At 73.2% G+C, this 56,592-nt stretch carries 48 protein-coding genes, 2 tRNA genes, 1 rRNA gene, 1 other RNA gene and 1 pseudogene (1 of these 53 only partly in view); 21 read left to right on the top strand and 32 right to left on the bottom strand.

Annotated features, from left to right (window positions below; all coding sequences use genetic code 11):
• Positions 1–818, top strand: partial view of a diguanylate cyclase domain-containing protein gene (locus tag SLP03_RS11095; protein WP_413644499.1) — the 3' portion only. Its footprint begins 559 nt before the window's first position; only the last 818 of its 1,377 coding nucleotides appear in the window; its start codon lies beyond the left edge, outside the window; the stop codon is at positions 816–818.
• A gap of 46 nt (positions 819–864) precedes the next feature.
• Here SLP03_RS11095 and SLP03_RS11090 read toward each other — a convergent pair whose 3' ends face one another.
• Positions 865–1,926: an aspartate-semialdehyde dehydrogenase gene (locus SLP03_RS11090; protein WP_319460465.1), complete on the bottom strand. Its 1,062-nt coding sequence runs from the start codon at positions 1,924–1,926 to the stop codon at positions 865–867.
• 4 nt (positions 1,927–1,930) lie between these two features.
• A complete protein-coding gene (locus SLP03_RS11085; protein WP_319460464.1) occupies positions 1,931–3,196 on the bottom strand; it encodes an aspartate kinase in 1,266 nt (421 codons plus the stop codon).
• Between the two features lie 245 nt (positions 3,197–3,441).
• Here SLP03_RS11085 and SLP03_RS11080 point away from each other — a divergent pair, with 245 nt between their 5' ends.
• Positions 3,442–4,224 carry a hypothetical protein gene (locus SLP03_RS11080; protein WP_319460463.1) on the top strand — a complete coding sequence of 261 codons (783 nt, stop codon included), beginning with the start codon at positions 3,442–3,444 and terminating at the stop codon, positions 4,222–4,224.
• Positions 4,225–4,308: 84 nt separating this feature from the next.
• Positions 4,309–4,839, top strand: coding sequence for a nitroreductase family protein (locus tag SLP03_RS11075; protein ID WP_319460462.1), 531 nt, complete (start codon positions 4,309–4,311; stop codon positions 4,837–4,839).
• A 112-nt stretch (positions 4,840–4,951) separates the two neighbouring features.
• On the opposite strand, the gene SLP03_RS11070 is transcribed toward SLP03_RS11075, so the two are convergent.
• Positions 4,952–5,866, bottom strand: a complete 915-nt coding sequence (locus SLP03_RS11070) for a helix-turn-helix domain-containing protein (RefSeq protein WP_319460461.1) — start codon at positions 5,864–5,866, stop codon at positions 4,952–4,954.
• A 78-nt stretch (positions 5,867–5,944) separates the two neighbouring features.
• On the opposite strand from SLP03_RS11070, the gene SLP03_RS11065 reads away from it, so the two are divergent.
• Positions 5,945–7,273, top strand: coding sequence for an MFS transporter (locus SLP03_RS11065; protein WP_319460460.1), 1,329 nt, complete (start codon positions 5,945–5,947; stop codon positions 7,271–7,273).
• Here SLP03_RS11065 and SLP03_RS11060 read toward each other — a convergent pair.
• Positions 7,210–7,374 carry a hypothetical protein gene (locus SLP03_RS11060; protein WP_319460459.1) on the bottom strand — a complete coding sequence of 55 codons (165 nt, stop codon included), beginning with the start codon at positions 7,372–7,374 and terminating at the stop codon, positions 7,210–7,212. The two genes, SLP03_RS11065 and SLP03_RS11060, sit on opposite strands and share 64 nt — an antisense overlap.
• Before the next feature lie 265 nt (positions 7,375–7,639).
• Between SLP03_RS11060 and leuA the strand changes: the two genes are divergently transcribed.
• Complete coding sequence (leuA, locus tag SLP03_RS11055) at positions 7,640–9,391, top strand: 2-isopropylmalate synthase (protein WP_319460458.1); 1,752 nt, start codon at positions 7,640–7,642, stop codon at positions 9,389–9,391.
• 143 nt (positions 9,392–9,534) lie between these two features.
• Here the strand turns inward: leuA and SLP03_RS11050 are convergent, their stop codons facing one another.
• Positions 9,535–11,034 carry an MFS transporter gene (locus SLP03_RS11050; RefSeq protein WP_319460457.1) on the bottom strand — a complete coding sequence of 500 codons (1,500 nt, stop codon included), beginning with the start codon at positions 11,032–11,034 and terminating at the stop codon, positions 9,535–9,537.
• 108 nt (positions 11,035–11,142) lie between these two features.
• On the opposite strand from SLP03_RS11050, the gene SLP03_RS11045 reads away from it, so the two are divergent.
• The gene (locus tag SLP03_RS11045) at positions 11,143–11,799 is read left to right on the top strand and encodes an HNH endonuclease family protein (RefSeq protein WP_319460456.1); all 657 of its coding nucleotides are present in this window, start codon (positions 11,143–11,145) and stop codon (positions 11,797–11,799) included.
• The gene (locus SLP03_RS11040) at positions 11,781–12,266 is read left to right on the top strand and encodes a hypothetical protein (protein WP_319460455.1); all 486 of its coding nucleotides are present in this window, start codon (positions 11,781–11,783) and stop codon (positions 12,264–12,266) included. The genes SLP03_RS11045 and SLP03_RS11040 overlap by 19 nt, the downstream gene beginning before the upstream one ends.
• A gap of 55 nt (positions 12,267–12,321) precedes the next feature.
• Here the strand turns inward: SLP03_RS11040 and SLP03_RS11035 are convergent, their stop codons facing one another.
• The 7 genes from SLP03_RS11035 to SLP03_RS11005 all read right to left on the bottom strand — a co-directional run bounded on the left by SLP03_RS11035 (position 12,322) and on the right by SLP03_RS11005 (position 19,572).
• A complete protein-coding gene (locus SLP03_RS11035) occupies positions 12,322–13,419 on the bottom strand; it encodes an oligopeptide/dipeptide ABC transporter ATP-binding protein (protein WP_319460454.1) in 1,098 nt (365 codons plus the stop codon).
• The gene (locus SLP03_RS11030) at positions 13,416–14,402 is read right to left on the bottom strand and encodes an ABC transporter ATP-binding protein (RefSeq protein ID WP_319460453.1); all 987 of its coding nucleotides are present in this window, start codon (positions 14,400–14,402) and stop codon (positions 13,416–13,418) included. Before SLP03_RS11030 ends, SLP03_RS11035 begins: the two co-directional genes overlap by 4 nt.
• A 112-nt stretch (positions 14,403–14,514) precedes the next feature.
• Entirely contained in the window at positions 14,515–15,471 is a 957-nt protein-coding gene (locus tag SLP03_RS11025; RefSeq protein WP_319460500.1) for an ABC transporter permease, read from the bottom strand.
• A gap of 95 nt (positions 15,472–15,566) precedes the next feature.
• Positions 15,567–16,574 (bottom strand): ABC transporter permease, encoded by a 1,008-nt coding sequence (locus tag SLP03_RS11020; protein WP_319460452.1) that lies wholly within the window; start codon positions 16,572–16,574, stop codon positions 15,567–15,569.
• Positions 16,575–16,677: 103 nt separating this feature from the next.
• The gene (locus tag SLP03_RS11015) at positions 16,678–18,348 is read right to left on the bottom strand and encodes an ABC transporter substrate-binding protein (RefSeq protein WP_319460451.1); all 1,671 of its coding nucleotides are present in this window, start codon (positions 18,346–18,348) and stop codon (positions 16,678–16,680) included.
• 313 nt (positions 18,349–18,661) lie between these two features.
• Positions 18,662–19,255 carry a recombination mediator RecR gene (recR, locus tag SLP03_RS11010; protein ID WP_319460450.1) on the bottom strand — a complete coding sequence of 198 codons (594 nt, stop codon included), beginning with the start codon at positions 19,253–19,255 and terminating at the stop codon, positions 18,662–18,664.
• A gap of 8 nt (positions 19,256–19,263) precedes the next feature.
• Entirely contained in the window at positions 19,264–19,572 is a 309-nt protein-coding gene (locus SLP03_RS11005) for a YbaB/EbfC family nucleoid-associated protein (RefSeq protein WP_319460449.1), read from the bottom strand.
• Between the two features lie 157 nt (positions 19,573–19,729).
• Here SLP03_RS11005 and SLP03_RS11000 point away from each other — a divergent pair, with 157 nt between their 5' ends.
• A complete protein-coding gene (locus tag SLP03_RS11000) occupies positions 19,730–20,794 on the top strand; it encodes a DUF2332 domain-containing protein (protein WP_319460448.1) in 1,065 nt (354 codons plus the stop codon).
• Positions 20,795–20,822: 28 nt separating this feature from the next.
• On the opposite strand, the gene SLP03_RS10995 is transcribed toward SLP03_RS11000, so the two are convergent.
• Complete coding sequence (locus tag SLP03_RS10995; RefSeq protein ID WP_319460447.1) at positions 20,823–23,408, bottom strand: DNA polymerase III subunit gamma and tau; 2,586 nt, start codon at positions 23,406–23,408, stop codon at positions 20,823–20,825.
• Between the two features lie 107 nt (positions 23,409–23,515).
• Positions 23,516–23,605: signal recognition particle sRNA small type (gene ffs / locus SLP03_RS10990), an RNA gene on the bottom strand.
• Positions 23,606–23,687: 82 nt separating this feature from the next.
• Between ffs and SLP03_RS10985 the strand changes: the two genes are divergently transcribed.
• Positions 23,688–23,775, top strand: a tRNA-Ser gene (locus tag SLP03_RS10985).
• Positions 23,776–23,885: 110 nt separating this feature from the next.
• On the opposite strand, the gene SLP03_RS10980 is transcribed toward SLP03_RS10985, so the two are convergent.
• Positions 23,886–24,581, bottom strand: coding sequence for an MOSC domain-containing protein (locus tag SLP03_RS10980; protein WP_319460446.1), 696 nt, complete (start codon positions 24,579–24,581; stop codon positions 23,886–23,888).
• A 200-nt stretch (positions 24,582–24,781) separates the two neighbouring features.
• Between SLP03_RS10980 and SLP03_RS10975 the strand changes: the two genes are divergently transcribed.
• Both SLP03_RS10975 and SLP03_RS10970 read left to right on the top strand, forming a co-directional pair.
• Positions 24,782–25,396: a hypothetical protein gene (locus SLP03_RS10975; protein WP_319460445.1), complete on the top strand. Its 615-nt coding sequence runs from the start codon at positions 24,782–24,784 to the stop codon at positions 25,394–25,396.
• A 32-nt stretch (positions 25,397–25,428) separates the two neighbouring features.
• Positions 25,429–25,923, top strand: coding sequence for a hypothetical protein (locus SLP03_RS10970; protein WP_413644500.1), 495 nt, complete (start codon positions 25,429–25,431; stop codon positions 25,921–25,923).
• 70 nt (positions 25,924–25,993) lie between these two features.
• On the opposite strand, the gene SLP03_RS10965 is transcribed toward SLP03_RS10970, so the two are convergent.
• Positions 25,994–26,083, bottom strand: a tRNA-Ser gene (locus SLP03_RS10965).
• Positions 26,084–26,158: 75 nt separating this feature from the next.
• On the opposite strand from SLP03_RS10965, the gene deoD reads away from it, so the two are divergent.
• The 3 genes from deoD to SLP03_RS10950 all read left to right on the top strand — a co-directional run bounded on the left by deoD (position 26,159) and on the right by SLP03_RS10950 (position 28,076).
• Positions 26,159–26,866 carry a purine-nucleoside phosphorylase gene (gene deoD, locus SLP03_RS10960; protein ID WP_319460443.1) on the top strand — a complete coding sequence of 236 codons (708 nt, stop codon included), beginning with the start codon at positions 26,159–26,161 and terminating at the stop codon, positions 26,864–26,866.
• 110 nt (positions 26,867–26,976) lie between these two features.
• Entirely contained in the window at positions 26,977–27,612 is a 636-nt protein-coding gene (locus tag SLP03_RS10955; protein ID WP_319460442.1) for a TetR/AcrR family transcriptional regulator, read from the top strand.
• Complete coding sequence (locus SLP03_RS10950) at positions 27,612–28,076, top strand: acyl-CoA thioesterase (RefSeq protein WP_319460441.1); 465 nt, start codon at positions 27,612–27,614, stop codon at positions 28,074–28,076. Before SLP03_RS10955 ends, SLP03_RS10950 begins: the two co-directional genes overlap by 1 nt.
• 8 nt (positions 28,077–28,084) lie before the next feature.
• On the opposite strand, the gene SLP03_RS10945 is transcribed toward SLP03_RS10950, so the two are convergent.
• From SLP03_RS10945 to SLP03_RS10930, 4 genes are all read right to left on the bottom strand, one after another.
• A complete protein-coding gene (locus tag SLP03_RS10945; RefSeq protein WP_319460499.1) occupies positions 28,085–28,570 on the bottom strand; it encodes a nucleoside deaminase in 486 nt (161 codons plus the stop codon).
• A gap of 178 nt (positions 28,571–28,748) precedes the next feature.
• Positions 28,749–29,279 carry a tRNA adenosine deaminase-associated protein gene (locus SLP03_RS10940; RefSeq protein ID WP_319460440.1) on the bottom strand — a complete coding sequence of 177 codons (531 nt, stop codon included), beginning with the start codon at positions 29,277–29,279 and terminating at the stop codon, positions 28,749–28,751.
• A 119-nt stretch (positions 29,280–29,398) separates the two neighbouring features.
• Entirely contained in the window at positions 29,399–29,566 is a 168-nt protein-coding gene (locus SLP03_RS10935) for a hypothetical protein (RefSeq protein ID WP_319460439.1), read from the bottom strand.
• A 73-nt stretch (positions 29,567–29,639) separates the two neighbouring features.
• Positions 29,640–30,032 (bottom strand): hypothetical protein, encoded by a 393-nt coding sequence (locus SLP03_RS10930; RefSeq protein WP_319460438.1) that lies wholly within the window; start codon positions 30,030–30,032, stop codon positions 29,640–29,642.
• 138 nt (positions 30,033–30,170) lie between these two features.
• Between SLP03_RS10930 and SLP03_RS10925 the strand changes: the two genes are divergently transcribed.
• Both SLP03_RS10925 and SLP03_RS10920 read left to right on the top strand, forming a co-directional pair.
• The gene (locus SLP03_RS10925; RefSeq protein WP_319460437.1) at positions 30,171–30,905 is read left to right on the top strand and encodes a M23 family metallopeptidase; all 735 of its coding nucleotides are present in this window, start codon (positions 30,171–30,173) and stop codon (positions 30,903–30,905) included.
• Between the two features lie 70 nt (positions 30,906–30,975).
• The gene (locus SLP03_RS10920) at positions 30,976–32,046 is read left to right on the top strand and encodes a PHP domain-containing protein (RefSeq protein WP_319460436.1); all 1,071 of its coding nucleotides are present in this window, start codon (positions 30,976–30,978) and stop codon (positions 32,044–32,046) included.
• Between the two features lie 29 nt (positions 32,047–32,075).
• Here the strand turns inward: SLP03_RS10920 and SLP03_RS10915 are convergent, their stop codons facing one another.
• Positions 32,076–33,059, bottom strand: a complete 984-nt coding sequence (locus SLP03_RS10915) for a DMT family transporter (protein ID WP_319460435.1) — start codon at positions 33,057–33,059, stop codon at positions 32,076–32,078.
• Between the two features lie 146 nt (positions 33,060–33,205).
• On the opposite strand from SLP03_RS10915, the gene SLP03_RS10910 reads away from it, so the two are divergent.
• Entirely contained in the window at positions 33,206–34,876 is a 1,671-nt protein-coding gene (locus tag SLP03_RS10910) for a DUF885 domain-containing protein (RefSeq protein ID WP_319460434.1), read from the top strand.
• A gap of 75 nt (positions 34,877–34,951) precedes the next feature.
• On the opposite strand, the gene SLP03_RS10905 is transcribed toward SLP03_RS10910, so the two are convergent.
• From SLP03_RS10905 to SLP03_RS10880, 6 genes are all read right to left on the bottom strand, one after another.
• Positions 34,952–36,319 (bottom strand): DUF6114 domain-containing protein, encoded by a 1,368-nt coding sequence (locus tag SLP03_RS10905; protein ID WP_319460433.1) that lies wholly within the window; start codon positions 36,317–36,319, stop codon positions 34,952–34,954.
• A gap of 80 nt (positions 36,320–36,399) precedes the next feature.
• On the bottom strand, positions 36,400–37,008 hold the full coding sequence (locus SLP03_RS10900) for a DUF6230 family protein (protein ID WP_319460432.1): 609 nt from the start codon (positions 37,006–37,008) through the stop codon (positions 36,400–36,402).
• Positions 37,009–37,389: 381 nt separating this feature from the next.
• Positions 37,390–38,553, bottom strand: a complete 1,164-nt coding sequence (locus SLP03_RS10895) for a DUF3068 domain-containing protein (RefSeq protein ID WP_319460431.1) — start codon at positions 38,551–38,553, stop codon at positions 37,390–37,392.
• A gap of 69 nt (positions 38,554–38,622) precedes the next feature.
• On the bottom strand, positions 38,623–39,519 hold the full coding sequence (locus tag SLP03_RS10890; RefSeq protein WP_319460430.1) for a class I SAM-dependent methyltransferase: 897 nt from the start codon (positions 39,517–39,519) through the stop codon (positions 38,623–38,625).
• Entirely contained in the window at positions 39,516–43,790 is a 4,275-nt protein-coding gene (locus tag SLP03_RS10885; RefSeq protein ID WP_319460429.1) for an alpha-(1->3)-arabinofuranosyltransferase, read from the bottom strand. The genes SLP03_RS10890 and SLP03_RS10885 overlap by 4 nt, the downstream gene beginning before the upstream one ends.
• Complete coding sequence (locus SLP03_RS10880; protein ID WP_319460428.1) at positions 43,778–45,445, bottom strand: substrate-binding and VWA domain-containing protein; 1,668 nt, start codon at positions 45,443–45,445, stop codon at positions 43,778–43,780. Before SLP03_RS10880 ends, SLP03_RS10885 begins: the two co-directional genes overlap by 13 nt.
• Positions 45,446–45,699: 254 nt before the next feature.
• Between SLP03_RS10880 and SLP03_RS10875 the strand changes: the two genes are divergently transcribed.
• Positions 45,700–46,869 (top strand): glycosyltransferase family 4 protein, encoded by a 1,170-nt coding sequence (locus SLP03_RS10875; protein ID WP_319460427.1) that lies wholly within the window; start codon positions 45,700–45,702, stop codon positions 46,867–46,869.
• 70 nt (positions 46,870–46,939) lie between these two features.
• Here the strand turns inward: SLP03_RS10875 and SLP03_RS10870 are convergent, their stop codons facing one another.
• Together SLP03_RS10870 and SLP03_RS10865 are read right to left on the bottom strand one after the other, a co-directional pair.
• Complete coding sequence (locus SLP03_RS10870; protein ID WP_319460426.1) at positions 46,940–47,101, bottom strand: hypothetical protein; 162 nt, start codon at positions 47,099–47,101, stop codon at positions 46,940–46,942.
• Complete coding sequence (locus tag SLP03_RS10865; protein ID WP_319460498.1) at positions 47,098–48,816, bottom strand: hypothetical protein; 1,719 nt, start codon at positions 48,814–48,816, stop codon at positions 47,098–47,100. The genes SLP03_RS10870 and SLP03_RS10865 overlap by 4 nt, the downstream gene beginning before the upstream one ends.
• A gap of 147 nt (positions 48,817–48,963) precedes the next feature.
• Between SLP03_RS10865 and SLP03_RS10860 the strand changes: the two genes are divergently transcribed.
• Positions 48,964–51,153: a hypothetical protein gene (locus SLP03_RS10860; protein WP_319460425.1), complete on the top strand. Its 2,190-nt coding sequence runs from the start codon at positions 48,964–48,966 to the stop codon at positions 51,151–51,153.
• An 89-nt stretch (positions 51,154–51,242) separates the two neighbouring features.
• A pseudogene (locus SLP03_RS10855) lies at positions 51,243–52,503 on the top strand (polysaccharide biosynthesis protein); the annotation flags it as partial.
• Positions 52,504–52,549: 46 nt separating this feature from the next.
• On the opposite strand, the gene nudC reads toward SLP03_RS10855, so the two are convergent.
• Positions 52,550–53,473: an NAD(+) diphosphatase gene (nudC, locus tag SLP03_RS10850; RefSeq protein ID WP_319460424.1), complete on the bottom strand. Its 924-nt coding sequence runs from the start codon at positions 53,471–53,473 to the stop codon at positions 52,550–52,552.
• 197 nt (positions 53,474–53,670) lie between these two features.
• Here nudC and SLP03_RS10845 point away from each other — a divergent pair, with 197 nt between their 5' ends.
• Positions 53,671–55,482 (top strand): VanW family protein, encoded by a 1,812-nt coding sequence (locus SLP03_RS10845; RefSeq protein ID WP_319460423.1) that lies wholly within the window; start codon positions 53,671–53,673, stop codon positions 55,480–55,482.
• A gap of 63 nt (positions 55,483–55,545) precedes the next feature.
• Here the strand turns inward: SLP03_RS10845 and SLP03_RS10840 are convergent, their stop codons facing one another.
• Together SLP03_RS10840 and rrf are read right to left on the bottom strand one after the other, a co-directional pair.
• Positions 55,546–56,172 carry an NADPH-dependent F420 reductase gene (locus SLP03_RS10840; RefSeq protein ID WP_319460422.1) on the bottom strand — a complete coding sequence of 209 codons (627 nt, stop codon included), beginning with the start codon at positions 56,170–56,172 and terminating at the stop codon, positions 55,546–55,548.
• Positions 56,173–56,455: 283 nt separating this feature from the next.
• Positions 56,456–56,572, bottom strand: a 5S ribosomal RNA gene (gene rrf, locus SLP03_RS10835).
• Positions 56,573–56,592: the final 20 nt, after the last annotated feature.

The following is a 56,592-nucleotide window of genomic DNA, read 5'->3' as shown; positions in this document are numbered from 1 at the left end:
GCGGGGCCCGGCTCGGCGCGCCGACCAGCGCCCCCGGAGAGCTGGAGGCGCGGATCCGCGCCGAACTGACCGAGGCCGGTGGCGACCCGCTCGGCCGGCTGATCGCCCGGGCCCACCGGCACGGCGCGGCGTACACCCTGGGCGAGGCCGGACACCCGCCGACCGACGACTACCTGCCGTTGGCCCGCGCCGGGGCGCGCACCCTGGTGGCGGTGCCGGTCGGGCCGCCGGAGGCCGGCGGGGTGCTGCTGGTCGCGGACGAACGACTGCTCCGGCCCGATCCCACCACGGTCAACCTGATGGAGTTGCTGGCCGGGCAGGCGTGGACCTGCCTGGACCGGCTGCGCACCCTGGCCCGGCTACGCGAGCAGGCCAGCTTGGACCCGCTCACCGGGTTGCGGCACACCGGGCCGTTCGGGCAGCGGATCGCCACCGCCACGCCGGGGCGTACCGCCCTGCTGGCGATCGACGTGGACGGCTTCAAGGACGTCAACGACACGTACGGCCACCAGGCCGGCGACCGGCTGCTGGTCGGGCTGGCGCGGGCGCTGGAGCAGGCGCTGCGGCAGGGCGACGAGCTGTACCGGATCGGCGGCGACGAGTTCGTCGCGGTGATCGAGGTGAACCGTCCCGAGGAGGCGCTCCGGATCGCCGAGCGCCTCACCGAGGCGGCCCGCCGTACCGGCCGCACCATCAGCGTCGGCGTCGCCCTGCCCCAACCCGGCGAGGCCCCGGAGTTGACCCTCCGCCGCGCCGACCAGGCCCTCTACGCGGTCAAGCGCCACGGCCGCGACGGCGTCCGCCTCGCCGCCGCCTGACCCCCACCCGCGTTCTCGCCCCACTTCCCCGCGATCTTGGCGGGGGTTAGGGGTGGGTTAGGTCTTTGGCCAGGAGTTCGGCGACCTGGGCGGTGTTGAGGGCGGCGCCCTTGCGGAGGTTGTCGCCGGTGACGAAGAGGTCGAGGGCTCTCGGGTCGTCGACGGCGCGGCGGATGCGGCCGACCCAGGACGGGTCGGTGCCCACCGCGTCGATCGGCATCGGGAACTCGCCCGCGGCGGGGTCGTCGACCAGGATCACGCCGGGCGCGTTGCGTAGCGCCTCGCGGGCGCCCTCGGCGTGCACCTCGGTGGCGAAGACCGCGTGCACGGCGACCGAGTGGCCGGTCACCACCGGCACCCGGACGCAGGTGGCCGAGACCTTGAGGTCGGGCAACCCGAGGATCTTGCGCGACTCGTTGCGCATCTTCAGCTCCTCGGACGACCAGCCGCCGTCGGCCAGCGAGCCGGCCCAGGGCACCACGTTGAGCGCCAGCGGGGCCGGGAACGGCCCCAGTTCGTCGCCGACCGCCTGCCGCACGTCGCCCGGGCGGGACCCCAGCACCCGGTCCCCGGCGATCTTGCTGAGCTGGGCGTGCAGCGTGTCCACGCCGGTCTGACCCGCCCCGGAGACCGCCTGGTACGAGGCGAGCACCAGCTCGCGCAGGCCGTACTCGCGGTGCAGCGGCGCGATCGCCACGATCATCGTCAGGGTGGTGCAGTTGGCGTTGGCGATGATCCCCTTGGGCCGGTTGCGCACCTGCTCGGGGTTGATCTCCGGGACCACCAGCGGGACGTCCCGGTCCATCCGGAAGGCACCCGAGTTGTCCACCGCGACCGCACCACGGCTGACCGCGATCGGCGCCCACTCGGCGGAGACCTCGTCGGGCACGTCGAACATGGCCACGTCGACCCCGTCGAACGCCTCCGGCGTGAGGGCCCGGACGGTCAGCTGCTCGCCGCGGCACTGCACCTGCCGCCCCACCGAACGCTCCGAGGCGAGCAACCGGATCTCACCCCAGACGTTGCGCCGGGAGGAGAGCAGCTGGCACATCACCGTGCCGACGGCACCGGTCGCCCCAACCACGGCGAGGGTGGGCAGCGACGACATCCGGTTACCGCCCGGTCCCCGCGTAGACCACGGCTTCGGATTCGCCGCCCAGCTCGAAGGCGTCGTGGATGGCCCGGACCGCCTTGTCGAGGTCGGTGTCCCGGCAGACCACCGAGACCCGGATCTCGGACGTGGAGATCATCTCGATGTTGACCCCGGCCGCACCCAGCGCGGCGAAGAAGCCGGCCGCGACGCCGGGGTGGGACCGCATGCCGGCGCCGATCAGGGAGACCTTGCCGACGTGGTCGTCGTAGAGGAGGCCCTTGAACTTGACCACCTCCTGGATCTTGCTGAGCGCCGCCATCGCCGTCGGACCGTCCGTCTTGGGCAGCGTGAACGAGATGTCCGTCCGGCCGGTGCCCTCGGTGGAGACGTTCTGCACGATCATGTCGATGTTGATCTCGGCGCCGGCCACGGTGTCGAAGATCCGCGCGGCGGCGCCCGGCTCGTCGGGCACGCCGACGATGGTGATCTTCGCCTCGCTGCGGTCGTGAGCGACCCCGGTGATCAGTGCCTGCTCCACAGGAAGGTCCTCCATGAATCCGGTGACCATGGTGCCGGTGTTGGTCGAGTATGACGAACGGACGTGGATCGGCAACCCCGCCCGCCGGGCGTACTCCACGCTACGCAGGTGCAGCACCTTCGCGCCGCAGGCGGCCAGCTCCAGCATCTCCTCGTAGGTGATCTGCTTGATGTGCCGGGCGTCGGGCACGATCCGCGGGTCGGCGCTGAAGATGCCGTCCACGTCGGTGTAGATCTCGCAGACGTCGGCGTCCAGCGCGGCGGCCAGCGCCACGGCCGTGGTGTCCGAGCCGCCCCGGCCCAGCGTGGTGACGTCCTTGGTGTCCTGCGAGACGCCCTGGAAGCCGGCCACGATGACCACCGCGCCCTCGTCCAGCGCGCCCTTGAGCCGGCCCGGCGTGACGTCGATGATCCGCGCCTTGCCGTGCACCGAGGTGGTGATCACGCCGGCCTGCGAGCCGGTGAACGAGCGGGCCTCGTACCCCAGGTTGTGGATCGCCATGGCGAGCAGCGCCATGGAGATCCGCTCCCCGGCGGTGAGCAGCATGTCCAGCTCGCGGCCGGGCGGCAGCGGGCTGACCTGGTTGGCCAGGTCGAGCAGCTCATCGGTGGTGTCGCCCATCGCGGAAACCACCACCACCACGTCGTCGCCGGCCTTGCGGGCGGCCACGATGCGCTCGGCCACCCGCTTGATCCGCTCGGCATTGGCGACGGAGGACCCGCCGTACTTCTGCACCACGAGTGCCACGACGGTGCACTCCCTCCCAGCGACCCTGAGCGTGCCGACGCCGCCGGGATTCGGTCCGGCGGCGCGTGTCAGACCTCATCAGGGTATCGGGCGGCGCGCGGCGCCGGGACGGGTGATCCCACCATCCGGCCCGGCGCCGGCCGGCCCGCCAGGCCGGACCCAGTGGCGGAGGGCCGCGCGACACGCCGGTACGCGAGCCGTCCGGCGGACTCCCGGGACCCGTCCCCGCACCGCAGAATGTCCCGGTGCACGCTCACCTCCGCGCGGCCCGGCGACTGACCGGCGCCCTGGCGATCACCCTGCCGGCGCTCCTCGCCGCCTGCACCGCCGACCAGCCGACGCCGGCCCCGCTCGCCACCGCCGACCCGGTGCCGGCCGGGGTGGACGCGGCGCGCGACGAACTGGCCGGGCTGGCGGCCGCCGCGCAGGACCGCCACCTCACCGCGCGGTACGCGTTCGGCACGGCCGACACACCGGACCGGACGGTCGTGGTGACCAGCGCGAACGACGGCACCTGGCGGGTCGACGTGCCGGCGTGGGGACTGGGCGGCACGGTGGACGTCTCGCTGGCCACCACCGCGGACGGGCTCTTCCAGTGCGCGCTGCCGTCGGCGGGCCGGCCCGAGCCGGCCACCTGCGTCCGCCTCGGCGACCCCGACGACGCCGTGCCCCGGCGGCTCGATCCCCGGGTGCAGCACCCGTTCACCGACTGGCTGGAGGTGCTCACCGACCGGCGGGCCCCACTGGCGGTCTCCCCCGCCACGCCGCCGACCGGCGCCACCGGCCAGTGCTACTCGGTCGAGTCGACCTCCGCCTCGCTGAACGCCCCGCTGGACGTGGGCATCTACTGCTACCGGCCGGACGGGACCCCGACCGCGGTCCGCGCCGACTTCGGCACCGTCCGGCTGGCCGGCGAGCCCGGCCCGGCGCCGGCCACCGTGCAACTCGCCGGGCCGGTGGTGGACGACGACCCGGTCGGTCACGCGGCGCCGTCCCCGTCCGACAGCCCGAGCGCGGGAACGCCCTGACCCTGCGTCACGTTACGGGTGCTCTTCGCCACATCCGGCCGCCCCGCACCGAGGGGCGAATCGCCCATAGGGGAACCTATCCCCATGGCCGACCTCACCCCGTTGCTCGCCTTCCGCTGGAGCCCACGGTCCTTCGACCCGAACGCCGAGCTGGCCGGCGACGAGGCGTCCTCGCTGCTCGAAGCCGCCCGCTGGGCCCCATCGGCGGGAAACGCCCAGCCGTGGCGGTTCGCCCTCGGGCGCCGGCAGGACGAGACCTGGAAGCGGATCCTGGTCAGCCTGACCGCCGCCGACCAACGCTGGGCCCGGCACGCCGCCGCCCTGGTGGTCGGCGCGCACACCGGCGGCGACGCCGAACGGGCCGCGTACGACCTGGGCCAGGCGATCGCCCACCTGACCGTGCAGGCCACCGCGCTCGGCCTGCACGTGCACCAGCTCACCCGCTTCGACCGGGCCGGACTCGCCGCCGAGTTGGACCTGCCACCGGACGTCCGGCCGCTGGTGGTGGCCGCCGTCGGGCGACTCGGCGACCCGCTCGCCCTGCCCGAGGAACTGCGCCACCGGGAGACCGGACTGCGCCACCGCCACCCGGTCGCCGCGCTGCTGCTCCACTGACCCGGGCCCCGCTCCCCGCGCCCAAGATCCGCGCAACGTCACGGAACGAGTGGCCTCGGCGCGCCGGGAGGCAGCACTTTCCCGGAAAGCGCGCGGACCCGGCTGCGGCCGCTCACTCCCCCCGGCTGGCCCGGAGCAGGACCGCGGCGGCCTCGGTGCCCCGGTAGAGGACGTGCCGGCCCTGCCGGGACCGGGAGACCAGGCCGGCGGCGTGCAGGGCGGACAGGTGCTGGGAGACGTTCCCGCCGGACATTCCCGTCCGCCGGGCGAGGTCGGTGGTGGTGGCCGCCGGGTCGAGCAGGTTGAGCAACGCCGCCCGCGCCGACCCGATCACCCGGGCCAGGGGGTCGCCGGCCGCCACCGGGGGCGTCTCCCAGAGGGTGGCCACCGCGCGCACGGGGTACGTGCCGCCAGGCAGCGAGTCCTCCAGCAGGTTCCACAGCACCCGCCGGTCGGTGAAGATGCCCGGGTTGAGCGCCAGCCCCCGGCCACCCAGGTCGAAGTCGAGCTGCCAGGGGTCGTCGCTCACCACCCGGTCACCGGTCCAGCGCAGGCTGGCGTGCAGCTGGCCGAAGAGCTGCCCGGCGCCACCCTCGGCCAGCAGAGCGGCCCGGTGGGCGATGTCCGCCTCCAGCAGCGCCCGGATCCGGGGCCAGGCCGGGGCGATCGCCTCGTCGTACCAGACGCGCAGGGCGGTGACCAGCTCCGGCAGCCGGCCACCGGGGTCGTCGCACAGGGCTCGCCCGAACGGGCTCAGCGGACGGTTCGGGGTGGTGGCGAGCAGGTCCCGGACCACCACGTCGGGCGGGGTGGCGGCGATCTGGCCGAGCAGCTCGACCAGCGGCCGGACCCGGACGGCCACGTCGGGGCGGCGGAGGGTCACCCGGGCCTGGTCGATCCAGGGCAGGTGCACGGCGTGCCGGACCGGGTCGTCCAGCGCCCACATGCTGGAGACCGTCTCCCAGACCGGAGAGACGGCGAACCGCACCCCCGCGACATCGGACGCGCCGAACCGCAGCTGCGACATCCTCCACCCCCCGTCGAGAATTCGGCTCAGCCTAAAAGGCTCGACCGGACCGTGGGGGGCACGGTTGGCTCATGTTCCATGGGGACCAGGGACGCCATCCGCACCGCCGTCCGGCACGTCGTACCGCCGGCCGGGCTGACCCGCGCCCTGGCCGTGCAGGCCATGGTGTACGCGGTCGGCCACGGCCTCTTCATGGCCGGCAGCGTGGTCTTCTTCACCCGGGCGCTCGGCCTCAGCCCCACCCAGGTCGGGCTCGGGCTGTCGATCGCCGCCGGGGTGTCCCTGCTCGGGACGGTCCCGCTCGGCGCGGTGACCGATCGGTACGGCGCGCAGCGGGTATGGCTGGTCGGCATCTTCGCCGAGGCGGTGCTCTTCGGGGCGTACCCCTTCGTGGGTGGCTTCGCCGGCTTCCTGGCCGTGGTGGTGGCGCTTGCCGTGGTGGACGCGACCACGGGGGTGGCCCGGCAGGTCTACTCGATCAACGTGCTCCGCCCGGAGGAGCGGGTGACCGCACTGGCGTACCAGCGCTCGGCGTTGAACGTCGGATTCGGGCTGGGCGCGGTGATCAGCGGCGTGGTGCTGGCCGTCGACACGATGGCCGCGTACCGGGGAATGGTCTGGTTCAACGCCGTCATGCTGCTGGTCACCGCGGTCTTCGTGTACCGGCTGCCCCGGGTCCCGGTGACCGCGGCGCCCGCCCAGCGGACCAGCCGGCTCGCGGTGTTCCGCGACCGGCCGTTCCTGGCGGTGTCGCTGCTGGCCGGGCTGCTCAGCTCGCACGGCACGCTCTACCTGGTGGTGCTGCCGCTCTGGGTGCTCAGCCACACCGACGCCCCGCGCACCCTGATCGCCGCGCTGGTGCTGCTCAACACGATCCTCGCGGTGCTGCTCCAGGTACGGGCCAGCCGGGGTGCCGAAACGGTGGCCGGCGCCGGCCGGGCGCTGCGCACCGGGGGCCTGCTGATCGCGCTGTTCTGCCTGATCCTGCCGGTGTCGGCGCTTACCGGCGGGGTGACGACCATCGTGGTGCTGGTCGGCGCGGCGGCGGTGCTCACCCTCGCCGAGTTGGTCCAGTCGGCCGGTGCCTGGGGGATCACCAGCACGCTGCCGCCGGCCGCGCACCGGGGCGCGTACGTCGGCGCGTTCCGGCTCGGCGGGCAGTTCGAGAACCTGGCCGCGCCGGCCGGGCTCACCGCGCTGGGGGTGAGCACCGGCGGCTGGGGGTGGCTGCCGATGGCCGCGCTCTTCGCCGCCGCCGCCCTGGCGGCCGTGCCGATGGTCGCCTGGGCCGACCGTCGCCCGCGCCTCGGCGAGAGCGTCCCGCCGGGCGAGCCGGGCGAGGTTCAGCGGCCGCGTGCCGCCCGGGCCATGTCCAGCGCGACGGGCAGCGGCACGCTGGAGAGGTAGAACGCCTCGCCGGTGGCCTGGGCGACGGCGACCGGGCCGATCCCGGGCGGCGGCGCGTCGTCCGGGGAGCCGGAGGCCAACGCCCGCTGGGTGGTCCACACGATGTGACTGGAATCCGCGTCTCACATGCCGGACCGAGCTACCAAGGGTCGCCGTGATCACGTAGGGTCACCCTGTCATGTGGCGCGCGTACCTTCTTCTTGGCTGCCGCGACGAGGCCTGACGGCCGGCACCTCGTCGCGGAGTTGAACCGCGCCGTCCAGCACATCCGAACTTCACCTCGGCACCGCCCGGGCACCGTGGCCCGGCAGCACCGCCGACACCTTCCGATTGCTGACGCCACATGTTCCCAGGGAGCACTCCGCCATGGCTCAACCCGCCACTGACGTCGAGACCGATCCGATCGCCCGGCAGCGCCCCAGCCGGATGCCGTTCCAGCGCTACCTCCCCTACCACCAGCAGTTCCGGCTCGACCTGCCGGACCGGACCTGGCCGACCCGCCGGGTCGGGGCCGCACCGCGCTGGTGCGCGGTCGATCTCCGCGACGGCAACCAGGCGCTGATCGACCCGATGTCGCCGGAGCGCAAGCGCCGGATGTTCCAGCTGCTGGTGCAGATGGGCTACAAGGAGATCGAGGTTGGCTTCCCGTCGGCCAGCCAGACGGACTTCGACTTCGTCCGGCAGCTGATCGAGCAGGACCTGATCCCGGAGGACGTCACCATCCAGGTGCTCACCCAGTGCCGGGAGCACCTGATCGAGCGGACCTTCGAGTCGCTGCGCGGCGCCCGGCGGGCCATCGTGCACTTCTACAACTCCACCTCGACGCTCCAGCGCCGGGTGGTCTTCGGCCTGGACCGGGACGGCATCACCGACATCGCCACCCAGGGCGCCCGGCTCTGCCGCAAGTACGCCGAGATCCACACACCGGACACCGACATCCACTACGAGTACTCCCCCGAGTCGTACACCGGCACCGAGCTGGAGTACGCGCTGGAGGTCTGCGCCAAGGTCATCGAGGTGGTCGACCCGACCCCGGACCGGAAGCTGATCATCAACCTGCCGGCCACCGTCGAGATGGCCCTGCCCAACGTGTACGCCGATTCGATCGAGTGGATGCACCGGCACCTGCCCCGGCGGGACAGCCTGGTGCTGAGCCTGCACCCGCACAACGACCGGGGCACCGCGGTGGCCGCCGCCGAGCTGGGCCTGCTGGCCGGCGCGGACCGGATCGAGGGCTGCCTCTTCGGTAACGGCGAGCGGACCGGCAACGTCGACCTGGTGACCCTGGGGCTCAACCTGTTCTCCCAGGGGATCGACCCAATGATCGACTTCTCGAACATCGACGAGGTCAAGCGGGCGGTCGAGTACTGCAACCAGCTTCCGGTGCACGAGCGCCACCCGTACGCGGGCGACCTGGTCTACACCGCCTTCTCCGGCTCCCACCAGGACGCGATCAAGAAGGGCCTCGAAGCCCTGGCCAAGGACGCGGAGAGCGCCGGGGTACCGGTCGACGAGTTCACCTGGGCGGTGCCGTACCTGCCGATCGACCCGAAGGACCTGGGCCGCACGTACGAGGCGGTCATCCGGGTCAACTCGCAGTCCGGCAAGGGCGGCGTCGCGTACATCATGAAGACCGAGCACCAGCTCGACCTGCCGCGCCGCCTCCAGATCGAGTTCTCCGGCGTGGTGCAGCAGCTCACCGACCACGACGGCGGCGAGGTCGACCCGGGCACCATGTGGGAGATCTTCGCCCGCAACTACCTCCTCGACCACCAGGTCGACCCGGTGGTCAGCCTGGCCGGCTACGCCATCGGCACCGCAGACGGCAAGGTCGAGATCGAGGCCGAGGTCGGCTTCGGCGGCGGTCGCCGCTCGCTCGCCGCAGTCGGCAACGGTCCGATCGACGCGTACGTCAACGCGCTGCAGTCCCTCGGCGTGGCGGTACGGGTGCTCGACTACCACGAGCACGCCCTCGCCTCCGGCGGGGACGCCCAGGCCGCCGCGTACGTGGAGTGCGAGGTGGACGGCCGGACCGTCTGGGGTGTCGGGACGGACGCCAACATCGTGACCGCCTCGGTGAAGGCGGTCACCAGCGCGGTCAACCGCGCCCGGAGCTGAGCCGGGGGCGGCGTCCGGCACACCGCCCGACGCCGCCCGCCCGGTGCTCGTCCGGAACGGCGGTCGGTCAGGCGTCGGTGCGGGGCGCAGCGCCACCGCCGCCGGGTCGGCCACCTCGACCACGATGACCGACTGGCCGAACGTCAGGCCCCGCGACGGCGGCGGTCGTCCGGTGGGGTCGAGGCGGGCAGCGACGGGCACGGCTGGGAGCCGGGCGCCTCCCGGGGCGGCCGGTGGATCAGGAACGCGGCCATCGCCGCGCCGGCCAGCAGCAGCCCGGCGCACCAGAGCAGCGCGCCGCGGAAGGCGCCGGTCAGCGCGGCCTTCTGCTCGTAGCCGGTGCCGGAGAGGCCGACCAGCAGCGGCAGCGCGGCCACCGCGAGCAGGCCGCCGGCTCGGGATGCCGCGTTGTTGAAGCCGCTCGCCACCCCGGCGAACCGGTCCGCCACGGCGGCCAACACCGAGGCGGTCAGCGGCGCCACGACCAGGGTCAGGCCCGCCCCGAACAGGACCACCCCGGGCAGCACGTCCGTCCAGTACGACGCGCCCGGGCCGACCCGGCGCAGCAGCAGCAGGCCGACGGCGGCGACCACCGGACCGACGGTCAGCGGCAGCCGGGGACCGATCCGGGCGGAGAGCGCGCCCGCCCGAGACGAGCCGAGCGCCAGCAGCAGCGTCATCGGCACGGTGGCCAGGCCGGTGAGCAGCGCCGACCAGCCGACCACGTTCTGCAGGTAGACGGCGAGGAAGAAGAGGAAGCCGCCGAGGGCCGCGTACACCACCACGGTGAACACGTTGAGCACCGAGAAGAGCCGGCTGGAGAAGAGGCCGGTGGGGAGCATCGCGGCGTCCCCGCGCCGCCGCTCCACCACCACGAAGACGACCGCGGCGACCACCCCGACCAGCACCGAGACCAGCACCGGCAGGGAGGCGACGCCGCGGGCCGGGGCGTCGATCAGGGCGTACGTGATGCCGGCGAGACCGAGCGCGCCGAGCAGCGCGCCCGCCACGTCGAACCGGCGAAGGCCCGCGCCGGTACGCGAGACGTTCTCGTCCCGGCTCTCCGGCACCCAGCGCAGCGCGGCGAGCACCACCGCCACCGCCAGCGGCAGGTTGATGAAGAAGATCCACCGCCAGGAGAGCGCGTCGATCAGCCAGCCGCCGAGGAGCGGGCCGAGGGCGGTGGAGACGCCGGAGAGCCCGGCCCAGGTGCCGATCGCCTTGCCCCGGTCGTCCGGGTGGAAGCTGGCCTGGAGCACGGAGAGCGACCCCGGGGTGAGCAGGGCCCCGCCGGCGCCCTGGAGGAACCGGGCGGCGATCAGCCAGCCGGTGCCCTGGGACAGTCCGCAGAGCACGGAGGCGCCGGCGAACCACACCACCCCGAGCAGGAAGACGCGGCGGCGGCCGAACCGGTCGCCGAGCGCCCCGCCGAGCAGCACGAACGCGGCCAGCATCAGCAGGTATCCGTTCACCGTCCACTGCAGACCGGCGACGGTGGCGTGCAGCTCGGCCCCGAGGCGGGGCAACGCCACGTTGACCACCGTGCTGTCCAGGAACACCATGCCGGAGGCGAGGACGGCGGCGAGCAACGTACCCCGCCCGGCGGCGGTGCCGGTCCGGAGGGCGGGTGTGGGTGCGGTCATGGCTACCAATCTGCCCCGCGATCCGATCCGGACGCCACGAATCGCGGAAACCGGCCCGGGGTACTGTGCGGGATCGCGGGGAGCCCGCAAGCTGGAGAGGTGTCGTCTGTGCGTACCAGATCAGGAGCTCGCGCCGTGGTGGCGGCCGCGCTCGCCGCGGCGATCGCCCTCGGCACGTCCGGCTGCCAGCCGGCCGGCGAGCCAAAGACCCCGCCGAGCAGCGCCGGCAACGTCAGCCAGCAGCTCGGTGAGTTGACCGTCGCGAGTGCCGGGTCGATGAAGGGCTACAGCCGCACCCACTTCCCGCACTGGCGGGACACCGGGAAGAACTGCGACGTCCGGGACACCGTCCTCCAGCGCGACGGGGAGAGCATCAAGCTCTCCGGCTGCAACGTGGTGGGCGGGCGCTGGGAGAGCGCCTACGACAGTCGGGTCTTCACCGACCCGGCGGACGTGGACATCGACCACGTGGTGCCGTTGGCCAACGCGTGGCGCTCGGGCGCCGACGAGTGGGACGACTCGAAGCGCGGCGACTTCGCCAACGACCTGACCCGGCCGCAGCTCATCGCGGTTTCCCTGACCTCCAACCGGGCAAAGGGTGACCAGGACCCGTCCCAGTGGAAGCCGGCGAACCGGTCGTACTGGTGCCAGTACGCCGCGGACTGGGTAACGGTCAAGCATTACTGGCGGCTGACGGTGACCAGTGCCGAGAAGGCCGCCCTCACCGACATGTTGGAGGGCTGCACATGGGCGAGCAAGCCGTGACCGGGCCTGGGGCGACACCCGCCGCGGAGCGGATGCCGGACGCCGGTGGCGAGGACGCCGCGGCGGCCACCGGCAGTGGAACCGGACCGACCACCGGACCGACCACGGCCGGGATGACCGTGGACGGCGCCCCGGCGGCGCCCGCCGACGTGTCCGGGGCCGGCATGTCCGCCGACGCCATCCCGGCGGCTCCCGTCGGGGGTGCCCCGGACGTCGGGCCGCAGCAGCGGACCGCCGACATCACCGCCGGTCCGGGCGGGGTGATGACCGACGAGGTCGGCGTGGTGACCGGGGAGCTGACCCTGCGCACCGAGTACGCCGACGGACAGGTGACCCTGCGGGTGCAGTACAAGGACGCCGACGAGTGGTACGCGGTCACCGGCGGCAGGGTCGCGCTGGCCGACCCGGCCGGCCTGGACGCGGTGCACGCCATCGCCGTCGCCCTGCTCCACCGCCCCGAGGGCTGATCCGGGACCGACGAGGCCCCTCCCCCCACTGTGGGGGAAGGGGCCTCGTGCGTCGTCACAGAGTCGGGATCAGCTCACCGGTCTCGCCCGGCGCTGCCCCGTCGTCCGGCCGGACCAGTTCCGGCTCCACCTCGTGCGGGCGGATCCGCCCGGCCGCGATCTCCTCGGCGTAGTGGCAGGCCACCCGGTGGCCGTCGAGCACCTCACGCAGCGCCGGCCGCTCGTCGGCGCAGCGGGTCGGCTGGGCCCACGGGCAGCGGGTGTGGAAGCGGCAGGCGGCCGGCGGGTTCGTCGGTGAGGGCAAGTCGCCGGCGAGCAGGATCCGCTCGCGGCGGTCCTCGACCAGCGGGTCCGGCACCGGTACCGCCGACATCAGCGCCTTGGTGTAGGGGTGCATCGGCTCCCGGTAGAGGTCGTCGCTGGACGCCTCCTCCACCAGGCCGCCGAGGTACATGACCCCCACCGTGTCGGCGATGTGTCGGACCACCGCCAGGTCGTGCGCGATGATCAGGTACGTCAGGCCCCGCTCGTTCTGCAGGTCCTCCAGCAGGTTGAGCACCTGCGCCTGGATCGACACGTCCAGCGCGGAGACCGGCTCGTCGGCGACGATGAGGTCCGGGTTGAGGACCAGCGCCCGGGCGATGCCGATCCGCTGACGCTGGCCGCCGGAGAACTCGTGCGGGTACTTGCGCAGCGCCGAGGCGGGCAGGCCGACCGCCTCCAGGGTCTCCCGGAGCCGCTTGCCGGCGGCCGCCTTGTCGCCGGCCAGGCCGTGCGCCTTGAGCCCTTCCACCAGCAGCGACTCCACCGACTGCCGGGGGTCGAGACTGGACAGCGGATCCTGGAAGATCATCTGCATCCGGCGGCGGGCCCGACGCAGCGACTCGCCCTTGAGGGATCGGATGTCGGTGCCGTCGAAGACGATTTCGCCCTCGGTCGGCTCGACCAGGCGCAGCAGACCGCGCCCCAGGGTGGACTTGCCGCAGCCCGACTCGCCCACCAGCCCGTACGTCTCACCCGCGTTGATCGACAGGGAGACGCCGTCGACCGCGTAGACGTAGCCGACGGTGCGGTCGAAGAGCACGCCGCTCTTGATCGGGAAGTGGACCTTGATGTCGCGCAGTTCGACCAGTGGTCCGGTCCGCTCGGTCACGCTACCGTCACCTCCTCCGAAACGGGGTTGTTGCAGCGCAGGTCGCCGCCGGTCGCGGTGGGTTCGAGCGGGGGCGGCCCCTCCAGGCAGGCGTCCACCACGTTGTCGCAGCGGGGCGCGAAGGCGCACCCCTCCGACCACGGGATGTTGTCCGACACCGAGCCCCGGATCGCGTGCAGCCGCTCGCCGCGCGGCGAGTCGAGCCGCGGCACGGAGCTGAGCAGCCCGTGCGTGTACGGGTGCCGCGACCGGGCGAACAGCTCGTGCCGGGCGGCCCGCTCCACCACCTTGCCGCCGTAGAGCACGTTGACCGTGTCGCAGAGCCCGGCCACCACGCCCAGGTCATGCGTGATCATGATCAGCGCGGTGCCGGTCTCGTCGACGAGCTGCTTGAGCAGGGTGAGGATCTGCGCCTGGATGGTCACGTCCAGCGCGGTGGTCGGCTCGTCGGCGATCAGCAGCCGCGGCTTGCAGGCCAGCGCGATGGCGATCAGCGCGCGCTGCCGCATGCCACCGGAGATCTGGTGCGGGTACTCCTTCAGCCGCCGGTCCGGGTCGGGAATGCCGACCGCGTCGAGCAGCTGCCGGGCCTCCTTCAGCGCCGCCTTCCGGTCCATGCCCCGGTGCCGCTCCAGCACCTCGGCCACCTGGACACCGATCGGCACGACCGGGTTCAACGAGGAGAGCGGGTCCTGGAAGATCATGCCGATGTCCCGGCCGCGCCGGTCCCGCATGTCGTCGGGGCGCAGCTTGAGCAGGTCGGCGCCCTCGAAGAGCACCTCGCCGCTGACCTTGTTGCCCCGCTTGGGCAGCAGGCCCATGATCGCCAGGCTGGTCACGCTCTTGCCGCAGCCGGACTCGCCGACCAGGCCTACGGTCTGCCCCGGCTCCACCGTGAAACTCACCTTGTCGACCGCGGTGAACGGCCGCTCACCGCGGCGCTGGAACACCACGCTCAGGTCACGTACGTCGAGCAGGCTCATCGGGTCACGTCCTCACTGCACTGGTCCTTCGCTGGCGACTGCGGGGCTCGCAAGCTCACTCCTCGCGCGCGCCGCCGGCATCCGCCGGCCGTGCTGGTCCGCCGCATCACCGTCACCGCCGGTTCTTCGGGTCGATCGCCTCGCGCATCGCCTCACCCAGCAGGGTGAAGCCGAGCGCGACCACGATGATCGCGAGCGCCGGGAAGTAGGCCAGTTCGGGGCGGACCTCGAAGTAGCGCTGACCGTCCACACCGAGCATCAGACCCCACTCGGCGCGGTTGATGTCCGGGTCGCCGAGCCCGAGGAAGGAGAGCGAGGCGGCCTCCAGGATCGCGGTGGAGAGGGTCAGCGTGGCCTGCACGATCACCGCGGTCATCGCGTTCGGCAGCATGTGCCGGAGCACGATGTTGCGTTGCTTCACGCCCAGCGCCCGGGCGGCCAGCACGTGGTCGCTCTCCCGCTGGGCCAGCATCGAGCCGCGCAGCAGCCGGGCGAAGATCGGCACGTTGACGACGGCCACCGCGAAGATGACCGTCCACTGGCTGGACCGGCTGGCCATCGCCACCAGGCTGATCGCCAGCAGCAGGGCGGGCAGGGCCAGCATCACGTCGGTGAAGCGCATCAGGATGTTGTCGACCCAGCCGCCGAAGGCGCCGGAGAGCGCGCCGATCAGCACACCCAGGGTCAGCCCGATCAGCGTGGCCAGCACGCCGACGAAGAGGGTCTGCCGGCTGCCGTAGATCAGGCGGGAGAGGAAGTCCCGGCCGAGCGGGTCCGACCCGAGGGGGAACTCACTGCTGGCACCGGGGATGTTGTCGACGGTGAGAGTCTTCGTCAGCTCGTCGAAGCGCTGTGCCGGGTCGTGCGGCGCGAGCAGCGGCGCCAAGATCGCGACCAGGATGAACAGACCGACGATGGACGCACCGACGATGGCGACCGGATTGCGCCGCAGCCGGCGGAACGCGTCCCGGACGAGGCTCACGCCGCCCTTCTCGGCGCCGGCCCGGGCCAACTCGTCCAGGCGGGCCTTCTTCCGGTCGCCGAGCAGGCCGATGCTGCGCTCGCTCATGCCCTCCCGCCGCTCGCCGGCGGCGGGCTTGTCGGTGTCGGGCGTGTCCGCGCCGTCGCGGGGGGCGGCCACGCCGGGCCGGGTGGTCGGGTCACTCATCGCACACGCACCCTCGGGTCGATGAAGGCGTAGGAGAGGTCGACCAGGAGGTTGACCACCACGAAGACCAGCGCGGCCAGCAGGATCAGCGCCTGGAGCACCGGATAGTCGCGACCGCCGCTGATCGAGTCGGTGATCAGCGTGCCCAGACCGCCCCAGTTGTAGACCTTCTCGGTGAGCACCGCGCCGGAGAGCAGCGCGCCGCTCTGCAGGCCGATGATGGTGACCACCGGCAGCAGGGCGTTGCGCAGGATGTGCCGCCCCCGGATGACGCGGTGCCGCAGGCCCTTGGCCTCGGCAGTCCGCACGTAGTCCTCGTTGAGCACGTCCAGCACGCTGGCCCGGGTGATCCGGACGATCACCGCCAGCGGGATGGTGGCCAGGGTGAACGCCGGCAGGATGAGATGCCACAGCGCGTCGGCGGTGGCGTCGAACTCCCGGGTGAGCAGGCCGTCGAGGACGAAGAAGCCGGTCACCTCGGTGTTGTCCAGGCCGGTGCTGAGCCGCCCGGAGGGCGGGAACCAGTGGATGTTCTGGGTGAAGACGTCCTTGAGCAGGTAGCCCAGGAAGAAGATGGGGATCGAGATGCCGAGCAGGGTGCCGGCAATGCTCAGGTTGTCCAGCAGCCGGCCGTGGTGCCGGGCGGCGAGGTAGCCGAGCGGCACGCCGAGCCCGATCGCGATGATCATGGCGACCAGGGCCAGCTCGATGGTGGCCGGGAAGGCGCGACCGATCACCTCGGCGACCGGGTCGCCGGTCCGGATCGAATTGCCGAAGTCGCCGGTCAGGACCCGCTGCATGAACTTGGCATACTGCACCAGAATCGGCTGGTCGTAGCCGAGCGCCTTGACCAGCAGGGCACGGCGCTCAGGGGTGGCGCGCTCGCCGAGCAGCGCCTCGATCGGACCGCCGGGCAGGTTCCGCAACCAAATGAAGATGAGCGCCGACAGCGCTATCAGGGTCACCACCAGCTGCAGCAGCCGGCGGACTATGACTCGCAACATCTCTCACACACCAGATTCTCGATAACAGCGGTTCGGCCCGGGCCGGGGCGTGTGCCCGGCCCGGGCCGATTCCGCGTACGGCGTCAGCGGATCAGTGTCGTGTTCAGCCGACGCTGACCGTGTTGAACCGCTCGTCGGTCAGCGGGCTGGCGACCAGACCCTTGACGTCCTTCGTCACCACGATGGCCGGCGGGGCGTGCCAGATCGGCACGGCCGGCAGCCACTTGGCGGCGATGTCGCGGTTGACCTGCTCCCAGGCGGCCTTCTTGCCGGCATCGTCGACGGTGCCGTCGGCCTTGGTGATGGCGTCGAACATCTCGGTCATCGCCTGGTCGCCGAACTCGACCTTGCCGCGACCGAAGAAGGTGCCGACGAAGTTACCCGGGTCGTTGTAGTCACCGGTCCAGCCGAGGATGTGCAGGTCCTGCTTGCCGAACTGCTGCACGTCGTCCTTGTAGCCACCGTTCCACGGGCGGGCCACACCGTTGACCTTGATGCCCACGGCCTGCAGGTCGTTGGCGAGGACGGTGAAGATCTCCTGCGGGTTCGGCATGTACGGCCGGGAGACGTCGGTCGGGTAGTAGAAGTTGAGGGTCAGCCCCTCGGCCCCGGCCTCCTTGAGCAGCTGCTTGGCCTTGTCCACGTTGTAGTCATACTTCTGCACGTCCGAGGCGTAGCCGAGCACGGTGTCCGGCATGAACTCGTCGGCGACCTTGGTGCCACCCGGGCCCTTGGTCTGGACGAGCTGCTGACGGTTGAGGGCGTAGGCGATCGCCTGCCGCACCCGCAGGTCCTTCAGCTTCGGGTTCTTCTGGTTGAAGCCCAGGTAGAGGATGTTGAACGCCGGGCGGTCGAGGACCTGGAAGCCCTCACCGGAGAGCGCCTTGCGGTCGGCCGGGGCCGGGAAGTCGATGCCCTGGACCGTGCCGGCGCGCAGCTCCTGCTTGCGGGTGTTCTCATCCTTGATGACCTTGATGACGAGCTTGTCGACCTTGGCCTTGTCGCCCCAGTAGTCGGGGTTCCGGTTCAGGGTGATCTCACCCTTGGCCTTGTCCCACCCGCCGTAGGAGAACGGGCCGGTGCCGACCGGGTGCTCGTTGGCGAACGCGCTGTACTCGAAGGAGTCGCCGTTCTGCTTCACCGCGTCGGCGTCGTACTTCTTCAGCGCGTCGGGGCTGGCGATCGACAGCGCGGTCAGCGCGAAGGCGCCGGGGAAGGCACCCTTGTACTGGTTCATCGTGACGACGGCGGTGCCGTCGTCCTTGGCCTCGCACTTGTTGTAGACCGGCTTGCCGACGCCCTCGGCCTCGTTCTTGGCGAAGCCGCCGAAGACGTCCGAGTAATAGATCATCTGGGACTGGGCGGCCGCGCCCTTCATGTTGTACCAGCGGTCGAAGTTGAAGCAGACCGCGGCGGCGTTGAAGGCGGCGCCGTCGTGGAACTTCACGCCCTTGCGGAGCTTGAAGGTCCAGACCTTGCCCTCGGCGTCGTGCTCCCAGCTCTCCGCCAGGCCGCCCTCGAGATCGGCCGTGCCCGGCTTGTTCATGATCAGGGTGTCGTACATCTGCCGGATCGGCCGGAAGGATTCACCATCGTCGTTGAAGATCGGGTCGAAGTTCTTCGGGTCACCGGCCCCCGCGAAGACGAAGGTGCCACCCGTCTTGGCGCCACCGCTGCCATCGTCGCGCGCGCTCTTGGCGCAGCCGGACACCCCGACCGCCAGAGCGGCAGCGGCCGCGAGGGCCACGGCCGCTTTAAGCCTGCCTGCCTGCATCTCTCACCTCTGTCATGCGTGACCACGCCGAGTTGTGGCTCAGTCCGTGAGCCGGAGGCTATGACACGACACACAGAAGCGGAACGGCCGTTAGGCAATCGCTATCAAGCCGACACCAAGCCGACGGGTCTGACAGGCCGTCAGCAAGAGACCAACGTGAGTGTCACAGCCCGGCGGGCTCACCGCCTGGTACCGCAGGGCGGGAGTCGCTAGTGCACAAACCATGACAACTCGGCCGAGATGACCGGACGGACCGCGGACGAGCTGCCGGGGAACGACGTCACAGCGCGGACTCTCGACCTCGCCGCTGGGCTCAGACCGCGCGACGGCCCTCGAACGCCCGACCGAGGGTGATCTCGTCGGCGTACTCCAGGTCGCCACCGACCGGCAGCCCGCTGGCCAGCCGGGTCACCGAGATCCCCATCGGCTTGACCAACAGGGCCAGGTACGTCGCGGTCGCCTCACCCTCGGTGTTCGGATCGGTGGCGAGGATCAGCTCGCGGACCGTCCCGGCGCTCAGCCGGGTCATCAGTTCACGGATCCGCAGGTTGTCCGGGCCGATCCCCTCCAGCGGATTGATCGCCCCGCCGAGCACGTGGTACCGGCCGCGGAACTCACCGGTCCGCTCGACCGCCACCACGTCCTTCGGCTCCTCGACCACGCAGAGCACCTCGTCGGTGCGGCGCGCGTCGCGGCAGATCCGGCACTGCTCCGACTCGGCCACGTTGAAGCAGGTCGTGCAGAACCGCACCAGCTCCTTGACCTTGCGCAGCGCGCCGGCCAGCCGGTTCACGTCGGCCGGATCCGCGGACAGGACGTGGAAGGCGATCCGCTGGGCACTCTTCGGGCCCACGCCCGGCAGCCGCCCCAGCTCGTCGATCAGGTCCTGGATGGCGCCCTCGTACATCTGCCGGCTCAGAAACCGGGCAGGCCGAGGCCGCCCATGCCGCCCGAGACCGGGCCCATCTTCTGCTCGGTCAGCTCCCGGGCCGCCTCGGCGGCGTTGTGCACGGCCGCGACGACCAGGTCCTCCAGCGTCTCCACGTCCTCCGGGTCGACCGCCTTCGGGTCGATCTTGATGGACTTCAGCTCGCCGGTGCCGGCGACGGTCGCGGTGACCAGGCCGCCGCCCGCGGTGCCGGTCAGCTCCGCGTCCGCCAGCTCGGCCTGAGCCTTGGCGATCTGCTGCTGCATCTTCTGCGCCTGCTTCAGCATCTGCTGCATGTTCGGCTGTCCACCTGGGCGCACGGATGGCTCCTTCTCGCACTCGTCTACTCGGCCGCGCCCAGCCTAACCGCTGCGAGCAGCCTCGCCCCGCCCGGCACTTCCCCGGCCCCGGGCCCGGGCGGACGATCTGGGGACCGACACGAGGGAGGGCCGGATGTCCCGGGAACAGGCCGCCGCAATCATGGAACGGCAGGCGCAGGCGTGCGCGAACATGGACGCCAGCCTCTACGCCGACCTGCTCGTGCGCGCCGCCGCCGACGTCCGCGCCGGCGGGCCGTGCGCCGAGATCATCACCGGGTACGCGGACGCCCCGGCGTCGGCCGCCGTACCGCTGCGGCTGCTCGGCGGCGTGCACGCGCTGGTGCTCACCCGACGGGCCCCGGAGCTGGCCCGGTTCTACCCCAGCGCCGGCGGGACGTACCGGCCGGACAACGCGGACGACTGCTGGGCCGCGTTCCGCGCGGTCGTCGCCGCCGAGCACGACGCGCTGCGGAACTGGCTGCGCCGCCCGCCACAGACCAACGAGGTCGGCCGGGCCAACCTGCTGCTCGCCGGCCTGCTGTACGCGGTCGGCGAGCTGGGCGCGCTGCCCGTACGCCTGATCGAACTCGGCGCGAGCGCCGGGTTGAACCTGCGTGCCGAGCGGTTCCGGGTCGAGGCGGCGGACTTCGCCTGGGGACCGGCCGACTCCCCGGTGCTGCTGCCCGACGCGTGGCGGGACGGCGTGCCGGGCTGGCTGCGGGACGCGGCAAAGACGCACCCCGAACTGGCCGTCGAGGAGCGGCTCGGCTGCGACGTCACCCCGCTCGTCCCGGGCGACGCCGAGGGCAGGCTCGCGCTCCGGGCGTACGTCTGGCCCGAGCACACCGCCCGGGCCGCCCGGCTGGCCGGCGCCCTCGATCTGGCCGGGCGCCTGCCCGCGCGGGTCGAGACGGTGGGCGCCGCGGACTTCCTGGCCGGGCTCGAGCCGGACCCCGGCAGGCTCACCGTGGTGTGGCACTCGGTGATGCGGCAGTACGTACCGGCCGACGAGTGGGCCCGGGCCACCGCCGAGATCGACCGGCTGGCCGCCGCCAGCGCACCCTTCGCGCACCTGCTGTTCGAACCCTACCCGGTCGACGGCCAGCACCGCTTCCAGCTCCGCGCCCGGATCGGCGCCGCGCCGCAACGACTGCTCGCCGAGGCGCATCCGCACGGCCTGCCCGCCTGGGCCGCCTGAGCGGGCTGGCGGGTCTGGCTAGGCCGGGCTATCGGGCGTCGACCTCGTCGATCTTCTCGGCGCCAAGTGCCTCCCGGAGCAGCTGCACCGCCTGCTCCTCGCTGGACTGCCGGGCGGTCCGCTCGTCGATGACCTCGTCGAGCGGCTCGTCCCCCGGGTCGAACCCCTCGAAGTTCGGTGCCGCCGGCTGACCGCCGCCGGGCCGTCCACCGCCGCCGCGCACCGGCCCGTCGAAGTCCGGGTCGTAAGGCGGCTCGCCCGCCCAGTCGGCGTCCGCGGTCTTTCGCTCCGCCGCCTGGCCACGGCCGGCTCCCGCCGCGGCCGCCCGGGCCGCCGCGATCGCGCTGCTGACCGGGGCGCTCCCGTTGCCGGCCGGGCCGGTCGCCTGCCTCGGCGCGGCCGACGGCACCGCGTTCGGCCCACCCGAGGCTGCCGCGACCGGGCCGGACGGCGCGGGACTCGGCACGGATGCGTCGGCCGCCGGTGCGATTCCGCCGGGACGGGCCGGCTCAGGCCAGTCGCCCTCGCCCACCCCGTCGCTGGCGGCGGGGGTCGGCGCGGCGCCGCCGAGGCGGGCCGGCTCCGGCCAGTCCTCCTCGTCGTCCTGGGCGGTCGGGGCGGCACCCGGGCCACCGGACCCGGCCGGGCCAACACCACCGGTCGGGGCGGCCTGCGGGCCCGCGGACCCGACCGGGCCGGCAGCACCGGTCGGGGCGGTGCCGGTTGACGGTCGGCTCGGCGCGGCGGCCGGTCCCGGTCCGGGCGGAGCCGACACGGGCGCCGTACCGGCCGATCCGGGTGCCGTGCTGGCCGGAGCGGAAGCCGGGCGGGCCGGAGCGGCGGCGGGAGCAGGGCGGCCGGGAGTCGGAGCGGGAGGAGTCGCGCGCGGATTGCCCGGCGAGACGCCATTCCGCTCGCCGGCGACGTCACAGCGGATCTGCCAGCGCCCACCCAGCTCCTCGTAGAGCGCGTCGGTGAGCACCTGGGCGTGGTCGGCCACCATCTTGGCCAGGACCGAGGACTTCACGGTCAGGACCAGCATGTCGCCGTCCAGGTCGCGGACGACCGCGTCGCGCATCAGCGCCGCGATCCGCTTGTTGGTCCGGTTGACCTTGCCGACCACGTCGGGCCAGACCCGGCGTACCGCGACGGCGTCCAGCGCGCCGGGCGCCTCCGCGCCCGGACGGGGCGGGGCCGGGGTAGCCGGGTCGGGCATCACCGCCGCGGGCGGGACCGCCCGTCGGGGCGGCGCGGAGATGGGGGCCGTCGGGGCGGCGTCCGCCGGGGCCGAGGTCGGCGCGGCGGAGACGGGAGCGGCCGACGTCGGCGCGGCCGCCGGGGCCGGTGCGGCGGTGGCCGGCTCGGGGCGTACCGGAGCAGGGGCGGCGGCCGGCGCGGAGCCGGCGGCGGCCGACAGGCTGACGGCGGCGGACGCCGGGACGTCGGCGCCGGCGAGGGTGAGCCGGCGTTCCATCCGTTCCAGGCGCTGGAGCAGCCCACCGGTCGAGTCGTCGGCGCCGGGCAGCAGCATCCGGGCGCAGATCAGCTCCAGCAGCAGCCGGGGCGCGGTGGTGCCGCGCATGTCCACCAGGCCGTTGTGCACGATGTCCGCGCAGCGGGACAGGGTGCCCGGGCCGAGCCGCTGGGCCTGGGCGGTCATCCGCTCGATCTGGTCCGATGGGCCGTCGATCAGGCCCTTGCCGGCCGCGTCCGGCACCTGCTGGAGCACGATCAGGTCGCGCAGCCGTTCGAGGAGGTCGGCGGCGAACCGGCGCGGGTCGTGCCCGGCCTCGGCCACCCGGTCGACGGTGGCGTACGCAGCCGCGCCGTCCCCGGCGGCGAGCGCGTCGCACATCTCGTCGATCAGCGCCGAGTCGGTGACCCCGAGCAGCGCGGCGGCCTGGGCGTAGCTGACCCCCTCCGGGCCGGCGCCGGCGATGAGCTGGTCGAGGACGGAGAGGCTGTCCCGGGCGCTGCCGCCGCCGGCGCGCACCACCAGCGGGAAGACCGCCGGCTCCACCGTGACGCCCTCGGCCTCGCAGAGCTGCTCCAGGTACGGGCGGAGCACCTTCGGCGGGAACAGCCGGAACGGGTAGTGGTGGGTCCGCGACTTGATCGTGCCGAGGACCTTCTCCGGCTCGGTGGTGGCGAAGATGAACTTGACGTACTCCGGGGGCTCCTCGACCAGCTTGAGCAGGGCGTTGAAGCCCTGGGTCGAGACCATGTGCGCCTCGTCGATGATATAGATCTTGAAGCGGCTGCTGGCCGGCGCGAAGAAGGCCTTCTCGCGCAGCTCGCGGGCGTCGTCGACGCCTCCGTGGCTGGCCGCGTCGATCTCGATGACGTCGATCGACCCGCCGCCGTCGGGGGCCAGCGAGCGGCACGACTCACACTGCCCGCACGGCTCGGGGGTGGGGCCCTGCTCACAGTTGAGCGAGCGGGCCAGGATCCGGGCGCTGGAGGTCTTGCCGCAGCCGCGCGGGCCGGAGAAGAGGTAGGCGTGGTTGAGTCGGCCACTGCGCAGCGCCTGGGACAGCGGCTCGGTGACGTGCTCCTGACCGATGACCTCGGCGAAGGTGCGCGGCCGGTACTTGCGGTAGAGCGCCAGTGCCACTCGTCCCGCCTCCTCTCGACCGAGCCATTCTGCGCCGGTCGGGCGCGGGTGACCACCCACCACCCCGTGACCTGACCCGCAGGTACGGTACCGGCGCCCGGAGACAAAAAGGCCTCCCGTGCACCCGGCAGAGCTCGCTTATCCTTGCTGCCTTCCGGCCCTGGGGAGGTTCACGAGATACCGCCGCACGGGAGGTACCACCCAGCCTACCCGACCCGGCGTGGATCTTCAGGGGGTGGTGGGGTGGTCGGCTCGTCAGGGACCTGTAAGCTGTCCGACGGAGGATTCGCCTAGAGGCCTAGGGCGCACGCTTGGAAAGCGTGTTGGGTTTACACCCTCACGAGTTCGAATCTCGTATCCTCCGCCAGCCTGACCAGGCACAACGCAGGGCCGGCCCCATCCGGGGACCGGCCCTGAGTCGTCTCAGGCCCCAACGACTGTCCGGTTTCAGGACCTGCGTGACACTCCGCCCGGTCCTCAGGCCGGCATGAGCTCGACGGCGTCATGCAGCCCGATACGACCAGGGCGTTCGACTGTTGCCCACACGCCGAACGTCATGTCGTGGTGCTCGGCAACCGTCCTCAAGAGGTGGCCATGCTCCGGGGCGTCCTCCTGCGCGAGGTCGATCATGACGCATCGGGTAAGCCGGCGGCGTGGTCGCAACACCAGGTCGGAACCGATACGGACGGCTCGCCCGATCCAGCCATCCTCCGGGAAGTCGCTGCCCGGCACGTCGACGAGCAGATTCGCCCGGAACCGCACGGGGTCGACCGGCTCCCCCACCAGGTCATGGAGTCGCTGTAGGGCGGCGGTGCTGATGAGGCTTACCGGGCCCTCGTCATGGTGCACGACCTCCGCTTCGCGCTCGATCGTCACGCGACGGGCCAGTACCTCGCTCACAGCCTCATGCCCCGCGGGCTCATCCGCAGCGAAGCGACGTCCATCGGGCAACTCCACGACCGGCACTGAATTACCAGAATGTCCGCGCAGCGTGAACAGGCCAGGCATCCGACGGAAGCGACGCGTGCTCTTCCCGCTGCCCAACTTCCCGTCGGCGTCACGCACGGCCCACAAGCGGTCACCAACCAGTCCGCGCCCGTCGACCTCGACTGTTGCGAGCTGCTCGCCAAGCAGTGACTTGATCGGATACCGGCGGATCTCGGCTAGGTTCATCGACCTCACCTTAGATCGCCGAACCGAGGCAAGATCGTCTAGCCGGATGCCGAGCGCGCCTGACGACCGCGGCACACGCGAGAGCGGCCACCTCTGCCTGAGGCGGGCGCTCCGCGTCCGGCGGCGGGGCCAGCCGGTCGGGGCTGCGGAACGGTCGTACACATGTTCCATCCACAGCCTGTGGATGCCGGAGGGATCCGATGAGTTACCAGCTCAGCGCGGTCGTCGCGGACGCCGACCTGCTCCGCGAGCAGACCGATGGCCTGGACCACGCGGTCCTCGCCGCGCTGCGTCAGGAATTCGCGCTGCTCCCGGTGACCCCGCAACTGGTGCAGGAGCTGACCGGATCGCTGCCCGACTTCACGGTCGAGGAGCTGGGGCCGGAGCGGCCGTTCCATCTGGTGCTCTCGCCAGCCCTCGACGAGCTGCTCGCCGGCTGGTCGCGGCGGGGGCCGGTGGCCTACCTGGAGGCCGAGTTCGCCGGCGGACTGGGCAACCAGTCGTCGGTCGTGTGGCTGGGCGGCGAGGTGAGCCGGGGGCCGCATTTCGACGGCACGCTCGACCGTCCGCGCGCCGACTGGCCGATCAACGCGGCGCTCGTCCGGCTCGGCGCGGAGCCGGGACCGTGGATCGACCCGTTCGCCGAACTCGGGCTGTACCTGGAACGCGACACCGCCGGCTGGCTGGCGCACGGCCGACGCGGGCTCACCGCCGACTACTGGGACGAGCTGGCCGAGGAGTGGGAACTCCGGCAATCCGGCCGGCACCAGCAACCTGATCGCCCCGGTCCCGTTGGGGACTGGGGGATTCCATGAGATTGCGGCAATTCATCTTCATTGCCACGCTGATGACGGCTGCCTCGATCGCCGGGAGCGGCGTCCGTCCACAGGGGCCGGACGTGCCGGCCCGGCCGGTCGGCGACGCCGAGGTGGTCGGCCTCGACGGGCTGCACGACATCGAGTTCGGCAGCACCGAGGAGGAGCTGAACCGGCGCGGGATGCTGCGCTCCGACGAGGACGCCTGCGGCCCCATCCTCGCCGGGCACGGCACGGTCAGCCCGGTCTTCTTCGACGACCGGCTGGTGCTGCTCTGGCTGGACGACCCGATGAGCACGCCCGAGGGCATCACGGTCGGCACGCCGGTGAGCGAGGTGCGGGCCAGCTATCCGTCGGCCACCCCGCTGCGGGCGCCGCGAGGCACGTACCGGTTCGACGGGCTGCTCGCCCGCAGCGGCGACCGCGCGTACCTCTTCCTGCACGACGGGACCACCGTCCGGAAGATCATCGCCGGGTACGCCGACTGGGCGCGTCGCCTCTGCGACGAGGGCTATGGCCCCTGCTGACGGACCCGGCCCCCTTGGGCGGTCGGCCCCGGAACACGACGAAGCGCCCGGGTGACCCCGGGCGCTTCGTTGGCGGTGGCGGCGGGATTTGAACCCGCGGAGGGCGTTAACCCTCACACGCTTTCGAGGCGTGCTCCTTAGGCCACTCGGACACGCCACCGCCGAGTAGGGTACAGGACCCCGGGTCTGGACACCGAACCGGTATCGCCGATCCGAGCCTGGCAGGATCTTTGCCATGAGTACGCACATCGGCGCTGAGCCGGGAGAGATCGCCGAGCGGGTCCTGATGCCGGGTGACCCGCTGCGGGCCAAGTGGATCGCGGAGACCTACCTCGAGGGCGCCCGGTGCTACTCGACCGTCCGCGGCATGCTGGGCTTCACCGGCCGCTGGAACGGCGTCGAGGTCTCCCTCCAGGGCTCCGGCATGGGCATGCCCTCCGCCTCCATCTACGCCCACGAACTGATCAACGACTACGGGGTGAAGACCCTGATCCGGGTCGGCTCCTGCGGCGCCCTCAGCGAGGACCTCCAACTGCGGGACGTGGTGGCCGCCATCGGCTCGTCCACCGACTCGAACATGAACCGGATGCGCTTCGACGGGCTGATCGACTACGCGCCGGTGGCCGACTTCGGGCTGCTGCGCACCTCCGTCGAGGTGGCCGAGCGGCGCGGCATCACCATGCACGTCGGCCCGATCCTGGCAGCCGACGCCTTCTACACCGACCGGCCGGACCTCTACGACACCCTCGCCGACTACGGCGTGCTGGCCGTCGAGATGGAGTCCGCGGCGCTCTACACGATCGCCGCCCGGTTCAAGGCGCGGGCGCTGACCATCCTGACCGTCAGCGACCACATCAAGACCGGCGAGAAGACCACCTCCGCCGAGCGCGAGCAGACCTTCAGCCAGATGGTCGAAATCGCTCTGGACACCGCCATCGCCTGACCCTTCCCCCGAGCCCTCGCCGCCCCGTCACCTCCCGGTGGCGGGGCGGCGGTGCTCCAGGTCACGAAATAAGCACGACCGGTCGTGCTTATTTGGGCTAGGCTGCCCACATGACCTCCGACGGCCGCGTCGCCCGCGGCGACCGCACGCGGACCGCGGTGCTGGACGCCGCCGTGGCCCTGGCCACCGAGGCCGGCCTCGACGGGCTCTCCCTCGGACAGTTGGCCGACAAGCTCGGGGTCAGCAAGTCCGGCCTCTTCGCGCACTGGCGCTCCAAGGAGGCCCTCCAGCTCGCCACCATCGACCGGGCGCTGGAGCAGTGGCAGGAGCGGATCGCCGCCCCGGCCCTCCGCGCGCCCCACGGCGTACGCCGGCTGTGGGCGCTGCATACGGCCCGGATCGACTTCTACGCCGCGCGGGTGCTCCCCGGCGGCTGCTTCTTCGCCACCACCGAGTTCGAGTACAACGCCCGCCCCGGCCCGGTCCACGACCGCCTCGCCGAGCTGTTCGACCGGTGGACCGCGTTCCTCGAACAACTCGTGGCCGAGGCGGTCGCCGCCGGCGAACTCCCCACCGGCACCGACGTCCGGCAGCTCGCGTACGAGATCGAGGCGCTCGGGCTGACCGCGGCCATGCGGTCCCGGCTGCTGGACCCGGAGCCCACCTACCGGCACGCCCGCCAGGGCGTGCTCGACCGCCTGCGGGCGTTGTGCCCCGACCCCACCCTGCTACCGGAAGGCCTGTGATGACCCACGCCACCCTCGACCAGCCCGTCGTGCGGTTCGGTCACATCGAGCACGTCCCGGTCCACTTCGACGACCTCGACGCCCTCGGCATCCTGCACAACGCCCGGTACGCGGTGCTGCTGGAACGCGCGCTCACGCCCTACTGGGCCGACCGCGGCCACGCCTACCGCGGGCGCGACAGCTCCCCCGACCTGTTCCACGCGGTACGCGAGTTCACCATCCGGTTCCGCGCCCCGATCGCCACCACCGGTCCGGTGGCCGTGCACTTCTGGCTGGCACACCTTGGCACCAGCAGCGCCGAGTACGCCTTCGAGTTCCGCTCGGTGGACGGCGTCACCCTCCACGCCGACGGCACCCGGGCCATCGTCCGGCTCGACCCGGCGACGCTGCGCCCCGCCCCGTGGACCGCGGCCGGCCGGGCGGTCGCCGAGACACTGCTGCGTCCCGCGCCGCCGGCCGCCTGACCGGCGGATCAGCGGAAGAAGGCGCGGAGCACGACGGCGTTCTCCGCCTCCAGCACCCCGCCGTAGACCTCGGGGCGGTGGAGGGCGCGGCGGTCGCGCAGCACGTCCCAGAGCGAGCCGACCGCCCCGGTCCTGGGCTCCCACGCGCCGAAGACCACCGTGGAGATCCGGGCCAGGGCGATGGCGCCCGCGCACATCGTGCAGGGTTCCAGCGTCACCACCAGGGTGCAGCCCTCCAGCCGCCAGCGTCCCAGCCGCTCGGCGGCCCGCCGCAGCGCCAGCACCTCGGCGTGCGCGGTCGGGTCTCCGGTCAGCTCGCGCTCGTTGCGGCCGACGGCCAGCTCGGCGCCGTCCGGGCCGTAGACCACCGCCCCGACCGGGATGTCCGCGACGGCGTCGACGTCGGCGCTCGCCGTGGCGTCCGGCCCCACGTCGGGACCCGTCGGGCCAGCCGGGTCCGGGCCGGTCACCGCGATTTCCAGCGCCCGGCGCATCCACAGCTCGTGCCGCTGCCGGCGGCCCACCGCTCCCGGGTCGGCCAGCCCCTCGTGCGCGCCCGGGCCGACCCGGCCCACCGCTCCCGGGGTCGGCTGCCCCGGCCGGAGCGTCTCCAGCGCCGGGTCGGTGGCGTCGGCCGGCTCCGCGCCGCCGGGCGGCACGGGCCCGGACGGCTCAGACCTCACGCATCTCCTCGACCTCGTCCCCGCAGCCGAGCACCTGGCAGATCTCCGCGGTCACGTCGGCCGGCAGCATCCCGCCGTGCCCGCAGAGGGCGAGCAGCTTCTGGGCGGAGATGCCCAGGTCGGCGAGGATGTCCGCGTCGCCCACCGGGTCGGCCTCCGGGTCCACCGCGGGCTGCTCGGTGTCGTCGTCCCCGCCGGTGGCGGTCGCCCGCGGCTCGTCGCCGTCCTCCAGGCCGGTGACCGAGGTCTTCAGGTCTCCGACCAGCAGGGCGCCCAGCCGAGACTCCTCGGCGTATGCCGAGTCGGAGCCGAAGACCCGCAGGTCCTCCCCCTCGTCCAGGCGCAGGATCACCAGATACGCGTCGTCCGCCTCGACGAAGAGCAGGGACAGGTCCGCGTCCGGCTCGACGTCGCGCAGCCGGTCGGCGACCTCGTCGATGTCGGTGGCGCCTCGCAGGCTCACCTCGTCGGCGGTCCAGCCGTCCTCGACGCGTACCGCGGCAGCAGCGAAGTACGACACGGTCCCCCCAAATTGGCCTCGGCAGCACGCCGACTCGTCACGCGTGCACGTTAACCGGTCGGGTCGGCAGGCGACCGGTCAACGCCCCGAAGGGCCGGCCAATCCTGGAGAAAGTCGGATCAGCCGGCGATCCGCTTGCGGGTGGCGATGAGCAGGCGCAGGCGCTCGCTCCGGGCCCGCTGCGGCCGTTCTCGCTGCAGTACCGCGCGGGCACCGGCCAACTCGGCAAGGAGCTGCAGGCGGCGGCGGCACCGATCGGGATCGTGCCGCGGGGTGGTCCAGGCCATACCGCCGAGGGTGAACCGTCACCGCACGTACGTCAAGACGGTCTTCGCTGCGCAGCCGGGCGCTCACTGAGAGTCACCAGAGCGGCCAGTCCCCGCTCTGCGCCCAGCCGACCGCGACGACCGCGGCGGCGATGCTCCATCCGCCGGCGGTGACGATCGCGATGCCCGTCGCGACCCCTCGGTCGCCGAACCGCACCAGCACCACAGCGGCCAGCCAGGCCAGCCCACCGGCGATCACCGTCCACCAGGCGTAGCCGGGCACGTCGCGGCCGAGCAGGCCGAAGAGGAGCAGCCAGGCCGCGGCGGTGGCGCCGCCGGCCGCCACCCCGGCACCGGTGACCGGGTACGGCTCGCGCCAGGTGGGCCGGGCCGGCGGCCCGGAGGGGAAGAGCCCCGACGGGGTGCGCGCCGGCGGGTGGCCGGCACCCGGACGCGGCTCGCCGGGTACGGCGTTCCACCCGTTCATCGCCCCTGCTCCCTCCACGGACCGTAGATGCCGCCCTCGGCGCACCAAAGTCACTCAGCGCGACGGCCGGCGCGGCCGGACGCCGGGGCGGCGATCTCGGCGTTCGTCCCTACGGTAGTGGTCTGCCAGGATGACCGGATGCGCTCGCGATCGATCGGACGCCGCCCGCGTTCGGCGTACCCGGTCCTGCTGTTGCTCGCGCCGGCGCTCGCCGCCGGCTGCGCCGCTGGCACCCGTCCCACCGCGACGCCGACGAACGTGTGGGACGGGCCGAGCCCCGTCGCGACGGCCGAGCAGCCCGCCGCGGCCACCCCGACCCCGACGCCGGCCCGCGCCGACCTGCGGCACGTCTTCCCGGTACGCGCCGACAACGTCGCCTACCATCCGACGCACTCCGTGTACCCGGGGACGGACATCTTCGCCGACTGCGGGGAGCCGGTCGTCGCCGTCACCGACGGGCGGATCCTCGAGGTGAGCCGGGTGGACCGGTTCGACAAGCGGGGTCCGCTGGGGCCGTACAACGGTGGCCTCTCGGTCTCGCTGCTCGGCGACGACGGGGTGCGCTACTACGGCTCGCACCTGAGCGCGATCTCCGCCGGCGTTGACGCCGGGGTGCGCGTCCGCGCCGGCCAGCAGCTCGGCCGCATCGGCCACACCGGCAACGCGAACAACGTCTGCCACCTGCACTTCGGCATCTCGCCCGCGTGCCGCGGCCACGACGACTGGTGGATCCGGCGGGGCGTGATCTGGCCGGCCCGGTACCTGGACTCGTGGCGCAACCGGGGCAACCGCGCGCCGGCCGCCGAGGTGGTGGCGTGGCAACGGAAGCATGGCTGCCCGAAGGCGCCGACGACCACCAGCGGCGCCGGCTGACCGGGGTCCACTCGCGACATCCGCCGTCGGACGTCCGACGCGCCCCGCGCGCCGGCGTAGGTTGCAGGGCATGAGTGCCCGGGATCCCATCGCCGACCTGCGCCGGATCGCGTTCCTGCTGGAACGGGCCAACGAGGCCACCTACCGGGTCCGGGCGTTCCGCTCGGCGGCCAAGGTCCTGGCCGCGATGCCGGCGAAGGAGGTGGCTGAGCGGGCCCGCGCCGGCACCCTCACCGAGCTGTCCGGGGTCGGGGACGTCACCGCCCGCTGCGTGGCCGAGTCGCTGGCCGGCGAGGAGCCGGTCTACCTGCGCCGGCTGGTCGCCACCGAGGGCACCGACCTGGACGCCGCGGCCACCGCGCTACGCACCGCGCTGCGCGGCGACTGCCACACCCACTCCGACTGGTCCGACGGCGGGTCACCGATCGAGGAGATGGCGCTCGCGGCGGTCGAGCTGGGCCACGAGTACCTGGTGCTGACCGACCACTCGCCCCGGCTCAAGGTGGCCCGGGGCCTCACCGCGGACCGGCTGCGCCGGCAGCTCGACCTCGTGGCGGCGGTGAACGAGGCGCTGCCCGAGGGCTTCCGCATCCTCACCGGCATCGAGGTGGACATCCTCGCCGACGGCTCGCTAGACCAGGAGGAGGAGCTGCTGGCCCGCCTCGACGTGGTGGTCGGCTCGGTGCACAGCGGGCTGAACGACGAGCGGGCGAAGATGACCCGCCGGATGCTGGCCGCGGTCGCCAACCCGCACCTGGACATCCTCGGCCACTGCACCGGCCGGATGGTCTCGTCGCGCCCCGCCGGGGTGACAGGTGCGGGCGACCGGGCGCACCGACCGCGTACCCGCTCCGAGAGCGACTTCGACGCGGACGCGGTCTTCGCCGCCTGCGCCGAGCACGGCGTCGCCGTCGAGATCAACTCCCGTCCGGAGCGGCAGGACCCGCCGAAGCGGCTGATCCGGCGCGCCCTGGAGGCCGGCTGCCGCTTCGCTATCAACACCGATGCGCACGCCCCCGGTCAGCTCGACTGGCAGCGGTTCGGCTGCGAGCGCGCGGCCCTGTGCGGGGTCCCGGCGGACCGCGTGGTCAACACCTGGGCGGCCGACCGCCTGGTGGAGTGGGCCCGCACCCGCGGCTGACCCGGCACACCGCGCGTTCGGCGGAAAGGTCAGCGGCGGGCGGCAGGCTCGGCGGCGGGCACGGCCGGCGTACCCACGCTGACGGCCGGGGGCGTCCGGCGGCGGCTCAGCAGGCCCTGGGCCACGGCCACACCGAGGAGCACGATCAGCGCGCCGACCGGCTGGTGCCAGTTCATCCGCTCGTCGAGCACGACCGCGCCGACCAGCACCGCGAAGACCGGGATCAGGTAGGTCACCGTGGAGGCCGTGCTGGCCCCGGCCACCCGGATGTTGCGCATGTTGATCACGAAGGCCAGCCCGGTGCCGAGCGCGCCGAGCGCCAGCACGCTCGCCACCACCTCGGCGGAGAGGCTGGTCGGCGCCGGCGGCGCCCCGGCCACCAGCGGCGCGACGACGGCGAGCTGGAGCGCGGCGACCAGCAGCTGCCCGGCGGAGAGCGACAGACCCGAGTACGAGCTGCCGGCCACGAACCGCTTCTGGTACGGAATGGCGACGCCGTAGCAGGCGGCCGCGCCGAGGCACATCAGCTGGCCGGTGAAGTGCGCCCCGCCCACGCCCTCCCAGACGCCGAGCACCACCAGCACACCGAGGAAGCCCAGCCCGAGCCCGACCGCGCGCCGGGTGGTCAGCCGCTCGGTGCGGAACACCAGCACCGCGAGCGGCAGCACGATCAGCGGCGTGGTGGCGTTCCAGATGCCGGCGAGCATCGACTCGACCCGCTGCTCGCCGAAGCCGAACAGGGTGAACGGCACGGCCACGCCGAAGGCGCCGACCACGAACAGGTGCGCCCAGACCCGGGGCTCGCGGGGCAGCCGGTCGCGCAGCACGGCGAGCACCACCAGCAGGGTCAGCGCACCGGTGGCGACCCGGTAGAGAGTGAGGTGCAGCGGGTGCAGCTCCTCGATCCCGACCTTGATGAACAGGAAGCTCGAACCCCAGATCGCGGCGAGCGCCAGGAATCCGGGCAGCCAGCTGCGCAGGGCGGCGCGGTCAGGAGTGGTAGCGGCGGTCACCCCTGACACTCTGCCCGAGCCGTACGACGAAGTCCCGCGCTTTTCGGACGCCGTGTCCACCACCACAGCGGCCAGCCCGAGCTGCCGCCCCGGATCTTGGCAAACAGGGTCAACATCGGGGTACCGAGGTCACGTAGGGTCGCAGCGTGGGACGAATCGATGACCTCGCCAACCGGTACGTGACCGACTGGGCCCCGCTCAGCCCGACCGGTGCCACCTACGTCGGCATCGCCGGCTACGACAACCAGCTCGACGACCTCTCCCCGGAGGGGTACGCGGCCCGCGCCGAGCTGACCCGGCGCACCCTGGCCGACCTCGACGTGACCGAACCGGACTCGGAGACGGAGCGGACCGCCAAGGAGGCTATGCAGGAGCGCCTCGGTCTGGAGCTCGCCCGGCACGAGGCCGGCGAGACCACCAGCGAGGTCAACGTGATCGCCAGCGGACTGCACGAGATCCGCATGGTCTTCGACCTGATGCCGACCGAGGGCGACGGCGCCAAGGCGAACATCGCCGCCCGGCTCAACCGGTTCGCCGGCACGCTGGAGGGCTACAAGACGACGCTGCGCGAGGCGGCCGCCGTCGGGCAGGTCAGCTCGCGGGTGCAGCTGGTCGAGGTGGCCAAGCAGTGCGACGTCTGGACCGACCCCGGCGGCGACAACTTCTTCCACGGCCTGGTCGAGCGGCTCGGCGCGGACGGCACGGTCGGTGCCGAGCTGCGCAAGGGCGCGGCGGCGGCCACCGCGGCGACCGCCCAGTTCGGCGAGTTCCTTCGCACCGAGCTGGCCCCGCAGGGCCGGGAGAAGCAGGCCGCCGGGCGCGAGCGGTACGAGCTGGCCTCGCAGTACTTCCTCGGCGCGAAGGTCGACCTGGACGAGACGTACGCCTGGGGTTTCGCGGAGCTGGCTCGCCTGGAGGGCGAGATGCGGGCGGTGGCCGCCCGGATCGTCGGTCCGGGCGCGAGCGTCGACGAGGCCGTGGCGGCCCTGGACGCGGACCCGGCCCGGACCATCCAGGGCAAGGAGGCGTTCCGGGACTGGATGCAGGCGCTCGCCGACAAGGCGATCAGCGAGCTGCACGGCACCCACTTCGACGTCCCCGAGCAGGTCCGCCGGATCGAGTGCTGCCTCGCCCCGACCAGTGACGGCGCGATCTACTACACCGGGCCGAGCGAGGACTTCTCCCGCCCCGGACGGATGTGGTGGGCGGTGCCGCAGGGCATCACCGACTTCTCCACCTGGCGGGAGGTGACCACCGTCTACCACGAGGGCGTGCCGGGTCACCACCTCCAGGTCGCCCAGACCGCCGTCCGGGCCGAGCTGCTCAACCGCTGGCAGCGGCTGCTCTGCTGGGTCTCCGGGCACGGCGAGGGCTGGGCGCTCTATTCGGAGCGGCTGATGGACGACCTGGGCTACCTGGAGGACCCGGGCGACAAGCTCGGCATGCTGGACGGGCAGGCGTTCCGGGCCGCCCGGGTGATCGTCGACATCGGCATGCACCTGGAGCTGGAGATCCCGAAGGACAACCCGTTCGGCTTCCACCCGGGCGAGCGGTGGACGCCGGAGCTGGGCTGGGAGTTCATGCGGGCGCACTGCCGGGTGCCGGACGAGAACCTGCGCTTCGAGCTGAACCGCTACCTGGGCTGGCCGGGGCAGGCCCCTTCCTACAAGGTGGGCGAGCGGATCTGGCTGCAGGCCCGCGAGGAGGCGAAGGCGCGCAAGGGCGCCGACTTCGACCTCAAGGAGTTCCACCGGCAGGCGCTCGACCTCGGCTCGCTCGGGCTCGACCCGCTGCGCAAGGCGCTCGCCCGGCTCTGAGTACGGGACCGGGGGTCGGGCGCCGGCGGGAAGCCGCCGCCCGGCCCCCGGTCACCAGGGGTGGTGGGAGGAAAGTCAGGCGAGGGCCAGCTTCAGCGTTGGCCGGGCGGTCAGCGTGTCGCTGGTGACGAAAGCCAGATCGATCACCGGGTCGGTGAACGTGATCGGGATGGGCGACGTGACCGGGATGCCGGCTGGGAACGGCAGGTCCGGCGTCAGCGTGATCGTGATGCCGAGGAGCCGGCCGACGAAGCGGGTGGAATAGAACGCCACATCGCCCTGCACGGTCAGCCGGTCGGTCACGTACTGCTGGTTGCGGCCGGCCGACCCGTCCGCGACCAGCTTGAAGTCGTCGGTCACCGCCCTGGCCATGCTGAACTTCAGCGCCTTCAACGTGCCGTTCGCGGTGGGCAGCTCGACGATCCCGTCGAACCGCAGCCCGGTCATGGTCACCTTGGAGCCGGTCAGCTTCGACGGCTTCTCGGCCACCTTCGGCTGCCCCGGATCGGCGGCGATCCGCGGCAGTGACCTGCCCGGCTCGACCTTGCCCGGCGTGGACGGAGTCCTGGTCGGGCAGGCCCCGGACCGGGTGCCCCCGGCGGGCTTCCGGCCGGCCGCCGGGCTGCCGCTCGGGGTCGCCGTGCCGGCCGGTCGGGCGATCGGCGTGGGCGTCGGGCTCGCCGGGGCACCGGCGGCACGGTCGGAGTGGCCACCGCGGAACAGGTCGCCGATCCCGTCGAGGATGTCCGTGAGCACGTTGCCGTTGCGGGTCGGGCTGGCGCTGGGGCTCGCCGACGCGGATGCCGACGGCGACGCGCTCCGGGTGGCCGGGGCGGACGGACCGGCCGGGGACGACGTGGTCGGGCAGGCCGGTGCCGCCCCTACCGGCGTGGGGGCGTGCACGGCGAGCAGTCCGCCGGCGGACAGGCTCAGCGCGACCAGGGTCACCGCGTAGAGCCGGGGATCCCGGGAGCCCGGCAGGTCGGGGCTGGCGCCGGGATCGGCGTGCGGTGCCGGTGCGGGGTCGGCCCCGGCCGCCGGCCGTGGATCGGTGACCGGTGCCCAGGCGAAGCCGAGCGCGCTGCCGACCAGGCCGAGCAGCAGACCGACGAAGAACCCGCCGAGGTTGAGCCCGAGAACCGAGTAGACCACGGTGACCGCCGCGACGATCGAGTAGAACAGCCGCTGCGCCGGGCTGAACCACATCAACATCCCACAGGTGACCAGGATGGTCGGGATCAGCCAGCCGAGGAACCCGGTCGGGCCCAGCTTCAGGGTCAGGCCGGCCAGGCTCATCTGGGTGGAGCCGAACATCTCCACGCCGGCCAGCGCGGTGAACAGGCCGCCCCAGAACGGTCGGGTCCGCCGCCAGTGGCGGAAGCCCTGCCACACCCGGCCGGCGGTGCCTGCGGACCGGACGTGCTGCGGGTTGGCGGTTGTCACGTACTCCTCCTGGCGGGGCTGAGGGACGAGGGGCAGCGACGGAGCCCGCGGAGGTTGCGCTCCCCGGGCCCCGGCTCAGCTCAGTAGCACTCCTTGCCCTTGGCGTCGTCACCGACGTTGACCTTGAGTCGCAGCCCGGTCAGGTTGAAGGTCCCGGCGGTGGTGTAGCGGGCGGTCTGCTCGAGGCCGGTGATCGTGACGTGGTCAGCGTTCTGGCCGAACGAGCCCTCCTTCGCCGACGGGTTCAGGTCGGTCGCGTCCCGACCAATCTTGATCTTGGTGAAGGTCGCGTTGCCGCCCAGGTCGTCCATGGCGATCAACATGTCCTTGGCGGTGGCCGGCTTCCCGTCGCCACCGGCGTTGATGGTGAGCACCACCGGCAGGCCGGGCAGGTCGGCCCGCACCGACTGGCAGAGCTTGGTCAGCTCGGCGTAACCGATCTCGGACAGCGCGACCGGATGCACCTTGCCGTCCTTCTCCCGGACGATGCCGCCGTACTGCTTGAAGTTGTCGCCCTCCAGCCGCTCGGCACCGATCTTGAAGGTCTGGCCCGAGACGGTGATGTTCGCCGCGAGCGCACCGCTCGACAGGCCGAACATCATCACGCCGGTGACCGCGCCGGCGGCCACCATCATCGCGGCGAAGCGCCGCCACCGGGTACGCCCGGGGTTGTCGATCCGATCCTGCACGGATTCCTCCTCGGTGGGGGGTGGTGCTCTCGGGGTGGCACGGTTCAGCGGTGGCGCCCCGAGCCGGGCGGCCACCTGTTACCAGCGGGTAACGAGTTGCCGATGATGGTGCACCCGTGAGTCGAAGGTCACAAGGCCCCGGCTACCGGACGGTAACCCCGCGGCCGCGAACGAAAATCGGGTCGTCACCCGGCGTACCTGAGACCCGGCAGCCAACCTCGCCGGGAATGCCCCAAAGTGGACAAGTCGTCGCAAGATCCATCACCGTGCGCAGTCGAGCCATCGACGAATTACGATTCCGTAACGACCGCTGTGGGTGACGGCGAAGACACCGAGGGGCGGCCCGGCATTCCCGGACCGCCCCTCGATTCCGTTACCTGGTCAGCGCTGGTCGACCTCGCCCGGCGCCGGCCGCTGGGTCGGCACCGTCGGCTCCTCGTCGGAGCGCCAGTTCGTCGACGCCGGCGGGATCTCGTCGGTCAACGGACCGCCCTCCCGCTCCTCGTCGCGGATCGCCTCCCCGTCCACCCAGGTCTCGGTCGGATCCGCCACCGGCGGGCCGTCCACCCGGTGCCGCGCGTCGCCAGCCGAGGCCAGCGCGCCACGACGGGCCACCAGCAGGCCACCGATCATCAGCGCCAGGCCCAGCACGGCCAGGCCGATCGGGGCGTACACGCTCAGCGCGGTGAGCTGCCCACGGCTGTCCTTGGCCCGCTTGACCGAGGCCGCGATGGTCGGCTCGTTGTACTGGAAGTCGGCGTCGAGCAGGGTCGTCGGGGCGCCCGAACTCGGCGTCAGGACCTTGCGCTGCACCTCACGCACCTTGACGTACGCACCGGTCAACGGGTCGACCCAGACGGTCCGGGTGTTGCTGTAGACCACCTTGCCCTCGGTCACCCCGGGGCTGAACTTGGACAGCAGCAGCCCCACCCGGCTCGGGTCGAGCTTGAGCTCCTCGTCAGCGATCACCTGCTCGAACCGGTACGCCTCGAGGCCGTCGATGGTCTCCGTACCGCCGAACTTCGCCGGGCGCACGGACCGCAGGTCGCGGTCGAAGATCTCGTAGTCCCGCTTCTCCGTGTGGAACGGGAACTTGTAGACCTGGCCGGCGAACTTGACCTGCTCCCGCTGGCCGCTGTCGTCGAGGAACTGGCCGTTCCAGTCCACCGCCGCACCAGAGACCCGGTCCAGCGCCAGCTCGGCTCCGTACGCGGAGACCAGCTGCTTGTCGTCCGTCCGGTCCACCGTCTGGCCGACCTTCCACACGACGGCATCGCCGTCGAGGTCACCGGTGAGCTTCGCGGTCGCGTCGCGATCCGGAGTGACCAGGATGGTGGACTTGAGGTTGCCGGAGTTGATCGCGATGTTCCCGTCGCTGATCTGGAGGTACGTCGCGTTGCTGGCCTCGGCCACCGACGTCGAAGGAGCCAGGTCGTAGGGGAGCTTGGTCATCGCGGGTGTAACGACGAACACCAATCCGGCGGCCAGCGCCAGGAGCAGTCCGCCGCCGCCGAACAGCACGGCACCTATGGCGCGGTGCTTCATGTTTCCTCCCTGGAGGAGCTCAATTTCGTCGCTGTCGATCAGTGAGATGGGCGCGAGGTTACTACCTGGTCACATGGCGACGCGACCCCCGGTCAGCCCTTCTTTTCCCGCCGCCGCGGCCTGTTCTCCGTCGAAGGTGGCACCTCGGCCGGCCACCGGGGCCGCCTGGGCCGACTGCCCGCCGGCCTCGTCCGCCGGGCCACCCGCCCGGCGGAGCACGAGCAGGAAGTTCCACGCGGCGATCTCGCGTGCCCCCGGCACCCGGATGATCCACTGCCCCCACCACGGGTGATAGCGCGGCAGCGCGTCCAGCACCTCCACGTCCCGGTTGGCCCGGACCCAGCGCAGCGTGTCGGAGATCGAGACCGGGAAGAGGGTCTCCCGGAACCGGTTCTTCGGCGGCCGGCCCATCCGCCGCTGATAGCGCTGCCGGGCGCGTTCCCCGCCCAGCCAGTGCCACGGCGACGTCTCGTGCCCACCCCACGGCGACAGCCACGGAGTGAACGAGACGAAGAGGACACCTCCCGGTCGGGTCACCCGCGCCATCTCGTCCAGCATCCGGGTCGGCTCGGACACGTGCTCGAGCACATTGGACGAGAAGCAGACGTCCACGGCGGAGGACCGCACCGGCAGGGCTGTGCCGCTGCCCCGGACCATCCCGGAAACCGACTCGCCGGCCGCCGAGAAGTCGCCGACGTCCGGGTCCAGCCCCAAGTAGGTGGCGCCGGCCCCGCGGAAGGCCGCGGCGAAGTAACCCGGGCCCCCGCCGACGTCCAGCACGGTCCGCCCGGCGAGTTCGGTGTAGCCGCCGACCTGGCGTACCGAGTCGTCGGCCAGCAGGCCGTAGAAGTGGTCCGGGTCGCTCTGTTCGCGCCGGAAACCCCGGAACAGGGTCACCGAGCGGCCCAGCGTGGCGAACCGGCGGCGGGCCGCCCGCCCACCGGTCCCGCCGTGCGCACCCGTCATCGCAGCACCGTCCTGTCGTCGTCCTGTCCCGTGGCCGGCGTGCCGCCCGCCGTCGGGGATTCCCCCTCGTCCGCCGGCACCGCTGGGCCCGGATCACCGTCGTCCGCCGCCGGGGGCGTGCCGGGCACCGGGACCACCGCCGCCACCACCGCACCGACCGCGACCAGCATCGCTCCCTGCACCCACGACCCGTACGCCCACTCCTGGCCGTGACCCTGCCAGCGGCCGGACACCGCGGTCACCGTGGCCACGGTCAGCCCACCCAGCACCACCACCGGCAGAGCCCGGAGGGCCAGCTGTCGCAGCAGCATCGCGGCGATCACGATAGCCACCGGCAGAACCCCGCCGAGCGCGGCCAGCAGCAGCACCAGCAGGACGCCGATCGCCCAGGGCGAGCCCTCGGCCGGCAGGCCCGGGTCGTCGACCGGCCGGCGGCGGGCCGGCCAGCAGGCCAGTAGCAGCACGCCGAGCGCGGTCAGCGCGCCGAGGGCCAGGCCACCGCGATACGCGCGGTCCGGCGCGAAGACCAGCCGCACCTCGCCCCCGGCGCCGGCCGGCAGCACCCACGCCTGCTGCCAGCCGTCGACCCGGGTCGACGTCAGCGTCCGCCCGTCCAGGGTGGCGGTCCAGCCCACGTTCGCGTTCTCCGGCACCACCAGCAGCGCCTCGTCGCCCGCGGCCACCCGGACCCGCCGGTCGGTCGGGTCCCAGTCCCGCACCGACACCTCGCGGTGGTGGGGCGCCAGCACCGCCGCGCCCTCCGGCCGCAGGGCGGCGTCCTGCACCACGAAGCCACGCGACGGGGTGGTGACCAACCGGTGCCCGCCAGCCGGCAGGTCCACCACCGGACCGGTCGCGCCGCAGAAGCGGACCGGCAGCGAGCGCCCGGCCACCGCGTCGGCCAGAGTGCCGGTGACGGCCGTGTCGTACCGGAACCCGTCCAGCTCGACGGCCGGGCCCTCCCCGCACGGCACCGAGACCGGGGTGCTGCCGCGCAGCGGGCGGAGCAGGCCGCCCAGCGCGGGGATCTCCACCTCGGCGATACCGGCGGTCGCGGTCCAGCCGTTCCCGCGCCGGTCGGCCTTCCGCTCGGCCGACTGGCGCACCGCGATCTCGATCCGGTCGGTACGCACGGCGGCGAACCGGACCACACCGTCAGCGCCAACCGGCACCACCTGCGCGCGCCCGGGGGTACGCACCTCGACCACCTCGGGCAGCGAGCCGACCGGCAGCTCGGCGGGGCGCAGCCGGAGCTGGTCGATCCGCCGCTGCCCCGGCCAGGCGAGCCGCAGGGTGGGTCGCAGGTCGCCGGTGCCGGCCAGCCACGCCGTGCCCGGATCACCGTCGACAGCCGCGTACGCCGCCACGGCCGGGTCGCCGGCCAGGTACGACGAGGCGCTCGCCGACACCCCGGCCCCGGTCAGCGTCAGCTCACCCCCCGGTCGCGCGACGGCGGTGACCGCGAGCCGGTAGGTGGCCGCGACAGGGCTGCGGAACAGCCGATCGACGCCGAGCGGTTCCTCGCCGACCCGGGCCAGGAACCGGTCGCACCGGATGACACTGCCCGCGGGGCGTACCCCGGGACCGGCCGGCGGGATCGCAACCGGCGCGGCGTCGGACCCGGCGCCCGGCGCGGCGGTCGGGAAGCACGCCGGGCGCTGCCCGGAGCCCCGACTGAACGACCAGGTCACCGGGGTGGCGAGGCCGTCGGGCAGGTCCGTCGGCACGCGCAGCGCCCGGTGCGGAGTGGTCCCCGGGACGGTGAGGTCCCGGATGCCGACCCCGCCGTCGAGCCGGCCCCCGGCGACGGCGAGGACGGTGACCCGGATGGTGCTGGTGGAGCCGGGCAGCGTGTAGTAGGTGTGCGCGCCGATTGTGCCGGCCACGTCGTGGTCGACCGATCCCCGGTCGGTGGTGAGCCGGAACCGGGTCACCGGCCACCCCACCCCGAGGTCATCGACGAAGGCCAGCGACACCTGCGCGACCTCGCGCGGGGTGTCCAGGTCAACCTGCAGCCACTGCCCGATCGGCCCGGCCAGCGGCGCCGACTGCCAGGCGGTGCCGCCGTCACCGTCCACCGCGGCGAACGGCAGGTGCGACGGATCGGCCGGGGCGAGGTTGTCCACGTAGCTCGCGGAGCTGGAGGCGGTGATCTCCCGGAGGCCCTGGTACGTCGCGACCGTCTGGTGCGTCATCCCGCGGAACGGCAGCAGGTCCAGGGCCACCCGGCGCTGCCGTCCCGCCTCCGTGGCGGTCAACGTCTGGCTGAGGTTGTCCCGTACCCGGCCGATGTCCCGCTCGCGGCGACGCAGCCCATCGGTGACGATCCACCGCTGGCCGCCCGGCCGGTCCCGGTCACCGGCGAGGACCACCGGCCGGTCCCGCTCGATCAGCCCCTGTTCCAGCAGCGGCAGCAGCGCCTCCGGCCCACCGCTGACCGTCGGCACGTCGGCGGTCAGCACCGCCGAGGCGGCGGGCACCGGCCGCTGCACCTCGTACACCTCGATGGCCGGCAGCGTTCCGGCGTCGTCGTCCACCGGGCTGCCCGGTACCCGGCCGACCGCGGCGGTGGTGCCGAAGCTGGCCACCCGGACGATGCCCGGCGAGTCGGTGAGCGCACGCCGCAGCACCGCCACCGGCGGGACGTCCACCTGCCCACGCTCGATGTCGTTGCGCAGCAGCAGGTGGCGGAAGCCGGACCGGGCGAGGAAGTCGGCGAGCCCGGCGGAGCCCTGGCCGTGGGCGAGGACGCTCTCGACGGTGTCCATCATCCGGGTGTTGCCGGCCGAGCCGAGCGGGATCTGGTTGCGCACCGCCCACGGCGCGCCGGCCAGCGACTGGAGCGGCTCGTCGACCGTGCGTCCCCACTCGTACTGACCGAAGCCGGTGCCGGGCACGACCAGGGTGCGGGCCAGCGCGTCCCGGTCGGCCAGCCAGGTCGCCGCCGCCCGCCAGTGCGGCGGCAGGTCGTGCCAGCCCGGGCCGGGCCGCAGCAGACCGAGCCAGGCCGGCGCGGCGGCGCCCAGCACGAGCAGGAAGACCGGTACGAACACCAGCGGACGCAGCCGGACCGCGCGTCCCCGCCGGACGGCGGCGGTACGCAGCCGCACGGTGACCGCGTCGACGCCGTGCGCGAAGCCGAGCATCAACGGCAGCCGCAGCACCGGTTCCAGCTTGTGCACGTTGCGCAACGGCGCCAGCGGCCCGTCCAGCAGGTTCCGGACCTGCTCGGAGAGCGGGCTGTCCAAACTGCCGACGTAGCCCATGGTCAGCAGGGTCAGCCCGGCGAGGAAGCCGAGGACCAGGAAGCGGCGCTCGGGCAGCAGGTTGCCCGCCAGCCCGGCCAGGCCGATCAGCGCCACCAACGCGGTGAGCGCCATCAGCACCGGGTTGTCGATCAGCAGCCAGCCGGCCGGCCACCACGGGTCGCCCTGAACGATGTAGGCGACCCACTGGTTCGTGCCACGTACCGCCTGGAAGAGCGAGGCGACCGCGGTGGTGGTGGTGGACGACTCGATGTAGTCCAGGAACGGCAGGCTGTACTGGCCGAGCAGCAGCAACGGCACGATCCACCAGAGGCACGCCGCGACGACCGAGAGGCACCACCAGGCCGCCAGCCGCAGATGCGCGCGGTCCCACCGGCGGGAGAGCAGCCAGACGCCCGGCAGCACGAGGGCCAGCAGCACCACCGCCGCGTTGACCCCGCCCATGCCGAACACGGCCAGGCCGGAGAGCGCGGCCGCCCGACGGGGCGAGCCGATCCGGCGGGCGTTCACCAGCGGCAGCAGCACCCACGGCAGCAGCGCGGCCGAGAGCATCTCCGAGGAGAGCGCGCCGACCTCGGTGAGCATCCGGGGGGCCAGGGCATAGCCGAGCGCGGCCGCGTACCGGGTCGGCTCGGTGCCGATCCGCATTGCCCGGGCCAGCCGGAGCAGGCCGTAGAACGCGGCGCAGAACAGCAGCGCGCACCAGAGCCGCTGGGTGATCCACGGCGGTACGCCGAGCAGCTGGCCGGCGGCGAAGAACGGGCCCATCGGGAACAGGTAGCCGTACGCCTGGTTCTGCAGCTCGCCCGAGGTCGCCTCGGGGTTCCACAGGTGCAGCGTCCGGGCCAGGAAGTGGATCGGGTTCGCGGCCAGGTCGAGCTTGGTGTCGAAGGTGACCTGCCCGGGGCGCTGCCCGAAGGCGATGGCGACGAGCAGGAGCATCGAGAACACCGTGCCGGGCGCGGCGCGGACCGCCCGGACCAGCCGAGTGGTCACCGGCGGCATTCCGGCGGCAGGCAGCTCAGCTTGGCGAGCGCGGCGAAGAAGATCCGTCGCATCCCGCCCGGCTGCTCGGTACGGAACACCTGCCCCCCGGTGGTCTTCGCGATCGCGATCAGCTCGCCCGGGTCGACGTCCCGGCCCAGCCCGATGAAGACGATCGGCAGCGGGCGGCGCGGGTCCTGCAGCGCGGCGAGTTCGGCGAGGAACTTCTCCCGGCCGATGCTGTCCGCGTCCTCGTTCCGCCCGTCCGTCATGATCAGCACCAGGTTGATCCGGCCGGGCGTCCAGTGCCGCCGGGCGTCCTGGTACGCGGCCAGCGTCGTGTCGTACAGGCCGGTCCCGCCCTTCGCCTTGACCCGTACTGCGGCCAGCCGGGCGGCCAGCGTCGCCCGCTGTGCCCGCAGCGGTCCGACCGGCAGGATCTCCCGGTAGTCCCGCTCACCGTCGACCTTCGTCGAGAACACCCAGATCCCGAGCTCGCTGTTGTCCAGCAGCAGGCCGGCGCCCTCCCGGGCCGCCTGGAGCGTCGCGCCCAGCCGGGTCTGGTCGGTGCCGGGCACCCGGGCGGACATCGAGCCGGAGATGTCCAGCACGGTGAGGATCCGGGCGCTGCGCTGCACCCCGCTCCAGCGGGTGAGCACCTCGGTGACCGTCTCCTCGTCCGGCAGCGGCACCGGCTCCCGCTCGTCGGCGCGCAGCCGGCGGTCCTTCGGCATGGCCGGCGGGAAGCCCGCGGCGGTCCGGAAGCCGTACTCGCTCAGCACCCCGCGCGACTCGCGGGTCAGCAGCTCGGACAGGAACCCGGCGGCCGCCTCCCGGACCGCGTCCCGCGCGCCGGGCAGCACGACGTACGGCAGGTCGAGCGAGGGCACCGCCGCCTCCGGGTACGCGGCGACCAGCTTGTCCGCGCCGGCCAGCGCGTTGTGCCCGAGCACCGCCTGCTCCGTGGTGGCGACCGCGTCCGCCCGGCCGGGCAGCCCGGCGCCGGGCGGCAGCGCGACGGACGCGTCCGGGCTGAACGTTCGGCCGGCCAACCGGCGCAGCACCGCCGCCACCGTGCCGTCCGGTGCGCCTTCCCGGGCGGCGAGCGCCCGGACGCCGAGCAGCGCACCCACCCCGGCCGGGTCGACGGCCGGGTCGGGCAGTCCCACCGTCGCCGCCCGGGCCGTCGGGCCGACCAGCGCAGACCAGGTCAGCGGCTTCGCCGGCCAGCCCAGCCGGCGCGCTGCCGGCTCGGTCACCGCCAGCACGACCGGCGTGCTCGCCACCGAGGTGCCCTGCCCGGGCACCTCGAAGGCGCCGCCGGAGCGGGCCCGGCGCAGCCAGAACGTGGACTCGGGCAGCCAGGCGTCGGCGACGTCGGCCGCGCCGGCCAGCTCGCCGGCGACGGCGGCCGACTCCCGGGCCTGGACAGTGATCGACACGCAGGGTTGGCGGCCGGCGGCGGCGCGGACGATCCGGTCCACCGCCGGGGCGACCACCGGGGCGACCGCCACCCGCAGCCCGACCCGTTCGGCGCACTCCGGAGCGCTCCGATCGTCCCGCAGCCAGGTCACCCCGGCCCAGCCGACCAGCAGCAGCACGAGGGCGGCGCTGAGCAGCACCACCGGCGAGCGACGGGCGAGGTACCGCAACGGCGTGGAAGGGCCGCGCACCACTGCAGGTCACCTCCTCGTCGTCACCCGTCGGCACGTCCCGGCCGCAGGTCCCGGGTGTCGCGGGCGGGGGCACACCCTGGCCACCGGCACCACACGCTTCTGCGGTGCACACCCTGCCAAGGTTTTCCGCCGCCGGCAAACCCCTGATCGACGAGCTGTCATCTGCGGGCGTTACCGTCTCGGCCCATTGCGTACGCGGCCCCGACCGCCCTAGGGTGGCGCGATCGTGCCGCTTACTCATCGGTAGGAGCAGCGTGGACAACTCCAGAACCCCCACCTCTCGCCACGTGCTGTTCCTGAACTGGCGCGACACGAGCAACCCGGAGGGCGGCGGCTCGGAGGTCTACGTCGAACGGATCGCCGCCGAACTGGTCGCGGCGGGTCACCAGGTGACGCTGCTCTGCGCGGCGCACGAACGGGCCGGCGCGGCCGACACCACCGCGGACGGGGTACGGATGCTGCGCCGGGGCTCCCGGCACACCGTGTACGCCCGGGCCGCGCTCACCTGCCTGGCCGGGCGGCTCGGCCTGGGCCCGCTGAGCCGGCGCGGCCTCGGCCGGCCGGACCTGGTCGTCGACGTCTGCAACGGCGTGCCGTTCTTCGCCCCGCTCTACGCCGGCCGGCCGGTGCTCGCCCTGGTGCACCACGTTCACCGGGAACAGTGGCCGGTGGTCTTCGGCCCGTGGATGGCCCGGCTCGGCTGGTGGATCGAGTCCTGGCTGGCGGTCCGGCTCTACCGCCGCTGCCGGTACGTCACCGTCTCGCAGGCCAGCCGCGCGGAGCTGGCCGAGCTCGGGGTGGCCGCGGAGCGGATCGACGTGGTCCCGAACGGCACCCCGCCGGTGACCGGCGCGCCGCTGCCCCGCAGCACCCACCCGTCGCTGCTGGTGCTCGGCCGGCTGGTCCCGCACAAGCGGGTGGAGATCGCCCTGCGCACGGTGGCCGAGCTGATCGGGAAGCTGCCCGACCTGGAGCTGGTGGTGGCCGGTCAGGGCTGGTGGGAGCAGCCGCTGCGGCAGCTCAGCGTCGAGCTGGGGATCTCCGACCACGTCCGGTTCACCGGGTTCATCAGCGAGGAGGAGAAGCACGCCGTCCTCTCCGCGGCCTGGGTCGCGCTCACCCCGTCACTCAAGGAGGGCTGGGGCCTGACCATCGTCGAGGCCGCCGCCCGGAGCACCCCCACGGTCGCTTTCCGCTACGCGGGGGGCGTCGCCGAGGCGATGGTCGACACCGAGACCGGCCTGCTCGTCGACGACGAGCGGGAGTTCACCGATCAGGTACGGGAACTGCTCGCCGACGACGTGCGCCGCAAGGCCATGGGTGAGGCGGCGTTCGCGCACGCGTCCCGGTTCACCTGGGCCGCGACCGGTACCCGCTTCGCCCAGCTGGTCGCCCAGATCGCCCATGGCGGCGCCGGCCGCTGACCGGTCGGCGGCGGGCGGAAAGACAGAAGCCGGGGTGCCCGCACCAGCGGACCCCCGGCTCCGTTCGTCGTCAGCGCGTGCCGTACACGATGTCGGCGCCCTGCTCACTCACCTTGGTGTTGGCAGCTTCCTTGGCGGACGGGCTGAGCGCGTCCTTCAGACCGACACTGCCGAGCAGGCCGAGCACGACCCCGAGCACACCGACGGCCACGAACGCGGGCAGGTTCCTCATCCACCTTCTCCTTCCGCGGGACTCGCGTGCCGGGACGCTACCACGCGTCGTCGTACGCGCGCAGCGCCCGAAAAACCGATGACCACCACCACCGTTCCGGCGATCATGTGGGCCAGCCCCACCGCCCCGGGACGCGACGGACCGCCCGGCGCCGACCAGCGGGGGTTCTCGTAGAGGGTCAGCTCCGGTCCGGCGTGGACGAGTCGGAGACCGGCCAGGGTGCTCGTCGGCGGTGACGGGCCGGCCGCCCGCTGCACCAGCACCCAGCGCGGGCCGGCGGCGGTCAGCGGCGTACCGGCGGCGAGCAGCTCCCGCACCCGGGCCGCGCGCGGGTCCTCACCCGCCACGGCCAGGTCACCGACCCGCAGCGTGTCGTCGATCAGCACCGGCGCGGCGAGGTACCGGGGCGCCGGATCGATCACCACCTGCCCGCGGTTCCAGCCGTACCGCTGGTATTCCTGGAACGGCAGGGAGATCACCTCGCCGGGCCGGTCGTCAACCTGCCGGGCGACGGCGGCCCAGTCCGCCGGCCAGCTCACCGGGCGCAGCCGACCGAGCGCGCCGAACGCCAGATCGGGCAGGATCGCCACCGGCAGCAGCGCCGCGCCGACCAGCAGCACCTGACCGGTGTACGCGTCGAAGCGCTCCGCCAGCCGGCCGGCCAGCCGCTCCGCGCCGAGCGCACCGGCCAGCGCCAGGGCCAGCGCGTACCCGACGAGCAGCTTCTGACCGTCCCGGACCAGGCCCGCGCCGGGCACCGTGGCGATCAGCCAGCCGAGCAGGCCCACACCGCCGGGCAGCGCGCCGAGCGCCGCCGCCAGCCACGAGCCGACCGCGAGCAGCCCGAGCCGCCCGGCCACCCCGGCCGGCCAGCGCCGGCGCAGCAGGGGTACGCCGTACAGGGCGAGGAGCAGCAACAGCGCGGTGCCCAGCGGCGCCAGCGCGGCCCCACGCGACGCCGGCATGGTCTGCGCGTTCCAGATCCCACCGGTGCCGGCGAGCGCCGCCAGCGGTCCGGCCCAGTTCTCCGACCGGGCGGCGAACGCGACCACCCCCGCCGGATCGGACCGCCCACCGGTCGCGCTGCCCACTCCGGCCACCAGCCAGGGCGCGTTGACCAGCAGCGCCGTCCCGAGGGCGGTCGCCGCCGACCGCCGAGCGCCCGGATAACGGCCGGGCAGCAGCACCGCCATGGCCGCGAGCGCGAGCAGCCCGCCCGTCGGGGTGATCGCGGAAGCCGCGGCGGCCAGCAGGAGCCGGCGCAGCGCGCCCGGCCGACCGAGCCGTACGCCGATCGCCGCCTCGACCAGCCAGGGCAGCGCGGCGTACGCCACCAGCAGCCCCCACTGCCCGATCAACAGTCGCTCGGCCAGGTAAGGCGTCCACGCATAGCCGAGCGCGGCCACCACCCGGACCGACGTCCGTCCGGTCGGCACCAGCCGGGCGGCGCCGAGCGCGGCCAGGTAGAGGATCGCCACCAGCGCCAGCCGCTGCACCAGCCAACCCGGCACCAGCCCGGTGGCGAGCGCGACCACGGCATCCTGCGGCACCGCCCGGGGCAGCGCGGACGCGGGCGCGATGACGTCCCAGCTCAACGGCTGCCGGGGCACGAAGACCATGTCGTAGCGGAGCACGTACCCGGGCAGCGCCAGCGGCGCGAGCACCACCGCCGTCACGGCGGCGGCCACGCCGTGCGGCACCAGCCGTTCGCGCATCTCCTCGACCTCACGTGACTGCCGGGGCGCGACCCGGGCCGCGCTGGTGGCGGCCACTGTACGCGGCCGTTCCGGCGCGCCGGCCATCCGTGAACCATCCGTTGACCTGATGGGGCCGGCGGTGGCCGGTGTGGCAGTCTTCCCGCCATGGCATTGACGGGACCGGAGGCGACGACGCCACCCGACGAGAGCGGATGGATCGGCAGTTGGGTACGCGCCGACCCGGTCCGAGCGGTCGGCGTCGCGATGATCCTGGTGAGCCTCGCCTGGCGGGCGCAGCTCGCCTCCCGAGGCTTCCTCGCGGCCGACGACTGGGTGCTCGTCGCCCAGTCCGCCGGGTCGGATCTCACGCCGGGCTTCCTGTTCACCCTCTACAACAACCACTTCATGCCCGCGGCGCGGCTGCTCACCTGGCTGGTCACCCACGCGTTCGGGTACGCCTACTGGCCGTACGTGCTGCTGATGATCATCGGTCAGGCGCTGATCGCGGTGGCCTTCCATCGGCTGCTGCGGGCACTGCTGCGGCCGGGCTGGCTGCTGCTGGTCCCGCTCGGCATGTTCCTGTTCAGCCCGTTGACCCTGGAGGCGACCTCCTGGTGGGCGGTCGGCGCCAACATGCTGGCGATGCAGCTGGCCATGGTGCTCGCCCTCGGCGCCCAGTTGAAGTACGTCCGCACCAGGCGGAGGCGGCACCTGGTCTCCCTCGCCCTGTCCGTCCTGCTCGGCCTGCTCTTCTTCGAGAAGACGCTGCTGGTCGTACCGCTGGTCTTCCTCTTCACCGCGTGCCTGTTCGCCGACGGCGGCCCGGTACGCGCGGTGGCGACCACGCTGCGCCGCTGGTGGGCGTCCTGGGCGATGCTCGCCGCCGTCTCGGTCGGTTTCCTCGCCGCCTACCTGTCCCGCGCCGAGTCCTCGCTGCGCCAGCCGAACTCCCTCTTCGAGGTGCTCACCTTCCTCGAACAGCTGCTCGGGTCGACCCTGGTGCCCGGCCTGTTCGGCGGGCCGTGGCACTGGCTCGGCGCGGGCGACGGCGCGCCGGTGGTCGCACCGCCGGAGCTGGGGCGCTGGCTGGCCTGGGCGGCCCTGGTCGCCCTGATCGTGGTCACACTGCGGCTGCGCCGGATCGCCGCGCGGGCCTGGGTACTGCTCGGAACGTACCTGCTGGTGGTTGCGGCGCTGCTGGCCGCGACCCGGCTGGGCTCGATCTTCAGCGACCTGGCCGGGGCGGTGCCCCGTTACGTCAGCGACGTGGCCGTGGTGGCCGCGCTCTGCGTCGGCGTCGCCCTGCTCGGGCTGGCCGCCCCCGCGCCGGCTGCACCGCCGGAGGCGGAGGACGCGCCGGCTGCACCGCCGGAGGCGGAGGACGCGCCGGCCGCGCCGGACGACACGGCGCCGGTCGCCGAGGCTGCTGCGGCGACCACCGGGATCGCGGAGCAGACCGTCCCCGAGCCGGCCGGAGGGCCTGCTGCCGTCGCACCGTCGGCGGACGCACCAGGGGAGATGGCACCGCCCACACCGCGCCGGGGGATCATCCACGCGGAAATGGGCCTGGACGAGACGGCACCCGGTCCCGCCCCCGCCATGCGGCGGGCCACGACGGATCTGCCCTCGCCCGAGCCGGCGGCCGTCCCCGCGCCCCGGGCCGGCGCCTCGGATCTCGACCGGGTGCCCGACGTGGTGGCCCGCAACCGTGAGCCGGTCGCGGCGGCGCTCGCCGCCGTGCTGGTCGCGGCCGGGCTCGGCACCGCCTGGACCACCGCCCGGTACGGCGACGAGTGGGCGACCAACACCGGCCGCACCTACCTGGAGACGGTCCGCACCGAGCTGGCCGGCGCCCCGCCCGGCACCGTGTTCTTCGACCGGGTGGTCCCGAACGACGTGGTGCTCAACCTCTCCGCTCCGTACAACAAGCAGTCCCGGTTCTTCCGACCCCTCTCCGACCGGCCGGTGTTCGTCACCGAGGCGGAGAACCCGTCCGTCTTCGACGACTCCGGCCGGATCGCCGCGCTCGGTGTGGACGGGCCGTCGGTCCGGCCCGGGCCGGAGGAGGGCTGCGGCTACAAGCTGACCGACGGGCAGATGGTCCGGATGCCGCTCAACGGGAACCCGATCGAATGGGACTGGGTGGTCCGGGTCGGCTACCTCGCCTCGGCTGACGCCACCGCCACCCTGCGGCTCGGCGACGGCGTCCGGGAGTTCCCCGTGCAGCGCGGGCTGCACCAGGTCTTCTTCGAGATCACCGGCGGCGACGACGCCGTCGACCTCACCCTGCACGGCCCCGACGTGACGCTCTGCACGAACGAGGTCACCGTCGGCTCCGCCACCGCCCGCCAGTGAGGACGGACGACCGCACCGCCGTCGACGACGGCCGGGCGGCACACGGCGGCCCGGCGCAGGGCGGCGGCGGGAGGTCCGGCAGCACCGGGTTGGGCGCGGCCGGCGCGGCGGTGACCGTGGCCACCACCCTGACCAATGCGCTGGCCTACCTGGTCCCGGTGCTCGGCGCGCGGCAACTGGCCCCCGCCGACCTCGGCGCGCTGGCCACGGTGCTCGCGCTGGGCGCCATCGCAGCCGTGCCGGGTTTCGGGCTGCAGATCGCCGTTGCGGTCCACCGTGCCCGGCGCGGACCGACCGCCACCGCCCGACTGGCCCTGCTCACCGCCGCGCTGACCGCCGGGGTCACCGCGCTGGCGGCGCCAATGCTGGCGGCGCTGCTGCGACTGCCGATCACGCTGACGCTGCTGCTCGCGGTGACCACCTTCGCCACCGTGCTGGCCGGCCGGTGGCTCGGCGAGCTCCAGGGTGACCAGCGCTTCGTCCGGCTCTCGGCCGCGATGACCGTCCTCGCCGCCGGCCGGTACGGCGGGCTGATCGTCGGCCTGGCGCTCGGCCGCGGGCCGATCCTCTGCCTGCTGCTCGGCACGGTGACCGGCTTCCTCGCCCTCCCGCTGCTGGCCCGCCTGGCCGCCCCGGGCCGGTTCACCGCACCCCCGACGGCGGACACCTGCGCCGTGCCGGCCGCGCCGGCCGACCTGACGACACCCGCATCGGCCACCCCGGACGACCGGAAGCTGCGCCCTGGGCAGGTGATGACGGCGTGCGGGGCGACGCTGGCCATGCTGACCATCTCGTACGCCGACCTGATCCTCGCCCGTCAACTGCTCCCGGCCGCCGGCTCCGGCGGGTACGCGGTCGGGTCGGTGCTGACCAAGGGTGCGCTCTGGGCGCCACAGGTGGTCACCCTGCTTCTGCTGCCCCGGCTGGCCCAGGGTGACCGGCGGGCCCGCGCCCTCGGGATGGCCGTGATCGCCGCCTGCGGCGCGTTCCTCGTCGCCGCCTCCGCGTTCGCCGGAGAGTTGGCGTTCCGGCTCGCCGGGGGCACCGACTACCTGCACCTCGCCGACCAGGCCCCGCTCTTCGCCGCCACCGGCGCCCTGTACGCGGTCGTCTTCATGCTGGTCAACGACCGGGTGGCGACCGGTGCGCGCTGGCCGGCCGCGCCGCTCTGGGTGGCCGCGGTCGGGTTGGCCGTCGCGGCTCGGCTGATCGCGCCGCACACGGTGACCGGGGTGTTGACCTGCGCGCTCGTCACCGCCGCCGGGACCGCCGCGGTGATGTGCTGGCTGGTGTTCCGACCAGCGCGACGCTGACACCGGCTGCCCGGCCCCATCGGCGCCGGCCGGCTCTGCGACGGCAGGGACATCGACGCCTCCGACATCAAGCGCCGGCGCCGTCAGTCGCCGTCGGCCAGCCAGGAGCCGAGCAGGTGGTGGTCGATCGAGTCGGCCCGGCCCAGCGGCCGACCGGCGGCCACCCGCTCGCGCAGCTCGTCCCGGCTGAACCAGCGCGCTTCCACCAGCTCCTCGCCGTCGACCTGCACCTCCTCGGAGGCGGCGGTGGCCCGGAAACCGACCATCAGGCCGGCCGGGAACGGCCAGGGCTGGGAGCCCTGGTACGACAGGCCGACGACGGTCACCCCGGCCTCCTCGGCCATTTCCCGCCGGACCGCGTCCTCCAGGCTCTCGCCCACCTCGACGAAGCCGGCCAGCGTCGACCACGACCCCTCCGGGGCGCCCCGGTGCCGGGCCAGCAGGCAACGGTCCGGTTCACCGGGCGCCTCCACCAACACGATGATCGCCGGCTCGATCCGGGGGAAGAGGAGCCGGCCGCAGCCGGAGCCCGTGCAGGTGCGGGTGTGCCCGCCGCCGGTGGCGACCGTGTGGGCCCCGCAGCCGCCGCAGTACCGCTGCCCCCGGTGCCAGTGCAGCAGCCCCCGGGCGTACGCCTGGACCGCCGCCTCGGCCGGTCGCAGCCCGCCCGCCAGGGCCCGGACGTCCACCGCCGCGGCCGCCGCCGCCAGTTCCCGCGCCTCCCGCTCGGTACGGGCGGAGACGTCCACGGCGAAGACCGCCGCGCCGGCGTCCAGGCCGAGGAAGACCGTCTCGTCGGCGGCGGCGAGCAGCTCGGTGGCCTCGGCGACGCCACGCCGGACCGGGCTCCCGTCGGGCCCGACCAGGCAGTGGTCCCGCCAGAGCGGCAGCACCACGCTCTCCCGGTCGGTCAACCGCGCGGCGATCCACTCCGGGTCCGCCCGCAGCGCAGCGGCCCGGTCCAGCCACCCGCCGCCGTACGCCATGGTCCGCTCTTCGGTTTGCACCCGGACACCGTCCCACGGGCCGGCCGTGCGCGGGGACCGGCGGCGGGTGACCGTCGCGACACCGTCCGCCGGCCGTCCGACACGCGGCGGCGGAGATGCCCGGGCGGACCCTCCCGGCCGGCTCGAGCGTTGGATACCGTAGTTGTCTTCCGGGTGGGGGAGCTGCTCCCCACGTGGTACTTCCGATCGAGGTAGCTGTGACGCTGTACGGCGAAAAACCCCCACCAACCGACGACCGTCCCACGGTGCAGGTCACCGCGGTGAGCTGGCCGGGCGGCGAGCCGGAACCGACGGGATCGGGCGGCCGGCCGGCGGCCGGGTCGCGCTTCCGGCGCGGGCGGCTCCTGCTGGCCGGCGGGGTGACCGCGGCCGTGCTGGCCGCTGTGGCGGGCGCCGGCGCCTACGCGTACGCCGGGGACATCCCCCGCGGCACCACCGTGCTCGGTGCCGAGCTGGGTGGCCTCAGCCGGACGGATGCGGCCCGCGAGCTGCGGACGGCGTTGGAGCGCCGCGCGGGGGCGCTGAGCGCCCCGGTCCGCGTCACGGTGGGGGAGCGGACCGCCGAGGTCAAGCCGGCGGACGTCGGCCTCGCGGTGGACGTGGAGGCCACCGTGGCGGCGGCCGCCGCCGCCGACGCGCATCCGGTCAGCCGCCTCGTCGGCTCCCGCTCGGTCGACCCGGTGGTGACCGTCGACGTCGACCGGCTCGACGCCGCGCTCCGCACCGTGGTGGGAAGGCGGGGCCGGGAGATGACCATGCCGACGATCATCTTCACCGGCACCACGCCCAAGCCGGTCTACCCGAAGCCCAGCCTCACCCTCGACCCGCCGCGCTCGGCCGAGGCGGTCAAGGCAGCCTGGCTCGACAACCGGCCGGCCACGGTCCCGCTGGTCGAAAAGCACCCGGCGACCACCCGCGAGGAGGTGGACCGGCTGCTCGACGAGCTGGCGAAGCCGGCCGTCGCCGCCCCGGTCACCCTGACCACCGAGAAGGGTTCGCTCACCATCCCGGCGAGCGCGATCGCCGGTAGCCTGCGCTTCTCCGCGGACGAGGCGGGGAAGATGGTCCCCCGGGTGGACGTCAAGCGGCTGCGTACCGCGCTCGGGGACGGGCTGGCGAAGATCGAGGTGGAGCCGCAGAACGCCGGGCTGACCATCGCCGGCGGCAAGCCCAAGGTCGTGCCCGGTCGGGCCGGCCAGCAGCTGGACGGCGCGGCGCTGAGCCGCGACCTGCTCGCCGTCCTACCGAAGGCCGACGGCCGGACCGTCACCGCCCAGCTCGAGCCGGCCGAGCCGGAGCTGAGCGAGACGAAGCTGGCGGAGCTGGGCATCAAGGAGCGGGTCTCCACCTTCACCACCCGGTTCCCGGGGGGCCTCTCCTCGCCGCGCAGCCAGAACATCGTGCAGGCCGCCAAGGACGTCGACGGCACGATCGTGAAGCCGGGCGAGACGTTCTCGCTGAACGGCCACACCGGTGAGCGCGGCTACGACCAGGGCTACCAGGACGCCCCCGTGATCGTGGACGGCAAGCTGGTGCCGGGGGTCGGCGGCGGCGTCTCGCAGTTCACCACGACGATCTTCAACGCCGCCTACTACGCCGGCATGGAGGACGTCGAGCACAAGCCGCACTCGTACTGGTTCGACCGGTACCCGGCGGTGATCGAGTCGACGATCTTCTGGCCGGACCTGGACTTCAAGTTCCGGAACAACACGCAGCACGGGGTGCTGATCGACACGGCGTACACCGCCAGCACGATCACGGTCTCGATGTGGAGCACGAAGATCTACGACAGCGTCAAGACCGAGTACGGCCCCCGCCGCAACACCACCAGCCCGAAGACCATCCACCTGGAGCCGGGCCCGAAGTGCATCCCCAGCAACGGGATCGACGGTTTCAGCCAGGACGCCTTCCGGGTCATCCGCAAGGACGGCAAGGTGGTCAAGCGGGAGAAGTTCAGCTGGACGTACCAGGCCGAGCCGAAGTACGTCTGCGGCCCTGAGCCGTCCTGACACGGCATGCGAGCAAAAGCCCCGCCGGGCTCGTCGCCGGCGGGGCTTTTTCGTCGTACGACCTCAGGGGCGCGCGTCCGCGAGCCCCTGGCGTACGCCGGCCGCGTCGCGGTCGGTGCCGTAGACCGGGGTGTCGGGCTGCTGCCGCCAGCTCTCGTCCAGCGTGCCGGCGTCCACCGGCTCAAAGCCCAGCTCCTCCACCAGCTCCATCACCACCTGCTTGGCCTGGACGTCGTCGCCGGCCACCGGCAGGGCGATGCGGTCGGGCGCACCGGCCGGCCTGCCGTTGTCCATCAGATGTGGGGCTCGGATGTTGTTGAACACCTTCACGACCCGGGCGCCCTTCAGGTGCTCGGCCGTCCAGCGGCTGGAGCTGAGGCTCCGGTCGAGCAGCTCGGCGATGTCGCCGTCCCGCTGGGGGTAGTAGTTGTTGGCGTCGATCACCAGCTTCCCGTCGAACAGCTCCGCCGGCAGCTCCGGCACGGCCTTCACCGGAATGGCGAAGACGACCAACTCCGCCCCCTGCACCGCATCCTCGAGCGTGCCGGCCGTGGCGCCGGTCTCCGCCGCGAGGTCGGTGAGGCTCTGCGGGCCCCGCGAGTTGGTCACGGTCACGTCGTGCCCCAGCGCGCGCAGTCGACGGGTGAGGGTGCCACCGATGTGCCCCGACCCGATAATTCCGATATTCATGACCACTCCTGCCTCCGCCAACGCCTGGCGGTCAGTTCCGGTCGAACCATCAGCAGGTACCCCGGCCGGTCCGCCCCGATAGCGGACGAGGCGTACGCCACGTCCTGTTCTCCGCCACCACGGCGGGGGACGCACCGCGGGCGGTCCCGCACCGACGGTACGAGACGAGACGGGCCGTTAGGGCGGATTCACCGAAGGCGGTGGACCATTCGTGGCCCGCTCGGTGAAAGTGCTGGAAACGCAGATGAGGCCACCCCGAAGGGTGACCTCATCTGGAAAGATTGTCCGGCGGTGTCCTACTCTCCCACACCCTCCCGAGTGCAGTACCATCGGCGCTGGAGGGCTTAGCTTCCGGGTTCGGAATGTTACCGGGCGTTTCCCCTCCGCCATGACCGCCGTAACTCTATCGACATGTCAAAC

The organism is Micromonospora sp. RTP1Z1, assembly GCF_033804685.1.
Lineage (GTDB): Bacteria > Actinomycetota > Actinomycetes > Mycobacteriales > Micromonosporaceae > Micromonospora.
The sequence above is the reverse complement of the archived record's forward strand: the minus strand, read 5'-3'. Positions and strand labels throughout refer to the sequence as shown.

Excerpts from the sequence above, each read along its gene's own strand:
- SLP03_RS11005 (WP_319460449.1), bottom strand. The coding sequence starts at position 19,572 with ATGCAGCAGATGCTGAAGCAGGCGCAGAAGATGCAGCAGCAGATCGCC.
- SLP03_RS11030 (WP_319460453.1), bottom strand. The coding sequence starts at position 14,402 with ATGAGCCTGCTCGACGTACGTGACCTGAGCGTGGTGTTCCAGCGCCGC.
- SLP03_RS10895 (WP_319460431.1), bottom strand. The coding sequence starts at position 38,553 with ATGAAGCACCGCGCCATAGGTGCCGTGCTGTTCGGCGGCGGCGGACTG.
- SLP03_RS11070 (WP_319460461.1), bottom strand. The coding sequence starts at position 5,866 with ATGTCGCAGCTGCGGTTCGGCGCGTCCGATGTCGCGGGGGTGCGGTTC.
- SLP03_RS10945 (WP_319460499.1), bottom strand. The coding sequence starts at position 28,570 with ATGCGCCGGGCGCTGGAAATCGCGGTGACCGGCCCGGACCCGGCTGGC.
- SLP03_RS11050 (WP_319460457.1), bottom strand. The coding sequence starts at position 11,034 with ATGACCGCACCCACACCCGCCCTCCGGACCGGCACCGCCGCCGGGCGG.
- leuA (WP_319460458.1), top strand. The coding sequence starts at position 7,640 with ATGGCTCAACCCGCCACTGACGTCGAGACCGATCCGATCGCCCGGCAG.
- SLP03_RS10975 (WP_319460445.1), top strand. The coding sequence starts at position 24,782 with ATGAGTTACCAGCTCAGCGCGGTCGTCGCGGACGCCGACCTGCTCCGC.
- recR (WP_319460450.1), bottom strand. The coding sequence starts at position 19,255 with ATGTACGAGGGCGCCATCCAGGACCTGATCGACGAGCTGGGGCGGCTG.
- SLP03_RS10870 (WP_319460426.1), bottom strand. The coding sequence starts at position 47,101 with ATGAGGAACCTGCCCGCGTTCGTGGCCGTCGGTGTGCTCGGGGTCGTG.
- SLP03_RS10930 (WP_319460438.1), bottom strand. The coding sequence starts at position 30,032 with ATGAACGGGTGGAACGCCGTACCCGGCGAGCCGCGTCCGGGTGCCGGC.
- SLP03_RS11090 (WP_319460465.1), bottom strand. The coding sequence starts at position 1,926 with ATGTCGTCGCTGCCCACCCTCGCCGTGGTTGGGGCGACCGGTGCCGTC.
- SLP03_RS10955 (WP_319460442.1), top strand. The coding sequence starts at position 26,977 with ATGACCTCCGACGGCCGCGTCGCCCGCGGCGACCGCACGCGGACCGCG.
- SLP03_RS10950 (WP_319460441.1), top strand. The coding sequence starts at position 27,612 with ATGACCCACGCCACCCTCGACCAGCCCGTCGTGCGGTTCGGTCACATC.
- SLP03_RS10980 (WP_319460446.1), bottom strand. The coding sequence starts at position 24,581 with ATGAACCTAGCCGAGATCCGCCGGTATCCGATCAAGTCACTGCTTGGC.
- SLP03_RS10920 (WP_319460436.1), top strand. The coding sequence starts at position 30,976 with ATGAGTGCCCGGGATCCCATCGCCGACCTGCGCCGGATCGCGTTCCTG.
- SLP03_RS10885 (WP_319460429.1), bottom strand. The coding sequence starts at position 43,790 with ATGCCGCCGGTGACCACTCGGCTGGTCCGGGCGGTCCGCGCCGCGCCC.
- SLP03_RS11000 (WP_319460448.1), top strand. The coding sequence starts at position 19,730 with ATGTCCCGGGAACAGGCCGCCGCAATCATGGAACGGCAGGCGCAGGCG.
- SLP03_RS10970 (WP_413644500.1), top strand. The coding sequence starts at position 25,429 with ATGACGGCTGCCTCGATCGCCGGGAGCGGCGTCCGTCCACAGGGGCCG.
- SLP03_RS11015 (WP_319460451.1), bottom strand. The coding sequence starts at position 18,348 with ATGCAGGCAGGCAGGCTTAAAGCGGCCGTGGCCCTCGCGGCCGCTGCC.
- SLP03_RS10860 (WP_319460425.1), top strand. The coding sequence starts at position 48,964 with ATGGCATTGACGGGACCGGAGGCGACGACGCCACCCGACGAGAGCGGA.
- SLP03_RS11040 (WP_319460455.1), top strand. The coding sequence starts at position 11,781 with ATGGGCGAGCAAGCCGTGACCGGGCCTGGGGCGACACCCGCCGCGGAG.
- SLP03_RS10925 (WP_319460437.1), top strand. The coding sequence starts at position 30,171 with ATGCGCTCGCGATCGATCGGACGCCGCCCGCGTTCGGCGTACCCGGTC.
- SLP03_RS11020 (WP_319460452.1), bottom strand. The coding sequence starts at position 16,574 with ATGTTGCGAGTCATAGTCCGCCGGCTGCTGCAGCTGGTGGTGACCCTG.
- SLP03_RS11065 (WP_319460460.1), top strand. The coding sequence starts at position 5,945 with ATGGGGACCAGGGACGCCATCCGCACCGCCGTCCGGCACGTCGTACCG.
- SLP03_RS11025 (WP_319460500.1), bottom strand. The coding sequence starts at position 15,471 with ATGAGCGAGCGCAGCATCGGCCTGCTCGGCGACCGGAAGAAGGCCCGC.
- SLP03_RS10890 (WP_319460430.1), bottom strand. The coding sequence starts at position 39,519 with ATGACGGGTGCGCACGGCGGGACCGGTGGGCGGGCGGCCCGCCGCCGG.
- SLP03_RS10840 (WP_319460422.1), bottom strand. The coding sequence starts at position 56,172 with ATGAATATCGGAATTATCGGGTCGGGGCACATCGGTGGCACCCTCACC.
- SLP03_RS10865 (WP_319460498.1), bottom strand. The coding sequence starts at position 48,816 with ATGCGCGAACGGCTGGTGCCGCACGGCGTGGCCGCCGCCGTGACGGCG.
- SLP03_RS11075 (WP_319460462.1), top strand. The coding sequence starts at position 4,309 with ATGGCCGACCTCACCCCGTTGCTCGCCTTCCGCTGGAGCCCACGGTCC.
- deoD (WP_319460443.1), top strand. The coding sequence starts at position 26,159 with ATGAGTACGCACATCGGCGCTGAGCCGGGAGAGATCGCCGAGCGGGTC.
- SLP03_RS10935 (WP_319460439.1), bottom strand. The coding sequence starts at position 29,566 with ATGGCCTGGACCACCCCGCGGCACGATCCCGATCGGTGCCGCCGCCGC.